Consider the following 53,875-nt stretch of genomic DNA (forward strand, 5'->3'; position numbering starts at 1 on the left):
CAGCCCCACGCGCCGGCGGGACAGCGTCGCGTACGCCGAGCGGGCCGTCGAGCTGGCCCGCACGCTCGGCGACCCCGACCTGCTCGGCCGCACCATCAACAACTACATGATCTCGACGTGGGGCTCGGCGGACCGCGTCGACCGGTGGACGGCCGCGGCGGACGAGGCGCTCGCGCTCGCCGGCCGCGGGCTTCCCCTGCGGACGGAGTTCTTCGCCCGCCTGCACCGCGGGCCGCTGCTGCTGCACCTCGGCGACGCGCAGGGGTTCGACGCCGACCTGGCCGCGGCGACCCGGCTCGCGGGCCGGCTGACCGGTCCCGACGTGCGGCCCCACCTGCTCTACCAGGAGACCGGGCGGGCCATGCTGCGCGGGCAGTGGGCCGAGGGCGAACAGTACGCGATCCAGGCGTACGAGCGGTTCCGGCAGACCAGCCTGTGGGGCGCCCGGTTCTGCAGCGCGCTGCACACGTTCACGTTCCGCGGCCGCGACGGGCGGCTCGGCGAGGCGGTCGGCGAGCTGGTGGAGGCCGCCGAGGAGCTGGCCGTGCCGCTGCTGCAGGGCACGGCGGTGCTCGCCGCGGCGCAGGCGGGCGACCTCGCGCAGGCGCGGCGGCTGCGGCGGCGCTGGCCCGAGGTCGTGCCGCGGGACTGGACCACGGACTCGGTCCTCGTCGTGCACGCGTGGATCGCGCTGGCGCTCGGCGGGGACCTGCGGGCGGCGTACGCGTCGCTGGAGCCGCTGCGCGGCCGGCAGATCGTGGTCGGCACGGCGGGCGCCTGCTGGGGCTCGTACGACCTCGAGATGGCCCGCCTGGCCGACGCCCTGGAGCTTCCCGCCGAGGCCGCCGCGCACCGCCGGGCCGCGGCCGAGCAGGGCGAGCGGGTGGGGTCGGCCTGGCAGGTCGAGCAGGCCCGCAAGGGTTTCGCAAGGTGATCCTTAAGCCGATCGCAAGTGGCGGTCGGCAGAGTCCCCGGTGTTGCCGCACAGCACTGAGGAGAGAACACCATGACCACCGTCGCCACCCCCGTCGCGTCGCTGCGCCCCCGGCTCACCGGAGCGCTCGCGCTGCCCGGTGAGCCGCTGTACGCCGAGCTGACGGCCGGCTTCAACGTCGCGATCACCGCCACCCCGGCCGCGGTCGTCGAGGCCCGCGACGCGCAGGACGTCGCCGAGGCCGTACGCTTCGCCGCCGCCACCGGGCGCTCGGTCGCCGTGCAGGCCACCGGCCACGGCCTGGCCGGCACGCTCGACGGCGCGATCCTGGTGCACACCGGCCGGCTCGACGAGTGCGTGGTGCACCCGGACGGCTGGGCCCGCGTCGGCGCCGGCGTGCGCTGGCAGCAGGTGCTCGACGCGGCCGCGCTGCACGGGCTCGCCCCGCTCTGCGGCTCGGCGCCCGGCGTGGGCGTCGTCGGCTACACGACCGGCGGCGGGCTGGGCCCGGTCGCGCGGACGTTCGGCTGGGCGTCCGACCGCGTCCGGGCCATCGAGATCGTCACGGGCGACGGCACGCCGCGCCGGGTCACCGCCACCGACGAGCCCGACCTGTTCTGGGGCGTCCGCGGCGGCAAGGGGGCGCTCGGCATCGTCACCGCGCTGGAGTTCGACCTCGTGCCGCTGTCCACCGTGTACGCCGGGGCGCTGTACTTCGCCGGCGCCGACGCCGCCACGGTCGTGCACCGCTGGCGCGAGTGGTCGTCCTCGCTGCCCGTCGAGGCCACCACCTCGCTCGCGCTGCTGCAGCTGCCGCCGATGCCGGGCGTGCCCGAGCCGCTGGCCGGCACGTTCACGGTCGCGGTGCGCTTCGCCTGGACCGGGCCCGCGGAGTCGGGGGCCGCGGTGCTCGCCCCGATGCGGGCCGCCGCCACCCCGCTGATCGACGCGGTGCAGACCATCCCGTACGCCGCGATCGGCATGGTGCACGCCGACCCGACCGACCCCATGCCGGTGATCGAGGAGACCGACCTGCTCTCCGCGCTGCCCGCCGAGGCCGTGGACGCGCTGCTGGCCGTGGCCGGCCCGCAGGCCCGCTCCCCGCAGGTGATGGTCGAGCTGCGCCAGCTCGGCGGGGCGCTGGCCGCCGAGCCGCGGCACCCCAGCGCCCTGTGCCACCGCGACGCGGCGTACGCCCTGATCCTCATCGGAGTGCCCGTGCCGCCCGTCGCCGAGGCGATCGTGCCGCACGCCGCCGCGGTGCGGCAGGCCCTCGCGCCGTGGGCCACCGGCGGCGCCCTGCCCAACCTGTCCTCGGGCAGCGGGGCTGAGCGGATCGCGCGCTCCTACGACCCCGCGACGCTGGCCCGCCTGGTGTCGCTGGCCGAGCGCTACGACCCGGCGAACGTCCTGCGCGCCGGCCAGGTTCCGGTCCGCGACGCGGCCTGACGCCGCGCCCGGCGGTGCGGGGGCCCGTTGGCGGACGGGCCCCCGCACCGGTTCCCGGGGATCACGGCTTCATCGTGAAGCCGAAATCGCCGGAGAGCTTGCCGCTCAGCCGGACGGCCGAGACGATCCTGCCCTCGGCGACCAGCCGCTCGACCTCGGCCCGGGCGAGGCCGCACGCCTCGGCGATCAGCCGCACCGGCCGCACCGGGATCCGCGCCGCGAAGCGCACCGACACGTCGAGGACCTCGGCGTCGCGGTGGTCCGTTCCCCCGGTGTCGAGGCGCCAGGCGCCGTCCCAGTCGAGGGTGAAACGGTTGCGGCGCCCGAGGACCGGATCCTGGAGCAGCTCGGCCGCGAGGCCCGGGTCGTTGTGGTGCAGCCGGTCGAGCAGCTCCGGCCGTACGGAACGGACGGGCGCCCGCTCCAGGACGGTGAGCTTCGCCGTCTCCCCGCAGGCGGTGCAGAGCGCGAGAAGCCAGGCGTCGAGCAGCTTGTGGTTGGCGTTGACACGAAACTTGCCGTCCGCCCGCAGGCGCGCGGACGCGCACCCGTGGCAGCGGCGGAGGATGACAGGCAGGCACGTGGGCACGACGGCCCAATGAATGAGCACAGAGGTACACCGGTTTCCGTGAGAAGTCCGCAGCAGCAGGCCGCGCGGCGCCCAGGCGCAACGCGCGACGGTTCACTCGGGAGGTCTCACAGGGTGTACAACGGCACGTCTTTCCTCGCCACGACTCAGTCCGCAGAACGGTAGCCGCCCTCGGCGGCGCCGCTCCACTGATTTCCGCGTCGCCGCCCGGCCTCGTACGCGACCGCTGCGACGGTGACGACGGTGACCGCGGCGAGCGTTGCCAGGGCAGGCAGCTCGGCGCCCAGCCAGGCGAGCGGGGCGACGAGCAGGGCAGCCGCCGGCAGCGCCGGATCGAGCTTTCCGGTGGTGCGCCACCGGAAGGCGGCTTGGGCGAGCAGGTGCACGACCACGCCACCCACGAGCGCGGCCAGGGCGACACCCTTGAGCGGGTCGCTCAGCGAGTGGGCCTGCTCGTCCCCCACGTATTCGAGAGCCTTCTTGAGCCCCAGCGCGAGCAGCACGATCCCGGCCACGAGCGGCAGGTGCAGGAAGCTGTAGGCGTCCCGGGCCAGGCCGGCGCGCCGATGCTCGGCAGCCGTGCCCAGCGCGTGCTCGCCGGCAGCCGCGCTGACACCGAAGTACGTCCACCAGAGGCCGCCGGCCAGGGCCAGGCCCAGAACGGACGCGACCACGATCGGCCAGGAGATCGGCAGACGGGCGACGCCGACCCCGATCGCCACGATCGACTCGCCCAGCGCGATGATGACGATGAGCCCGTGCCGTTCGGCGAAATGACCGGCGGACCGCACGCGCCACCCGCGAGCTCCGCCGAAGTAGGTCCCGGCATAGTCGACGGTCAGCGCCGCCACCCACAGCCAGGTGCGCGTCGTGCCATCGGTGGCGGCGGCGGCCAGCAGCAGCGCCGTGCCGCCCAGCATCGCGGGGGTGAACCGCACCAGTTGACGGCGGAGCCCGGGGTCGTCCCACGACAGAACGTAGAACAACAGCAGGTGCAGCGCGCGGAAGACGAAGTAGCACACAGCCACGACGATCGGTCCGGAGAGACCGCCCGGGGCGTCGTCGAACGCCTCGGGAATGGTCAGGGCCAGGACGAACATCGCCGCCATCGCCGCGAACATGCCGATCCGGGCGATCCCGCGGTCCGCGCGGACCAGGTTCGCCAGCCACGCGTATCCGGTCCAGCTCCACCACAGCAGGGCGACGACGAGCAGGCCACGGATCAGGCCCGTCCCGCTGAGGTGCGCCGCCATGGTGGCGGTGACCTGGGTCAGCGCGAAGACGAACACCAGGTCGAAGAAGAGTTCGAGCGGAGTGACGGATCCGGTCTCCGGCATCGTCTGCGCATGGAGGCGACTCCGCCTGCGAGGACGTGCCGCCGAACCGGCCTGGTCTTGACTCATTGCGCCCCTCCTTCACGGGCCTCGTGCCGGCGATCCGAAGGCGGTTGGGTGCGTCGTCGCCGACGCCACCATGTAATCATGTAAGCACCGTCGTTGGAGCCCCCGGCGCAACCGGTCAAGCCCCGCGTCACGCAGGACCGGCGGCGAGCTGGGCCAGCAGGCGGCGCCGGAACTCGAGGCCGTCGGCGTTGCCCTCGAGCAGGATGCGCAGGGTGCCCCGGTCGTTGAGGATGCCGCCGACCCAGAAGCCGGAGAGCGAGATGCTCGCGTCGGCCGGGCCGGGCCCGGTCTGCGCCGCCGTCGTGAAGGCGCCGCCGCTGATCGAGACACCGGGCCGGAGGTCCCGGACGGAGCTGCTGACCGCCCCGGCCCCCGAACCGATCGCCGTGACCGCGGTGAAGCGCTGGTCGCCGAGGATGTAGAGCGCGTCGACCACGGCGGGCGAGCGGAGACGGCGAGGCGTCTCGGCGTGGGTCAGGCAGCAGACCGCCGTCGGTGCGAGCGCCGAGCCGGCGGCCGTGCGCAACGCCGGCGGGATCGCTTCGCCGGTGACCAGAGTGGTGGACAGGCGTGGGGTTCTCACAGTGGACCTCCGGCGTGGGAGTGGTGGCGCAACTCGCGCCGCGGCGGCTGGGCCTGTCCGTGCGGCGCGCAGGGCCCCTCAACCCGCCAGGAGGCGGGCCTTCGCCGCGTCGAACTCGGCAGCGGTGAGCGCGCCCGACCGGTGCAGCTCGTCGAGCTTGGCCAGCTGATCCGCCAGACCGCCGTTGACCGTCGCACCGGAGTCGGTGACCGGCGGCGCCACGCCGGTGCCGCTGACGCCGGTGTCCTCGACGACCTGCCGGCGCACCGCGTCGCGGGTCACGGGCACGGCGATCCGGAGCACCCACAGCCCGCCGAGCACGAAGGCGACGCCGAGGATCCACAGGGAGACATCGCTGTGCGGAGCCGCCAGCAGCGCGCCCGCGCCGATCGCGGTGAACGTCGCCGCCATGACCAGCAGGCCGCCTCCCGCGACGGTGGCGAGCACGGCGACGAGCAGCCCGGCCCCGAACGTGGCGATGGTGACGCCGATCGGCACCTGGCAGCTGTCCGTCGCGACACAGTCGCCGAGGCTGCCCATGGCGTACGTGCCGAAACCGGCGGCCAGCGCGGCGAGGACACCGACGATCGACGCGATCAGGACCCGGGTACGCACCCGCAAGATCCTAAGGGGCGGGCACCAGCCCGTCGCCCGCTGCGGCGCCGGTCAGTAGGCCCCGCCGGAGGCCCGCGCCAGGGTGGCCGGGCGCTCGCCGCGTTCGCGGGCGGCGAAGTCGTCCAGGATGGCCTCGGTGGCGGTCGCGCCGAAGCGGGTGGCGCCGGCCCGGTGCAGGGTGAGCAGGGTGTCGAGGCTGCGGACCCCGCCGGCCGCCTTGACCGCGATGTGCGGGGAGACAGTGGCGCGCATCAGTTGGATGTCGGCCAGGGTGGCGCCGCCGGGAGCGAAACCGGTGCTGGTCTTCACGAAGTGCGCGCCTGCCTGTTCGGCCAGCCGGCATCCGGTGGCCTTCTGCTCGTCGGTCAGGTACGCGTTCTCCAGGATCACCTTGACGACGTGGCCCTGCGCGGCGGCGACCACAGCGGCGATGTCGTCGTGAACGTAAGCGGTGTCGCCGCTGCGGAGCCGTCCGATGTGCAGAACCATGTCGATCTCGTCGGCGCCGGCCTCGACCAGTTCGCGGGTCTCCGTGACCTTGACGGTGGTGCGGGTGTCGCCGTGCGGGAATCCGGCCACGGTTCCGACCAGGACACCCGTGCCCGCGAGGGCCGCCTTGGCGAGCTCCACGTCGGTGGGGCGGACGCAGACGGACGCGACCTCGCGACGCCCGGCGACCTCGCAGCCGTGCCGGACGTCGTCGGTGGTCAGCTCGGGGCGCAACAGCGAGTGGTCGATCATCTTGGCGATGGTCATCGGTTCTCTCCTGCTCGGGGTGGCTGCACGTCGAAAGTGACCTGCAGTTCGTAACGGTCGCCGACATAGCGGCTGACGGTGTGTTCCAGCGGCGCCGAGTGCTGGTCCACGATCAGCCGGGTCTCGACCAGCAGCGGTTCGTCGGACGGCACGTTCAGCAGCCCGCCGTCGGCGCCGGCGCGCTGGGCGGTCAGCCGGGAGGAGCCCAGCGTGGGCCGCAGTCCCCGCTCGTGCAGAGCGCGATGCAGCGACCCGCTCTCCAGGTCGAGGTCGAGCAGCGCGTCGAGGTGCGGCGGGAAACAGGCGTACTCGACGGCCAGCGGCACGTCGTCGGCGAACCGCACCCGGACGATCGAGACCACCCGCGGCGCCGCGGCGGTCAGCTGCAACGCCGCCGCCTCCGCCGGGGACGCCGCCCGGACCTCGCCCTGCACCAGGCGGGATCGCGGGACCCGGCCCCAGCTGCGTACCTGGTCCTGGAAGCTCATCAAGGTCCCCGCCGCCCGCGGAACAGGCTGCTGCCGCACGAACGTGCCCCGCCCCTGGATCCGCTCGATCAGCCCGTCGGACTCCAGCGCGTTGAGCGCCGCCCGCATCGTCATCCGAGCCACGCCGAACTCCTCGGCAAGAGCCGACTCGGCCGGCACGACGTCACCGGGCTGCGCCTGCGCCAGACGGGTCCGCAACTCACGTTCGATCCGCACATACAGCGGCGGTGTCTTGACCACTCCGGTCCTCCAGGTCCTCTAGACAACCTAGAAGATGCCAGAATCCCGGGTGCGAAGTCAAGCTGCTCAGAAGCTGGGCGCTGAGAGAGTCCGGTCACCGGACCGGCACGTCACTCCTGCTCGCCGGCATCCTTCGCCGGATTCGCAGATACGCGCCGTCCGCCTGAGCGTCGGTGAGACCGGCCCGGAACTTGCCCTCGACAGGGAGGACCTCGTGGTCGGGTGGCGACGGCACCTAGTGTCCTGAGTCGTTAAATCGTTGTCAGTGGGTACGGTGGGTGGTATGCCGTCCTCGATTGCAGTGCCGATCGTGCTCACTGACGATGAGCGGGAGCAGTTGCTGGCCTGGTCGCGGCGTCCGTCGAGCGCTCAAGCGATCGCGATGCGATCACGGGTGGTGCTTGCCTGCGCGGATTCGGCGGGGGCGCCGAACGGGGTGATCGCCGAAGAGCTTGGGGTCTCTCGGAACACGGTGACCAAGTGGCGTAACCGGTTCGCCGCGGATCGGCTTGAGGGGTTGCTGGACGAGCCGCGCCCGGGCCGGCCCCGCACGATCGCCGACGCCGATGTGGAGCGGGTGGTCACCACCACTCTGGAAACCACGCCGAAAGACGCCACGCACTGGTCGACCCGGTCGCTGGCCGCCGAGGTGGGCCTGTCACAGACGGCGGTCTCTAGGATTTGGCGGGCGTTCGGTTTGCAGCCGCACCGGCAGGACACGTGGAAGCTGTCGAAGGATCCGCAGTTCATCGACAAGGTGCGCGACGTCGTCGGCTTGTATCTGGATCCGCCGGAGCGGGCGGTGGTGTTGTGTGTCGATGAGAAGTCGCAGATCCAGGCATTGGACCGGACCGCGCCGGTGTTGCCGATGCTGCCCGGAACCCCGGCCCGTGCCTCGCACGACTACGTCCGGGCCGGCACGTCCAGTCTTTACGCCGCGCTGGATCTGAGCACCGGCAAGGTGATCGGCTCGTTGCATGCCCGGCACCGGGCGATCGAGTTCAAGAAGTTCCTGCAGACCCTCGATCGTGAGGTGCCCGCTGAATTGGACGTGCATGTGGTGCTGGACAACGCCTCCACGCACAAAACCCCGGCGATCAAACGCTGGCTGGCCGCCCACCCACGGTTCGTCCTGCACTTCACCCCAACCAGCAGCTCGTGGCTGAACCTGGTCGAGCGTTGGTTCGGTGAACTGACCAGCAAGAAGCTGCAGCGTGGCACCCACCGCTCGGTACGCGAACTCAACCAAGACATCCGCGACTGGATCGAGATCTGGAACGACGACCCACGGCCCTACGTCTGGACCAAGACCGCCGACCAGATCCTCGAATCCATCAAGCGCTACTGCACACGCATAAACGACTCACGACACTAGCGGGCCAGGGGCACGCCGAGCAGGTCGAGCAACTGGCGGCGCAGGGCGCCGAAGCCGGGGGCGTCGGGGGCCCGCGGGTGGTCGAGGGTGACGGGCAGGTCGGCGGCGATGACGCCGCGGTCGAGGACCAGAGCGCGGTCGGCCAGCAGCAGCGCCTCGTCGACGTCGTGGGTGACCAGCAGCGCGGCGAAGCCGTGGCGGGAGCGCAGCCGGTTGAACAGCTCCTGCATGCGCAGCCGGGTCAGCGCGTCCAGGGCGCCGAACGGCTCGTCGAGCAGCAGCAGTTCCGGCTCGCGGGCCAGCGCGCGGGCGAACGCGACCCGCTGCGCCTGGCCGCCGGAGAGCTCGGCGGGCCAGGCCTTCGCGCGGTCGGCCAGCCCGACCTCGGCCAGCGCGCCGGTGCAGCGGGAGCGGTCCGCGACGCCGAGGGCGACGTTGTCGATGACCCGCTTCCACGGCAGCAGGCGGTGCTCCTGGAAGACGACCGCGTGCCGCCGGTCCACGGTGAAGTCGCCGGTGGCGTCCGCGTCGAGGCCGGCCAGGATGCGCAGCAGCGTGCTCTTGCCCGAGCCGCTGCCGCCCAGCAGCGCCACCACCTCGCCGCGGGCGATGTCGAGGTCGGCGCCGTCCAGGACGGTCGCGGGGCCGAACGAGCGGCGTACGCCCCGGGCGTGGACGACTAGGTCGCTTGCAGGCCTCGGCGCCACGCCAGGGCCCTCCTCTCGAGGATGCGGAGCAGCAGGTCGGACAGCAGGCCCAGCGCGGCGTACACGAACAGCCCGAGCACCACGACGTCGGTCTGGCTGAACTCGCGGGCCTCCATCATGAGGAAGCCGATGCCGTTCTGCGTGTTGGTCTGCTCGCCGACCACCAGGCTCAGCCACGCCGCCCCGATCGCCAGGCGCAGCCCCAGGAACAGCGACGGCAGCGCGCCGGGCAGCACCACGTGGCGGATCCGTTGCCAGGTGCCGAGCCCGCAGGTGCGCGCGGCCTCCACGAGCCGTTCGTCGATGTCGCGGATGCCGGCGTACGTGTTGAAGTAGAGCGGGAAGAAGGCTCCCAGCGCCACCAGCGTGATCTTCATGGACTCCCCGATGCCGACCCAGATGATCAGCAGCGGGACGAGCGCCAGGTGCGGCAGCATGCGGGCCATCTGCACGGGCGGGTCGATCGCGTCGTCGCCGGCCCGCAGCAGCCCGGCGACCGAGCCCAGCACCAGCGCGAGGACGCCGCCGATGGCCAGCCCGATCAGCGCGCGGGTGAGCGAGTCGAGCAGGTGGTCGCCCAGCGTGCCGTCGCGGGCGAGCCGCCAGCCCGTCTGCAGCACCGTGCTCGGGGCGGGCAGCTTGTCCTCGCCGATCAGCCCGGCCCGCGACGCGATCTCCCACAGCGCCAGGATCAGCACGGGGCTGACCAGGCGCTGCCACCGGATCCTGCGGCGCGGCGGGGCCGCCTTGACGGTCTCGGCGATCTCGGGCGCCGCCACGAGCGTCACGGCGCGGCCTCCGCGAACCGGGTGTCCACCAGCGACTTGACGTCCACCTTGCCGGGGATGAGCTTCAGGTCGGCGAACCCGTCCGCGATGGCCTGGATCTCGTCGCCGATCCCGTCGAGCTTGTCGACCGGCTGCGCCGCGCGGGCCAGGGCCCGCTTGGTGGTCGGCTCGTCGATCTTGAGCTCGGGCGCTAGGACGGCCGCCCTCTCGTCGGGGTGCTCGATGCCCCAGGCGGTCGTCTTCTCGTACGTCTGCAGGAAGCTTTTGATCTGGTCCGTCTTCTGCCCGGCCGCGTTCTTGCCGACCAGGATGTACTCGCGGTTGTTCGCCAGCCCGGTCGCGTCGGCCAGCACCTTGACGCCCGGCTGCTCGGCCAGCGCGAAGTACGGGTCCCAGATGATCCACGCGTCGACCTGGTCGTTGTCGAAGGCGGGCCGCCCCTCGGCGGGCTTGAGGTACTTGACGTTGATGTCCTGCAGGGTCATCTTGTTGGCCTCGAGCAGCTTGACGAGCAGCCAGTGCACGTTGGACCCCTTGTTGAGGGCCACCGTCTTGCCCTTGAGGTCGGCGAACGTGCGGAAGCCCTTGGACTCCTTGACCAGCACGGCCTCACTCCTGGGCGACGGCGCTCCGACCCCGGCGATGACGAAGTCGGTCTTAGCCGCGGCCGCGAAGATCGGCGGGGCCTCCCCGGTCTGCCCGAGGTCGATGGCGCCGGCCTTGAGCGCCTCGGTCAGCGCGGGGCCGCTCTCGAACAGCGACCAGGTCACGCCCGGCGCGTCGCCGCGGGCCTTGATCAGGCTGAGCCCGCCGAAGCGCTGGTAGCCGATGCGCAGGGTGCCGCTGTCCTCCTCGGCGGCCTCGGAGTCGTTTCCGCAGCCCGCGAGGGCCACGGCCAGGAGCAGGGTCGCAACTGCCGCAAGCGATCGACGCATGTACCGCACTCTATCTAACCCATAGGAAATAGAGAAGTGGTGGAGATGTGGGGTGGACGCGGCCACGCCCGGCGACCACCATGACCCCATGGCACTCGCCCGGGTCCAGAACTTCTCGATCTCGCTCGACGGCTTCGGCACCGGCGAGGGTCTGACCGCCGACGCCCCGTTCGGCCACGCCGGGGAACGGCTGCACGAGTGGATGTTCGCGACCAGGTGGTGGAGTGGCCCCGGGGGCAGCGGCGGCGTCGACGACCTCTTCGCCCGGCAGTTCGACGCCGGGATCGGCGCGGAGATCATGGGCGCCGGCAAGTACGGCCCGGCCGGCTGGCACGAGGACCCGGACTGGAAGGGCTGGTGGGGGCCCAACCCGCCGTTCCACACGCCGGTGCTCGTCCTCACCCACCACCCCCGGCCGCCGCTCGAGATGGAGGGTGGCACGACGTTCCGCTTCCTGGACGCCTCCCCGGCCGAGGCGCTCGAGGCGGCCCGCGAGGCCGCGCAGGGCAAGGACGTGCGCATCGGCGGCGGGCCCACCGTCGTCCGCGACTTCCTCGCCGCCCGGCTGGTCGACCACGCGCACATCGCCGTGGTCCCCATCCTGCTCGGCCGGGGCGTACGCCTCTGGGACGGGCTCGAGGGTCTGGAGAGCGACTACCGGATCGAGACCATCCCCTCCCCCGGCGGCGTCACCCACCTGACCCTCACCCGGGTGTGAAAGTCACACGCATGGAGACATCAGCCGAGATCACGACGGAGCGGCTGCTGCTGCGCCAGTTCCGGGCGGAGGACCTGGCGGCGCATCGGGCGGCCGTCGACGACGACCCGGCGGTGACCTGGACGCACACCCGCGTGCCGCTGGCCGACAGCCTGCGCCGCTGGGCCGGCCGCCTCGACGCGTGGAGCCGGGACGGGTTCGGCATGTGGATCGCCGCCGAACGCTCGTCGGGCGCAGTTCTAGGGCACTGCGGGCTGCAGCGCCTCGAGGGTGGCGACGACGTCGAGCTCGCCTACTACCTGGGGCGGCCGGCCTGGGGGCACGGCTACGCCACCGAGGCGGCGCTGGCCGTGCTGCGCTTCGCGTTCGAGCAGCACGGCCTGGCGCGGGTCGTCGCCGTGGTGCGGCACGAGAACGCCGCGTCGCGCCGCGTGCTCGAGAAGATCGGCATGCGGCACGAGCGCGACGGCCACTGGTACGGCTGCGACGCTGCCCTCTACGGCATCGAGCGCGACGCGTTCCCGACCGGCGGAGCGGCCGCTCACGACAGGTGAGCGGCCGCGACTACAGGACGGAGGCCGCCAGCTTGTCGGGGTTGCCGAAGCGGTGGGCCGTGATGCTGACGGCCTGCTCGTGCAGGAACGGCAGCAGCTCGACGCGGCCCGCCTCGGTGACCGGGCCCGACCAGACGGCCAGGTCGGGGCGCCCGCCGGTGGCCCGGGCGAGGGCCTGCACCGAGCCGCCGATCAGCCGGACGCGGGTGGCGCCGCGCAGGCCGGCGGCGAAGGTGGCGTCGTCCTCCACCCGTACGTCGGCAGGGATCGCGGCGGCCAGGGCGGCCGGCAGCGGCGTGGCCGTCGAGACCCGCAGCGGGGCCCCGGCGCGTACGCCCGCGGCGACGACCCGCACCAGCGCCGCGAGCGGCTCGCCCTGCGACAGCCGCACCTCGACCGGAACCGGCAGGTAGCGCAGCACGTTGCGCTCGGCCCACAGGCCGGACACGTCGGCCTGCGCGAAGTGGCCGGCGAACGCGGCGGCGTCGCTGCGGGCGGCACGTTCGAGCATGTCCGCGCCCTCCAGGGACGCGGCGGCGTTGAGCAGCGCCCGCACCGCCACGTCGTCCACCTTGGCCTCGGCGGTGGACTCGGCGGACCGCCAGCCGGTGAGGCCCACCAGGTAGTTCGGGCCGCCCGCCTTGGTGCCGGGGCCGACCGCCGAGCGCTTCCAGCCGCCGAACGGCTGCCGCCGCACGATGGCGCCGGTGATGCCGCGGTTGACGTACAGGTTGCCCGCCTGCACCCGGTCGAGCCACAGCTCCAGCTCGGCCGGGTCGAGCGAGTGCAGCCCCGAGGTCAGTCCGAAGTCGACGTCGTTGACCAGGTCGATCGCCTCGTCGAGGGTCTCGGCGGCCATGATGCCCAGCACCGGGCCGAAGTACTCGGTGCGGTGGTAGTCGGAGCCGCGGCGCACGCCGTCGCGGATGCCGGGGCTCCACAGCCGTCCGCTGTCGTCGAGCTGCCGCGGCTCGAGCAGCCACTTCTCGCCGGGGGCGAGCTCGGTCAGCCCGGAGAGCAGCTTGCCGGCGGCGGGCTCGATGACCGGCCCGACCTGGCTGCGCGGGTCGGTGGGGTAGCCGACGGTCAGCGACGACGCGGCGTCGAGCAGCTGGTGGCGGAACCGCTCGGAGCGGGCGACCGAGCCGACGAGCACGACCAGCGAGGCGGCCGAGCACTTCTGGCCGGCGTGCCCGAAGGCGGAGCTGATCACGTCCTTGACGGCAAGGTCGAGGTCGGCGCTGGGGGTCACGATGATCGCGTTCTTGCCGCTGGTCTCGGCGAGCAGCGGCAGGTCGGCGCGGAACGAGCGGAACAGCTCCGCGGTCTCGTACGCCCCGGTCAGGATCACCCGGTCGACCAGCGCGTGGCTGATCAGCTCGCGGCCCAGCGCCTTCTCCTCGACCTGCACCAGCGTGAGCAGGTCGGCGTCGGGCAGCACGGGCTTGATGATGTCGGCCAGCACGGCGCCGCAGCGCTCGGCCGGTCCGGCCGGCTTGAGCACGACCGCGGAGCCGGCGGCCAGCGCGGACAGCACCGAGCCGGCCGGGATGGCGACGGGGAAGTTCCACGGCGGCGTGACCAGGGTGAGCTTCTCCGGTACGGCGACCGCGCCGTCCACGGTGTCCAGCTCCGCCGCGAGCTCCGCGTAGTAGTGCGCGAAGTCGACGGCCTCGGACACCTCGGGGTCGGCCTGGTCGGCGGTCTTGCCGGTCTCGGCGGCCATCACCTCGATGAGGTCGGCGCGGCGGGCCTCGAGGGCGTCGCCGATGCGGTGCAGCACGGCGCCGCGCTCCGCGCCCGGCATCGTGCCCCAGGCGGCGGCCGCCGCGACGGCGGCGCCCAGCCGGTCGTCGAGGCCGCGCTCGTCGGTGATGCGGGCGGCGTCGATGGTGGCGACGCCGGCGGCCGAGCCGGGCACGCGGGCGAGCACCTCGCGGACCCAGGTCCGGTTCGAGGCGACGGCCGGGTCGGTGTCGGGGGTGTTCTCGAAGTGGCCGGGCCCGTTGGACGCCGTGACCGGGACCCGGCGCGGCTGCGGCACCGCGTCGTCCAGCTCCGCGAGGGAGGCGAGGAACCGGTCGCGCTCGCGGGCGAACAGCCCGTCGTCGCTGTCCAGCTCGAAGACCGCGGACATGAAGTTGTCGCTGCTCGCGCCCTCCTCGAGGCGGCGGATCAGGTACGCGATGGCGACGTCGAACTGCTCCGGGCGCACCACCGGCGTGTAGAGCAGCAGCCCGCCCACCTCGCGCCGGACCACCTCGGCCTGCCCCTCGGCCATGCCGAGCAGCATCTCGAACTCGACCCCGGCGCGCACCCCGCGGCGGCCGGCCAGCAGCCAGGCGTACGCGACGTCGAACAGGTTGTGCCCGGCGACGCCCAGCCGCACGTTGGTGATGTGGTCGGGCCGCAGGGCGTAGTCCAGCACCCGCTTGTAGTTCGTGTCGGTCTCGCGCTTGCTGCCCCAGGTCGCCAGCGGCCAGCCGTGCACCGTGGCCTCAACCTGCTCCATCGGCAGGTTCGCGCCCTTCACCAGGCGGACCTTGATGCCGGCGCCGCCGTTCGCGCGCCGCTTGGCCGCCCACTCCTGCAGCCGGATCATCGCGGCGAGCGCGTCGGGCAGGTACGCCTGCAGGACGATGCCGGCCTCGAGGTCGTGCAGCTCGGGCTTCTCCAGCAGCCGGGTGAAGACCGCGATCGTGAGGTCGAGGTCCTTGTACTCCTCCATGTCGAGGTTGACGAACTTGCGCGTCCGGGCCGTGGCCGCGAGCGTGAACAGCGGGGTGAGCTGCTCCACGATCTCGGCGACCGCCTCGTCGAACGCCCACGGGTTGTGCGGGGCGACGGTGGCCGACACCTTGATCGACACGTAGTCGACGTCGTCGCGCGCGAGCAGCCGCTCGGTCTCGCGCAGCCGGCGGTTCGCCTCGCCACGGCCGAGCACCGCCTCGCCCAGCAGGTTGACGTTCAGGCGTACGTCCCGGCGCTTGATCTTCGCGATCGCACGGCCCAGCTTGGCGTCGCTCGCGTCGACGATCAGGTGGCCGACCATGCGGCGCAGCACCCGGCGGGCGATCGGCACCACCACGCCGGGCAGCACCGGGGCGAGCACGCCGCCGGCGCGCACCGCGGCCCGCAGCGGGAGAGGCAGGAAGCGGGGAACGTCCGGCGCCAGGGCGGCCAGGGCGCGGGCGCTGACCCGCACGTCCTCGGGCCGCACCACGCCGTCGACGAAGCCGACGGCGAACGCCAGGCCCTTCGGGTCGCGCAGGAGGCCCGCGAGCTGCGCTGCGGAGGCGCTCGGCTTGATCGCGGACGACTCGTGCAGCCAACGGCGGACCAGGTCGATCGCCTCGTGGGCGAGTTCGGGGTCGGCGGCCGGGATGCCGGCGGGCGACGGGGCGACATCAGACATGACAAGAGTGTCCTTCCGTGCTCCGTTCAGGAAAAGCGACGGTTTTCGACGAGTATTCTTCAGTTCTGCTTACCATTGGGCGTGCTCGAGATCCGGCGTCTGGTCCTGCTCCGCGAGCTCGCGATCCGCGGCACGATCGCCGCCGTGGCCGAGGCGCTCAACTTCTCGCCGTCGGCGGTGTCGCAGCAGCTCAGCCAGCTGGAACGGGAGGCCGGCCTGCCGCTGCTGCGCAAGGCCGGCCGGGGCGTGCAGCTCACCCCGCAGGCCGAGGTGCTGGTCGAGTCGGTGGGCGAGGTGCTCGAAACCCTGGAGCGCGCCGAGGCCCGCCTGCAGGCGTCGGTCGCCACCGTCAGCGGCCGCGTGCGGCTCGCCGTCTTCCAGTCGGCCGCGCTGGCGCTCATGCCGGCGACGCTGCTCGCCATGGCCACCCGCTTTCCGGACGTACGGGTCGAGATGGTGCAGCGCGAGCCCGAGGAGGCGCTGCGCGAGACCTGGGCCCGCGACTTCGACATGGTGATCGCAGAGCAGTACCCGGCTCACGCCGCGCCACACCACCCCGGCCTCGACCGCCGCCCGCTGACCACCGACGCGATCCGCCTGGCTCTGCCCGCCGCCGGGGCCGCCCTGCACCCGGTCGCCTCGCTCGAGCAGGCCCGCGCTATGCCCTGGGTGATGGAGCCGCGCGGCACCGCCTCCCGCCACTTCGCCGAGCAGCTGTGCCGCTCCACCGGGTTCGACCCCGACGTCCGCTACGAGACCGCCGACCTGCAGGCCCACATCCGCCTCGTCGAGTCCGGCAACGCCGTCGCGCTCATCCCCGACCTGGTCTGGGCCGGGCGCGACACCTCCTGCCGCCTGCTCGACCTGCCCGGCCTGCCCCGCCGCACGCTGTTCACCGCCCAGCGCCTCTCCGGCGCCGCCTCCCCCGCCGCCCACGCCCTGCGCGAGACCCTCGAACGCGTCGCCGGCGACCTCCGCCGCGCATGAGGCGCCGGACTACCCTGAAGCTGCGCTGGACACCGTTCGCTCGAGCATGCGGAGCGCGCCCGCCATGAAGTACACCGTCTCGATCGAGATCGGCATGTGGAACGCCGTGCGGGACCGGCTGACCGAGGCCGGGCCGCGGACGACGCTCTGGCAGAGCGAGAGCGAGTTCCGGTTCAGCGGCTTGCCGATGCGGCTGGCCGGGCTCGTGATGCGCGGCGCCTTCCGCAAGCAGTCGCGCCGGCACCTGCAGGACTTCAAGGCCTTCGCCGAGCAGGGCCGGGACGTCCGCGACGCCCCGGGCTGACCCGCGCCGGCCGCCGGGAGGGACGCGCCTCAGTAGGCGTCGCGGGCGGCGGTCTCCAGGGCCTCGTCGATCGTGGCGGCCTCGACGTCGGTGCGGGAGATGCTCTTGGCGATCGTGCCGGCGCTGGGGACGTCGCCCCGCGCGGGCCAGGAGCTCACGTCCCACAGCGAGGAGCGGACGAAGGCCCGCGCGCAGTGCAGGAAGAGCTCCTCGACGGTCACCTCGACGGCCAGCGCGGGCGTGACGCCCCGCATCGTCAGACGGTCCAGGTAGGGCGCGCCGGCGACGATGCGGGCGCGGCCGTTGACCCGTACGGTGTCGCCGGAACCCGGCACCAGGAACAGCAGGCCCACGCGGGGGTGCTCGACGATGTTGAGCAGGCTGTCGAGGCGGCCGTTGCCCTTGCGGTCGGCGAAGGCCAGCGTGCGGTCGTCGAGCACCAGCACGCTGCCGGCCGGGTCGCCGCGCGGGGAGACGTCGCAGGTGCCGTCGTCGGCGGTGGTCGCCAGCAGGAAGAACGGGCTGAGCTCGAGGAACCGGCGCGACTGCGCGTCGATGTGGTCGATGCCCTTCTCGGCGATGAAGCGCGGGGGCGGCGCCACGTACTCGCGCAGCTCCTCCGCGCTGGTGATGACCCTCGTCATGCCTTCTCCGTGCTCGTCGACCGGGGGAAGGCCAGGCTAGCCTCCGACCACGTTGCGCAGCGGACGGCCGTCCAGGAATGCGGCCAAGTTCTCAGCCACCAGCCCGGCGGCGCCCCACGGACGGCCGCCGGCGACGTGCGGGGTGATCAGGACGTTCGGCTCGTCCCACAGCGGCGAGCCGGCGGGCAGCGGCTCGGTCTCGAACACGTCGAGCGCGGCGCCGCCGAGCCGGCCCTCCCGCAGCGCGGCCAGCAGCGCGGACTCGTCGAGCGTGGCGCCGCGGCCGACGTTGACGACCCACGCGTGGGCGGGCAGGTGCGCCAGCACGCCGGCGTCGAGCGCGTGGCGGGTCTGGTCGGTCGCGGGCAGGATGTTGATCAGCACGTCGGCGCTCGGCAGCAGGCCCGGGAAGTCGGCGGGCGTGACGACCTCGACGCCGTGGCGCGTCCCGGCGTGGCGGGCCACCCCGGTGACGCGCGCGCCCAGCGCGGTCAGGTGCGGGGTGAGCTCGGCCGCGATGCCGCCGAAGCCCCAGATCACCACGTGCGCGTCGCGCAGCGTGTACCGGCGTTGCGTCGGCGGGGCGGCCTGCCGGTCGCGCACCTCGTCGGCCCAGCGGTGCCCGATCTGGGCCCGGACGAGCACGTGGAAATGGCGCACGGCGGCCAGCGTCATGGCGAGGGTGTGCTCGGCGACCGTGGCGTCGTGCAGGCCGCGGCCCGAGGTGATCACCACGTCGGGCCCGAACCCGGCCGCGACCACGGCGTCGGGGCCGGCGGCGAGCGTCTGCACCCAGCGCAGCGCCGCCAACCGGCCGGCCGCGTCCCGCAGCTGGTCGCCGGGGTTGTTCCAGACGACCAGGGCCGTCGCGTCGGTGTGCTCCTGCGGGATCGGGCGGTCGACCGCGTAGCGGTGCGCGGTGACGCCGTCGGGCAGGTCGAGGTCGAGGTCCACGCTGTCGGGCAGCAGAAGCTTCATGTCCCCCATTCTGGTCGGTGTGACGATCGTTCAGTTCCACCATCGCGACGGGATTCTCGACCTCGGCTGGGGACATCCCCGGCCGGCGCTGCTGCCGGTGTCCGCGTGGGCCGCGGCTCACGAGAGGGCCCTTTCCGCGTACGGCTGGCAGGCGCTCACCTACGGGCACGCCACCGGGCCGGCGCCGCTGCTCGACTGGCTGTCGGCGCATCTGGGCGACGCCGCGCCGGCGCAGACCTTCGTGACCGCGGGCACCTCGCACGGGCTCTCGCTGGTCACGCAGGTGCTCGCCGCGCCCGGCGACGTCGTGCTGGTGGACTCCCCGACCTACCACCTGGCGTTCAAGATCCTGACAGACCTGGGCGTACGGCTGGTGCCGGTGCGCGCGGACGACCCGTCGGCGGTCGCGGCGCTCGCTCGGGAACACCGGCCGGCGTTCCTCTACCTCGTGCCGACCTTCGGCAACCCGACCGGCGCGAGCCTGCCCGCCGACCGGCGGCGCGAGCTGGTGTCGTCGGGCCTGACGATCGTGGAGGACGACACGTACCGCGAACTGTCCTATGCGGGCGCGGCGCCGGACGCGCTGTGGCGGCTGGCGCCGGGTGCGAACGTCGTCCGGCTCGGCACCTTCTCGAAGACCGTCGCGCCGGGGCTGCGGCTGGGCTGGGTCAACGCGGCGGCCCCGATCGTCGAGCGGCTGGCCCGGCTCGGCTCCGTGCACAGCGGCGGCGGCGTCAACCACACGACCGCGATGACCATGGCGGAGTTCGGCGCCTCCGGGGCGTACGACCGGCATGTCGCCGTTCTGCGCGAGAGCTACCGAGCGCAGCGGGACGCGCTGACCGGCGCGCTCGGCGTCGCGGCGCCGGCCGGCGGCTGGTTCGTGTGGCTGCGGCTGCCCGCCGGCGTCGGCGCCACACGGCTGCTGCCGATCGCCGAACGGCACGGCACGTCGTTCCTGCCCGGCCCGGTGTTCCATGTGGACGGCGGCGGCGAGCAGCACGTACGCCTGAGCTTCTCGCACCTGTCCGCGGCCGGCCTCGCGGAGGCGGGCGCGCGGCTGCGGGCGGCGATCGCGGCGGCTTGATAGGGTCGGCCCACGCCGTCATCGGTCCGGAAAGGAGGTCGCACCGTGTCCCACGTTTCGCGCCCCTTCCGCGGCCCGGCGTTCCCGCGGGTCTGACTTCGGGGCGCAGCCGTTCGCGCCTGGAGGTTTCCGCCATGAGCTCCGTCGTGCACCGCCCGCTGGTCGCCGGCGAGGAGTCGCTGTTCGACTCGATGCCCGATCCGCTTCCCATGCTCGTTCAGATCTCGTACGCCCAAGGGCTGGCCGCCGGCGGCTTCCATCCGTCGCGCACGTGGGTCGCCCTGCGCGACGGCCGCGTCGTGGCCCGCGCGGCGTGGGTGCTGCCGCCCGGCGCCGTCGGCGGGCCGTGGCTCGAGCGGTTCGACCTCGCCGACAGTCCCGCGGTGGGCGCCGCCCTGCTGAAGGCCGCCCATGCCGCGCTGGGCGGGCCGCGGCCCTACTACGCGGCGCTGCCTCCCGGCTGGCGGTCAGTGCCCTCCGTGGCCGCCGCCGTCTCCGGCACCTCGGCGGCCGCCGCTCTGGCCGGGCTCGTGCCCGCCGGCGAGCGGCTCCGCTTCCGCCTCGTGCCCCCGGCCCCCGTCACCCCGGAGCCTGCCGTCTCCGTGCGCCCCGCCTCCGGTCCGGCGGAGATCACCGCGCTCGTCGCCCGGATCGCCTCGCCCGACATCCTCACCGGCAGCGAGACGGCCCGCGCGGTCGCCGGTCTCGACCTGGCCACCGATCCGCTGCCCTGGCTGACCGGCGACGCCACCGCCTGGCACGTCGCGCACTCCGGCGGCGAGGCCCTCGGCGTGGCGGGCACGGCCGGGCAGGCGTGCTGGCCGCTGCTCGGCTATCTGGGCGTCCTTCCCGGCGTACGGGCGCCGGCCGCCCGCGTCGCCCTGCTCGCCGCGGCCGTGCGGGCGCTCACGGACGGCGGCGCGCAGGAGGTGGTCGCCGATGTGGACGCCGACCGTACCGCCGTGGTGGCCGACCTGGAACGAGCGGGCTTCCGGCACGTGCGCTCCCGGCTCGCGTACGCGCCGCGTGCATAGGTTTGCGCTGCTCACCGCGGGGATATTCGCGGTGGTCACCAACGCCGGACCGGAACCAGGGATGTGAACGGCTGATGCCGACTGTCAAGGGCGCCTCCGACAACGCGCTGCACTACGAGGACACCGGCGGCAACGGCCGGCCCGTGGTGCTGATCCACGGCTGGCCGCTGAGCGGGCGGTCCTGGGCGGCCACCGTCGGCCCGCTGAGCGCCGCGGGATACCGGGTGGTCACGTACGACCGGCGCGGCTTCGGCGAGTCGGACAAGCCCAGGCTCGGGTACGGCTACGACCACCTCGCCGACGACCTCGCCGCGCTGCTCACCACGCTCGACCTGCGCGACGTGACGCTGGTGGGCTTCTCGATGGGCGGCGGCGAGGTCGCCCGGTACATCGCCCGCCACGGCGAGGACCGCCTGCGCAGCGTCGTCTTCGCCGCGGCCGTGACGCCGTACCTGCTGCACGGCTCCGACAACCCCGACGGCCCGCTCACCAGAACCGAGGCGGCCAAGATGACCGCCCGGCTGACCGCCGACAAGGACAAGTTCTACGAGCAGTTCACCACCGAGTTCTTCTCCGCCCACGGCAGGCTCTGCGTCACCGAGGAGCAGCGCGAGGAGGCCGTCGCGCTCGCCCAGCAGGCGAGCAAGCTGGCCGCGCTGGAGGCCATGCAGGCGTTCGGGCTGACCGACTTCCGCGACGACCTCGCCAAGGTGACCGTCCCCGCCCTGATCATCCACGGCGACGCCGACGCGATCGTGCCGTTCGAGGGTTCCGGCAAGCGTACGCACGAGGCCCTGCCCGACAGCGGCGTGATCATCATCGAGGGCGGCCCGCACGGCATCAACGTGTCCCACGCGTCCGAGTTCAACCGGGCCCTGCTCGGCTGGCTCTGACCCGGCGGCCGGCTGCGCCTCACCGTTCGCTCAGCCGGCCGCCACCAGGGCGCGGATGCGCTCGATCGCGCGGCCGAAGTAGCGGTGATCGACCGGCCGGGTGAGGAAGTCGGCCAGCGCGAACAGGTCCAGCGCCCGGCTGAGGCGGCGCCAGCCCTCCGGCAGCGCCCCACCCCCGTCGCGAAAGCCCGCCACGAAACCGTCGGCGTACGCATGCGGCGTGGGGAACCTCAGCATGTTGCCCACGTCCACCAGCGGCGAGCTGCTGAACGCGAACTCCCAGTCCAGCACGGCCGCCACCCGCCACCGCCCGCCCTCGGCGACGGCCAGCAGGTTCTTGGGGTTGTAGTCGGAGTGCACCAGCCGCCGCGACCCCTTCAGCACCGCCAGCTCCCGAGCCGCCCGCGCCGCCCACTCGCGCAGCGCACTCTGCTCCTGTTCGCCGAGGTGCCCGCCCGCGTTTCCCTCGCGGAGACAGCGCTCCACGAACAGATCCAGCCCCTCGGTCGGCTCCACCCCGTCCGGCTCGAGCCCCTGCCCGGCCGTGAAGAACCCGGGCCGGGCGAACTCGACGCTCCCGATGCGCGCCAGCGTCACCCCGACGTCGTGACCCAGCTCGGCGAGGGCGTCCTCGTCCAGCTTCTCGAGCAGTTCGCCGACCGGCTCCCCCTCGACGAACCGGGAGAGCAGCACCGGCTCCCCCGCCACCTCGCCGCCCGGATCCGCGGCCACCACCTCCGCGACCGGCACGACCCCCGCCAGCCGCCGCGCGATCGCCGTCTCGAGCCGGCACCGGTTGGCTCCCCGATACCGTCGCAGCACGTACCGCCCGCCGTCGTCCATCGTGAGCGCGGTGTTGTCGTTGCTGTAGCCACCGGTCAGTGTGCGGGTCTCCACGACCCGCAGCCCCGCGAGCGCCACCCCTTCGACCCACGCCTTGATCGCCGATTCCATCGACAGACCATCGCCGATCCCGGCCGGGCTCTCAAGGGCACGCCGCATGCCGGTCGGTGCCTTCGTGTCCCCCATTAGGGCTGTGAAGAAAAACTCAGACCAAAGAGGTTTAAACCTCCTCTCACGTGACAGTAGGGTCGGGCGTATGCACCGGCTCATTCTTGATACCGACCTGGCCATGGGAGCGCCCGGTTCGGACGTCGACGACGGCTTCGCGCTCGCGCTGGCCCTGGACCTGCCCGACCAGCGCGTCGAGCTGATCACCACCGTGAACGGCAACACCGACGTCGACACCTCCACGCTGCTGACGCTGGACCTGCTCGAGCGACTCGGCCGCCGGGACATCCCCGTCGTCAAGGGCGCGCGCACCCCCCTGCTGCGGCCCCTGCACGACCACCCCACCCGCAACCGGGTCGCCGGCGTGCAGGAGCGCCTTGCCGCGCTGTCGCCGGCGCCGGGGCGCGCCGCCACCGCCATCGTGGACCACGTCCTGGCCAACCCCGGCGAGATCACGATCGTGGCCATCGGCCCGCTGACGAACCTGGCCGTCGCCCTCGCGCTGGAGCCCGCTCTCGCCACGGCCGTGAAGGAGATCGTCGTGATGGGCGGCGTCTTCCTCCGGACGACCCAGAAGGTCAGCATGCCCGGCGAGTTCAACATCTGGGTCGACCCGGAGGCCGCCGCGATGGTGCTGAACAGCGGCGCCCCGATCCGCTTCATCGGCCTCGACGTCACCCTCGAGGTGCAGCTCACCCGCGACGACGCCGACCACCTGCAGAACACCGGCCGGCCGTTCGCGACGCACGCGGGCCGGTGCGCGCACGCCTGGATCGACTTCCTCGGCACCGCGTACCCGGGGCAGAACCTGACGAGCGCCCCCATGCACGACGCCCTCGCCGTCGCCGTCGTCAGCGACCCCGGATTGGTCGCCTGGCAGCCCGCCCTGGTGCAGGTCGAGGTCACCAGCCCGCTCACCCGGGGCGTCACCGTCGCCGACCTGCTCACCTCGAGCGACGCCCCCGAGCCGAACTGCCTGATCGCCACGCAGGTGGACAGCGCCGCCTTCATGCAACTGTTCCTCAAGCACATGGCCCAGCTGTAGGAGCCGTCGCGCTCTACGCTGGCGCGCATGCGAGCCTTCTCGGTCACGTACTGGGCGTTCATCGGCGTCACCTGTGTGCTGTTCTTCGCCGGCGCCGTGCTGGTGCGGCTGGTGACGCTGCCCTTCGACCGCCGGCGGGTCGCGCTGCACCTGTACTCGTCGGCGTGGGCGGCCTTCTACGTGTACGTGAACCCGCTGTGGCGCCTGCGCGTCAGCGGCCGCGAGCAGCTGCCGTGGCGCGGAGCGGCGGTGCTGGTGGCCAACCACGCCTCGCTTATCGACATCCTGGTGCTGTTCGCGCTGTTCCGGCCGTTCAAGTGGGTGTCCAAGCAGGAGATCTTCCGCGTGCCGCTGATCGGCTGGAACATGCGGCTCAACGACTACGTGCCGCTGGTGCGCGGCAGCTCGGCGTCGGTGCGCCGGATGATGGAGCACTGCGACCGGCTGCTCGCGGCCGGATCGCCGGTGATGATCTTCCCGGAGGGCAGGCGCACGCCCGACGGTTCCCTGCAGCCGTTCAAGGACGGGGCTTTCGACCTCGCCGTACGCCACCAGGTGCCGGTCATCCCGATCGCGGTGCACGGCACCCGGGCCGCCCTTCCGCGCCACGGCCTGGTGCTGCGCGAGCACGTCGACGTGCGCGTGGAGGTGCTGCCGCCGCTGCTTCCGGGCGAGTTCGCCGGCGTGGACGACCTGCGGGAGGCGGCCCGCCGGTCGATCGCGGGCGCGCTCGGTGTGCCGTGAGGATCGCCCACTTCTGCGACAGCCACACGGGGCGTCCGGACGGCGTCTCCCGCTCGGCCGCGCTGACCGTCGGTCTGCTGCGGTCCGCCGGCTGCGAGGTCGATCTCCACGAGCCGGGTCCGGTTCCGTCCGTACGCGTTCCCGGGCGCGATCTGCGGGTCGGATGGCCGTGGTTCCGGTGCGCGCCGGCCGGGCTCGTCCACGTGCACACGACCGGCCCGATCGGCATTGCGGGCTTCCGGTGCGCGGCACGGTGGCGGGCGCCGCTGGTGGTCACCTGGCACACCGACCTGCTCGCGTACGCGGACGTCTTCCCCGAGATCCCGATCGGCGCGGCGTGGTGCGCGTGGCAGTTGCGGCTCGGCTGGTCGGCCCGCGAGTTCCGCGAGCTCGCCCGCCCGGGTGAGGTCCGGCGCCGCCGCCTGGTGGCGCTCGGACGCGGCATGGCCGCGCGCATGGCCGCCGCCGTCGCGCCGTCCGAGAAGACGGCCGCGGGTCTGGCCGTGTTCACCACCCCGCCGCTCACCCGCCCGCCGGAGATCTGCGTGCTCCCGACGCCGGTGCCACCCGCCGAGCCGCGAGCGCCGCAGCGGCGCGGGTCCGTCGTCCTGTCGGTCGGCCGGGTGACCGCGGAGAAGAACCCGGACCTGCTGCTCGACGCGTTCGCCCTGCTGCGCGCCACGAGGCCCGACGCCCGCCTGGTCCTGCTGGGCGTGCGCCAGGCCCGCGGCGCCCTCGACAGGAACCTGCGGTCGCGCCGCCTCGAACGCCACGTCGACGTGCTTCCCCCGGTGCCCGCCGCGGAGGTGAGCGCCTTCTACCGGTCGGCGGACATCCTGGCCTTCGCGTCCACCACGGACACCCAGAGCCTCGTCGTGGCCGAGGCGGAGGCGGCCGGGCTGCCCGTCGTCGTGGCCGATCCCGCCCTCGGCATCCGCCCCGGCGGCACGGGCCCGGCGCGCTTCACCTGCGATCCCACGCCGCGGGCGTTCGCGGCGGCGCTGCTGCGCCTGCTCGACGACGACGACCTGCGCAAGCGCGTGATCGAGGACGGCTTGGCGGCCACCGCCGCGTACCCGCCGTCGCTCTACCTCGAACGGCTGCTGAGCCTCTACCGCAGGCTGACGGCCGGAACCTGACTGCCGTTCACGATGCCGCGACGACGGACGCGAGCCGGCGGACGGCCTCGTCCATCAGCTCGGGCGGGGCCGCCGCATAGGTGAGGCGCAGATACGGCCCGGGCGCCTCGGCGGCGAACCACGGACGTCCGGGGAAGACGACGACCCCCGAGGCGGCGGCCGCCGACGCCACCGCCACGTCGTCGCAGGCGTCGTCCAGGCGTACCCACAGATGCAGCCCGCCGCGCGGAACCGTCCACTGAAGACCGGGCGGGTGCCGCTGCAGTGCGGCCAGCAGCGCCTCGCGCCGCGCACGCAACGAGGCCCGCAGGGCGCGGCGGTGCCGGTCCCAAGCGGGAGACGTGACGAACTCCAGCGCGGCCTGCTGCAGCGGGCCCGCGACGAACAGCTCGTCGAGCAGCCTCACGGCCCGCAGCCGCGCACCCGCGGGGCCGCGCGCGCCGACCGCGGCGATGCGCAGGCCCGGTGCGGCGCTCTTCGTCAGCGACCGCAGATAGATCACGTGGCCGTCGGGGTCGTCCGCGGCGAGCGGCGGGGGCGGCTCGCCGTCCACGGTGAGGTCGCGCGCGTAGTCGTCCTCGAGGAGAAAGGCGCCTGCTTCCCGTACGGCCGCGAGCGTGCCCGCGCGCCGGGCGGCGCTCAGCGTGGCGCCGGTCGGGTTGGCGTGCAACGGCTGGCAGTAGAACAGCCGCGCGCCGGTGCGGGCGAACGCGGCCGCCAGCTGGTCGGGCCGCACCCCGTCGGCGTCGGTGGGCACGGGCAGCACGTGCAGCCCAGCGGCACGGGCGGCGGCGAGCGCGCCCAGGTAGGTCGGCGACTCGACCAGCAGCGTGTCGCCCGGCTCGGCCAGCGCCCGCAGCGCGGAGGACAGCGCGGCCTGCCCGCCCGGGCAGATCACCATGTCGTCGGCGCGCAGCCCCACGTCGCGCGCGAACCAGGCGCGCAGGTCGGCGCGGCCCTCGGCGGGACCGCGCTGCCAGGCGGCGGGCTGGCGGGCCGCCCGGGCCAGCGCGGCGCCGAGCGCGGCGGTCGGCTGCAGGCTCTCGTCGAGGTAGCCGCCGGACAGCGGGATCGCCCCTTCGGGCGGCAAAGCGAGTAACGCCCGCAGCTCCTCCTCGCCGCGGCGGCGTGCGCCGAGCACCACGGTCTGCCACGAGAGGTCCGGCGTACGCGGTGCCGCCGGCGGCCGCGGGGCCACGAACGTGCCCCGGCCCGGGCGGGTCTCGACCAGGCCATCCCTGGTGAGCGCCCGGATGGCGGCCGCGATGGTCACCGGCGAGGCCCGGTGGCGCGCGGTCAGCTCCCGTACCGAGGGAAGCCGGGTCCCGGCCGGTGCCGCGCTCACCCGTACCCGCAGATCTTGGATAACGCGTGCCGCTGCGTTACCGTCATTCATGAGAGCACACAGTAGCGCTACTTCGCCGGACACGGTAACGGCCGGCCTCGCCCTGGGCGCGCTGGGCGTTCTGGCGTTCAGCATGTCGCTGCCGGCGACGCGGGTGGCCGTGCACGAGCTCGACCCGTGGTTCGTCGCGTTCGGCCGTGCCGTGGGCGCCGCCCTGCTGGCCGGGGCCTACCTCCGGTACGTCCGCGCGCCCCGCCCGACCGCCGCCCAGTGGCGCCGCCTTTCGGTCGTCGCGCTCGGCGTCGTCGTCGGCTTCCCGCTGTTCACGTCGCTGGCGCTGACCACACAGACCTCCGCCCACGGCGCCGTGGTCGTCACCGTCCTGCCGGCCATGACCGCCGTGTTCGCCGTCGTCCGCGCCGGCGAGCGCCCGCCGGCCGGGTTCTGGATCGCCTGCGCCGCGGGCCTGGTGGTCGTCCTCGGCTTCCTCGTCCTCACCGGCACCGCGCGCGGGGCGCTCTCGCCCGCCGACCTGTTCCTGCTCGCCGCGGTGGTGCTGTGCGGGCTCGGCTACGCCGAGGGCGGCGCGCTCTCCCGCGAACTGGGCGGCGCCCGCACGATCAGCTGGGCGCTGCTGCTGTCCCTGCCGGTGACCGTCCCGATCACCCTCGCCGCCGCTGCGGCCCGTCCCCCGCACGCCGGCCCCGCCGCCTGGTCGTCGTTCGCCTACCTGACCGCCGTGTCGATGTTCCTGGGCTTCTTCGCCTGGTACGCGGGCCTGGCCCGAGGCGGCATCGCCCGCGTCGGCCAGATCCAGCTCGCCCAGCCGGTGCTCACGCTGCTCTGGTCCGCGCTGCTGCTGCACGAGCCCGTAACCCCCACCTCCCTCCTCGCCGCCGTGGCCGTCCTCGCCTGCGTCGCGCTGATCCAGCGGATCCGCTCCACCCCGCGCGCGCCCTCCCGCTCCACCCCGCCCGAGCCCTTCCGCTCCACCCCGCCCGAGCCCTTCCGCTCCACCCCGCCCGAGCCGCCCCTGGGCGGCAAGCGTCGCCACTCAACCCTGCGCGAGCCGGTCCGGGGCGGAGACAACCGGGTCGGCGAGCGCCTCAGCTCCGGTCCGCGCAAACCTCTCGAGTGACGGGATGCCGAGGCAGCGAGGGCATCAGCTCAACTCCACACGAGCCGGTCCAAGGCGGAGTCCGCTGGAGCAGCGAACGCCACCGCTCCACCCTGTGCGAGCTCGTTCAGGGCGAGACAACGTGTCGGTAAGCGCCACCGCTCCACCCCGCGCGAACTCATCGAGCATGGGCGCCACCGAGGCGGCGAGGGCGTCCGCTCCACCCCGCGCTAGCCGCTCCAGGACAGCGAGTCCCTCCGCACCGATGGGCCGCAGTACGAGCCTGCGGCTGCGCCGTCCCGCCATACGCGAGCCGGTCCAGGGCGGAGACGACCGAAGCGGCGACGGCGTCCGCTCAACCCCGCGCAGAGCCGCTGCGGGTGGGCGGCGGCGAATACCCTCGCTTCACCCCGCCAAGCCGGTTCAGCGGGACAACCCGGTCGGCGAGCGCCACCGCTCCAACCCGCGCGAACCTCACGAGCAAACACGCGACCGAGGCGGCAAGAACCTCCCCTCGACATGGCGCTAGCCGCTCCGAGGTGGCGAGCCCCTCCGCTCCACCCCACGCGAACACCCACTAACGAACGCGCAAGTGAGGCGGCGCCGGCATCCCCTCAACCACAGCGCTCCTCGCTCCACGGTGCGACTACCGGGGTGGTGAGCGCCTCCGCCCGAAGTTTGTGCGACCGCTCCAGGACAAAGACGGCCAAGGCGGGCGAGCGCCGCTGCTTCCCCGTGCGTGGGCGCGATCGAAGCGGCGAGCGCCTCCGCTCAGCCCCGCACCAGCCGCTCCAGGAGGGGGACGATCGAGGCGGGGGCGGGCATCGCGGCTATCTCGGCGGCGACCTCCCGAGCGGCTGCTCGTAGCTCCTCGTCGGTGAGCAGCTGGTTGAGGTGGGCGGCGGTGATGGCGCGGGCGTCGACGGCGATCCCGGCGCCGCGCCGTTCCAGCAGGCCGGCGTTGTAGCGGCGGTCGCCCATCCCGGGCGTGACGAGCTGGGGCAGGCCCGCGGCGAGGCCGCCGAGCACGCTGCCCGCGCCCGCGTGGTGGACGAAGGCGTCGGCGTACGGCAGCAGTTCGCTCAGCGGCATCCGGCCCACGGCCCGCACGTTCGGCGGCAGCTTGCCCGTCTTCGCGGGGCGGACCAGCACGAACTCCGCGTCCACCTGCGCGGCGGCGGCGATGATCGCCGGGGCGGGGTCGGCGTCGTTCGGGGCGCCGAGGGTGCTCCGGCTGACCAGCACGCGGGGGCGGTCACCGCGAACGCGCAGCCAGTCCGGCACCGCGCCGCCGCCCGAGAACGGCACCGGCCGCATCAGTGCCACCCCGTCCGCGGCGGCGCCCGGCACCGACGTTGGCCCGTCCGTCGCGGCGCCCGAAGAAGGCACCGACCGCGGCGCACCGCCTGAGAAAGGCACAGCCCCCGTCGGCACGGCACCGCCCGAGTAAGAACTCGGCCTCGTCGACCCGGTTCCGCCGGAGGAAGGTAAAGGCCCTGCGTGCCCAGCGCCGCCCGGGGAAGACACCGACCCTGCCGCCCCGCCGTCGTCCGAGGACGATACCGGCCCCGGCGGCGCGGCCCCGCCCGGAGAAGACACCGCCGACCCAACGCCGCCCGAGGAAGACACCGCCCGCGCATCGCCGCCCGAAAAAGACACCACCGGCCCACCGCCGGCCGAGGAGGGCACCGACCCCGCGGGCGCGGCCCGGTGCGAGGAAGGCAGCGTTGGTGCGACGGCGGTGGCGTGCAGGCTCGGCGGCGTGACGGTGAGGGTCAGGGCGGGCGCCGGGATGCGCTCGCCGGCGAGCGCCGGGCTGGTCGTCACGGCGCGGAAGAGGTCGGTGGCGGGCCACAGGGTGGTTTCGTGGTGCACGGAAGGGATCGACAGCCGCCCGGCGACGATGGCGCCGGCCTCGGCGAGGGACTCGAAGACGATCAGGTCGGGGCGTTCCCGCTCGGCGAGGGCGAGCAGCGGGCCGGTCAGCGACCGGTTGGCGCGGCCGAACACCTCGCCGACGAAGTCGTTCCCGGCCACGCCGCGCATCTCGGCCCGGGCGGTGCGGGGATGGCGCAGGCTCACCCGCAGCGCGTTGCGCGGCAGGTGGAAGCCGGCGCCGATGTCGGCGGTGCGCAAGCCGAGCAGGTCGGGCGGGAAGCCGCCGCTCGCGACGATCACGTCGTGGCCGGCGTCGCGGCAGGCGGCGGCGAGCGGGATCAGGGGCAGCAGGTGGCCCTGCAGCGGTGCGGCAACGAAGACGATGCGCATGGACCGTCTGTACCACGCGTCGTCCAGCCCGGGACCGGCCTACTCGAAGCTGCTGAACAGCTCGGCCGTCGCGGCGGGGCTCAGCTCGTGCGCCACCTCGCCGGCGTGCGGGTCGAGCGCGTGCAGCACGTGCAGCAGCGGGGAGTGCGGCGTCGCGAGGTCGACCAGCGTGGCCGAGGCGCCGCGGACGACCCGCTCGGCGCCGGGCGGCGCGGTCAGGTCGACCCGGTTGATCACGCCGGGCGTCACCCAGACCGGCACGGACTCGAGCATGCCGAACAGCTGCAGGTGGTAGTGACCGGTGAGGATCAGCCGCACGTCGCTGCCCCGGATGGCGTCGGCCAGCGCCCCGGGGTTGAGCAGCCCGAACTTCTCCTGCAACCAGACGCCGGGCAAGGCGATCGGCGGGTGGTGGAACGCCAGCACCGTGCCGTTCGGCGCCGGTGCGGCCAGCACGCCGCGCAGCCAGTCGAGCTGGTCGTCGCCGAGCCATCCGGACACCTTGCCGGGCACGAGCGTGTCGAGCGTGACGATCCGATGTCCGCGGACTTCGGTGACCGTGAGCAGGTCGTCGCCGAAGGCAGCCGCGAACGCCTTGCGCTCGTCGTGGTTGCCGGTGGTGTAGAGCGCGGGAATGCCGCGCTCGGCGGCGAAGGCGCCGACCAACGCGCTCACGTCGGCGTACGCCTCGGGGCTGCCGTCGTCGGCGACGTCGCCGGTGACCAGCACCGCGTCGAGGCCGGCCAGCTGCGAGCAGCCGGCCAGGATGCGCCGCAGCGAGTCGCGAGCGTCGATGCCGTCGGCGTTGGGGCCGGGGTCGCGGGCGAGATGCGTGTCCGACAGATGCAGGATCCTCATCGGAGTGACGCTATCGGCCGTGCGCGCCCCGCGAACGGTCCACGCGGCGGCCGGTGGCCTGCTCTCAGCGGTTGAGCTTGGAGCGCCAGTCGGGCGGGACGTTGCCGGCCGGGCCGGGCACGGGCTGGTCCTCGGGGCGGCTCGTCGCGGGGGCGAGCTCCGGCCCGCTGCCGCTCTGCTCGGTCGAGTAGTCCCAGTACCAGTCCTCGCCGGGCTCGAACGACTGGATGATCGGGTGGCCGGTCTCGCGGAAGTGCGCGGTGGCGTGCTGCGCCGGTGAGGTGTCGCAGCAGCCGATGTGCCCGCACTGGGCGCAGCGGCGCAGGTGGAACCACCAGCCGCCGTGCTCGAGGCACTCGACGCAGCCGGTGCCCGACGGCGGAACGTCGGGCTGGATCGCCTGAGGGTTCGTCACGCCGAAGAACCTACCGCCTCGTCGGTCACATCGGCGAACGTGCCGCCGAGCGCCGCGACCGCCTCGTCGACCGCGACCCGCAGGCCCACGCCCCGTTCGCCCGCTCCGAGGTGGATCGTGCGGTTCCGCGTACGGGAGTCCGCGATCACCGGCCACGCCCGGGCCGAGCCGAACGGGGTGATCGTGCCGCGTTCGTAGCCGGTGGCCGCCTTGGCCGTGGCCGCGTCGGGCATCGACAGCCGGTTGACGCCGAGCAGCGCGCGCAGCTTGGGCCACGAGATCGAACGGTCGCCGGGCACGAGCACGAACACGTAGTCGTCGTCGGCCCGCCGTACGACGAGGGTCTTCACCAGGTCGCGGACCTCGGCGCCCTGCGCCTGCGCGGCCTCGGCGACGCTGCTCACCGGGCCGTGGCGCAGCAGCTCGACGCTCAGGCCCAGGGCCGTGGCCGCGGCCTCGGCGGGGTTGCTCGACATGTGATCAACATAGCGCCAGGCCACACCCGCGCGGGGTGTGGCCTGGGCGAGGGTACGGCGGTCAGTCGTCGTCGCCACCGCGGTCGTGGTGGTCACGGTCACGATCGCGGTCACGGTCGCGGTCGCGGTCGCCCCAGTGATCGTCGTCGCCCCAGCTGCGCTCGACGGTCAGCCTCCAGTCGCCGCGGCGCGGGCCCCAGAAGACCCGGTCGCAGTCGTACTCGTCCCACCGGTCCCGGCGTTCGCCGAACCGGCCGACCCGCTCGCAGTCGCGTCGCGAGTCGAAGTAGCCGACCACCCATTCGCGATCGCGGCGGGGCTGGTCCGCCGTGGTCGTGGCCGCCCGGGCCGTCATGTCTGGTGCGGATGTCGACGCCATGGCCGGAGCGGCCCCGAGCGTCGCGCCCGTCATCAGGCCGAGTCCCGCGAGTGTCAGAATCCGCGTTGCCGCTTTCATGGTTCACCCTTCCTCGAGCCGATTGGTGCCCTGTCAGATCACCACGCGGGCCCGGCCCGGCATGCGGCAATGACGGCCTTTGGGCCGTTCGGGGGAGGTCTCGGTGGATATCCGTCCGGAAAACCGTGGCGTGGCTGACGCGACACCCGCGATATGCGCCACGCGCAGCGGGAAGGGTGATGCTGGAGAGCAGATCGCAGAAACCGTTGGAGGAGAGATGTCCGACCGTCCCGTGAAGCTGCCCGGCCCCGACCACCCGATCACGATCACGCCGAACCCCCAGCGCGTCGTGGTGCGGGTGGGCGGCAAGGTGGTCGCCGACACGCGAAACGCGTTGTCGGTGCAGGAGTCCACGTACCCGGCCGTGCCGTACATCCCGCTGGCCGACGTCGACACGTCGCTGCTCGAGCGCACGTCGACCGGCAGCTACTGCCCGTTCAAGGGCGAGGCGAGCTACTACTCGATCCCGGCCGGCGGCGACAAGGCCGTCGACGCCGTGTGGGAGTACCGCGAGCCGTACGACGCCGTCTCGCAGATCAAGGACCACGTCGCGTTCTACCCGGACCGGGTCGACGCGATCGAGATCACCGGCTGATCGAGGGCACGAGGACGACGCGGGGCTCCGGTACGCCCGCCACGGCCGGGCGGCGTGCCTCGCGGCACACGTCGAGCACCAGGCGCACCTCGAACAGGATCAGCAGCACGCCCGCGGTGACGACCGCGCCGGCGATCCACCCGGTCAGCGGCGCGAGGACGAAGACGGCCATCTCGAACTCGACGCCGCTGACCAGGTGCGTCCGGATGCGGTGGGCGCGCAGGACCGCCCCGACGCCGCGGGCTGCCGGAACCGGCCGGGGCAGCCGGGCGCGGATCCCGGCCATCTGGGCGGCGTTGAGGTAGCGCAGCAGGTCGAGCCCGACGACCCACACCGCGAGCCACAGGTGGAGCGGACGGCCGGTCTGCGCGTACTGCCCGCCCAGCAGCGCGGCCGCGCACAGCACCGCCCGCAGCCGGTCGGCCATGAAGTCGTACCAGCCGCCGAGCACCGTGCCGCCGCCCCGCAGCCGGGTCAGCCCCGCCCTGGTGCGGCCGGCGACGAACCCGAGGTGGAACAGCAGCGCGCCCGCGACCAGCCACCCGCGGCCGCCGACGGCGAAGCACAGCGCGGCGGCCACGGCGAGCGCGGCGGCCAGGCCGCCCAGCCGATCCGGGGTGATCCAGCGGTACGGCTGGGCGCGCCACACCAGCCGCGAGGCGAGCGGGTCGGCCAGCAGAACGGTCCACCACGCGTCGAGGCTCCTGTAGGTGCGCGCCCGGACCACGGCCAACGGGTAGCTGTGCATGCGGCCATCACAGCAACGGCCACGCGCGCGTTCCCGCCGAAAGCCGGAAAACTACCCGCATCGGCTATCCACAGGCGCGGGCAGCCGCCGGCACAGGCGGGCGCGGCAGCGTGGGCCCGTGCGAAGACGAACTCTGCTGCTGGGCATGTCGGCGGCCACGGCGGGCGGGCTGGCGGTGAAGGCCGGGGTGGCCTCCGCGGCCGAGCGGACCGTGCTCTCGTCGACGAAGAACTCGACGCTGGCGGCGCGCGCGGTCACCCCGTACGTGCCGGAACCGGGCCAGGCGCCCGGACCCGTACGGACGGTTGCGCGCCATGATTACTCGTTCGCCCGCGACGGGCGGGCGCTGCCGACGCGCGTCTGGTATCCGGTGGGCCCCGTGCCGTACCCCGTGGTGCTGTTCAACCACGGGCTGCACTCGCAGCCGGACGACTACGCGTCGCTGCTGGTGAGCTGGGCCCTCAGCGGTCTCATCGTGGCCGCGCCGCGCTATCCGCACACCGCGCTCGGCACGTCGCGGTTCAATGCGTACGACCTGGTGAACCAGCCGCAGGACGCGTCTGAGGTGCTCAGCCGCATCGTCGAACGCAACACCGCCCGCGGGCCGCTGCGCGGGCGGGTCGACACCGCGCGGCTCGCCGCCGCCGGGCATTCGGGCGGCGGCATCACCACGGCGGGCCTGTTCAGCGCCCACCGCGACGAACGGCTCCGGGCCGGCATCCTGATCGCGGGCACCGACTTCCTCGGCACGCCGTTCACCGGCCCCGCCGCGGCCCTGCTCCTCGTGCACGGCCGCCGGGACACCACCGTCCGGTACGCCGCCGCACGCACCGTCTTCGAAGCGGTGCCGTGGTCGCGGGCGATGCTGTCGGTCACCGAGGGCGGCCACCAGATCGACGCCGCCGCCTTTCCCGCGGTTAGCGCCACCACCGCTGCGTTCCTGCGGTGGAGCCTGTACGGCGGCACGCCTTCGCTGGCAACGGCGGCGGCTCAGGGCTCGGTCGCCACCCTGGGTGACGAGCTCGCCTTGAGGGCCGGGTCGACGTCGTACGGGGTGTAGAGCGAGATCCGGTCCACCAGAGCGCCGAAGCGGGCGCGCAGGTTCGCCGCGACGTCCCCGGTGACGGCGAACGTGTCGAGGACCTCGTCGCTGATCAGCGCGGTCATCTCGTCCCACGCCTGGCGGCGCGACAGCGTGTTGAGCCGGTCGGCGAGCTCGCCCCAGCCGTGCAGCTCGAGCACCTGCCGGTACGCCGGCGTCGAGCCGTAGAAGGCGATCTGACCCTTCACCGCCTGCTCGGCGCGCGAGCGGGCGGCCTCGTCCTCGCCCAGCACGGCCATCGCGGACAGGCTCACCGTGAAGCCGTCGAGGCCGCCGCGGACCTCGCGCAGCACCGGCAGGGTGCGCTGGTCGAGGTAGGCGGCGCTGGTGAGCGGGTGCACCAGCAGCCCGTCGGCGACCCGGGCGGCCGTGCGGGTCATGTGCTCGCCCACGGCCGCGAGGAGGATCGGCGGGGTGCCGTACGGGTTGGGGCCGGGGTTGAAGAAGTCGGTCATCAGCGTGTGGCGGTAGAACTCGCCGCGGAACACCAGCCGGCCGCCGCCCCACGCCTGCCAGATCGCCCGGATCGCGCCGATGAACTCCTCCATGCGCGCCGCGGGCCGGCTCCACGGCATCGCGAAGCGGCGCTCGATGTGCGCCTGCACCTGCGAGCCGAGGCCCAGCTGGAAGCGGCCCTCGCTGATCAGCTGCAGGTCGTTGGCGAGCACCGCGACGCTCATCGGGTTGCGCGCGAACGCCACGGCGATCGCCGACTGCAGCGTGATGCGCGAGGTGGCGCGGGCGGCCAGCGCGAGCGCCGGGAAGACGTCGTGCTTGGTCTCGGCGGCGCCGAACCCGTCGTAGCCGTCCCGTTCCGCGGCCACGGCGGCGGCCTCGACCTGCATCGGTGTGGCCGCGACGTCGGCGGCGAAGTCAACCAGCATGGGACAGCTATAGCACCTCCCCGCCCGGTCGCCGGTCGCGGACGTCCCGCCGACGCCGGGACGGATGCCGATGTGCCCGGGACACCTCCCGCCGCACCGTGACGGCACGCGGCGACGAGCGCCGCCGGCGACTGCGGGAGGAATCATGAACGTACGGACGACCGAGCGCGTGGTGGGCGTTTGCGCCTGGGCCGGCGCCTGGCTCGGACTGGCCCTCGCGCCGGTTCACGCGCTGAGCCGGTTCGCGACGGCGGACGGCGCGCCGGACCTGGACAGCCCGGTGGTGCGGGCCTGGGCCGAGCCCGCCGCCGACGGGCTGCGGCCGCTGCTGTCGTGGTCGGACAGCGAGACGGTCTACACCACGTACGGGCGGCTCTGGACCCCGCTGATCCTCGCCGCGGTGGCCTGCGCCGTCCTGGTCCGCCGCCGGCGCGAGCCCACCGGCGCCGAGCGCTGGGCGTGGCGGGTGGTGCTGACGGCGTACGGGCTCATGGCGGTCTCGGTGCTCGGGGACTACTTCACGCCGTGGCGCGACGAGTCGTTCGCCTACCTGGGCATTCCGGCCGTCCTGCTCGGCCTCGCCGGCTCGTCGGTCCTGGGCGTCGTGCTGTACCGCCGGGGGTTCCGCCCGCGGGCGACCGCGGTGCTGCTCGCGGCGTGGCTGCCGCTGTTCTTCGGGCTGAGCATGCTGATCGCCATGGGGGCGGGCCTGTTGCCGATGCTTCTGGCATGGGGGCTGGCGGGGCGCTCGCTGACCCGGGCGGCGCCGGCATCTGCCCCGGCGGACCGGACCGGCGTACGGTTCTCCCAAGCGCGTCAGTGAGGCACGTCCGTGAACCGGCCGGCTCTGCACCTCCTGACGGCCGCGGCGGCGGGCGTGACCGCAGCCGCGGCCGTGCTGGCGGCCGCGCTGATGGTCGCGAACGGGTCCGCGCCGGCTGCCCTGGTGGCCGGCCACGACCTCGTCGGCGTGCTCGTCGCGGTGTCGTTCGGCGCGGTCGGCGCGGTCGTGCTGTGGCGCCGGCCGGCGCACGCCCTCGGCTGGGTCTTCCTGACCGTCGGCCTGCTGGAGGCCCTCGCCGCCTTCGGCGCCGCCTACGCCGCCCGGCGGCCGGCCCCGCCGCTGGCCGGCCTCGCCGGGATGGTCGGCGAGCGGATCTGGTTCCCCGGCGGCGTCCTCGCGCTCGCCTTGGTGATCCCGCTGTTCCCCGACGGGCTGCCGGCCTCGCCGCGCCGGCGGGCGCTGGTGCGGGCCGGGTTCCTGGTGTCGGCGGCGGGTTTCGTGGCGACCTGGCTCCTCGACCCGCCGCAGCCGCCGTATCCGGCGTGGGACGTCCCGCTGCGGCTGCCCGCCTCGGACGCCGTCGCGACGGCCCTGCAGCTCGCGGCGCTGGCCTGCGGGCTGCTCGGCGGGGCCGCCCTGCTGGGGCGGCTGCGGCGCGCAACTCCGGCGGAGCGCCGCCGGCTGGGCTGGTTCGGCGTGGCGTTGCTCGTCGGCGTGCTCGGCCAGCTGCTCGATCCGGTGAGCCCGGTGTTCCCGCTCGTGGGCTGGGCGCTGTTCCCGGCCGGGCTGGGCGTGGCGATGCTGCGCCACGGCCTGTTCGACGGCGACCGGCTGCTGAGCCGCACGCTCGTCTCGATCGTGCTCGCCGGCGCGGTCGCGGGGCTGTTCGGGCTGGCGGTCGGGCTCGGCTCCACCCGGGCCGGCGGCGAGGGCGCGGGCGCGGTGGCCGCCGCGGTCGTGGTGGCGCTGGGGCTGGCGCCCGCGCGCGTGCTCGTCCAGCGCGGCGTGGACCGGCTGCTCTACGGCCGGGACCGGGACCCGTACGCCGCGCTGACCCGGCTCGGGCGGCAGCTGTCGGCGACGATCGCGCCCGACGAGGTGCTGCCCGTGGTGGTGCGGGCCGTCGCCGACGCGCTCCGGCTGCCGTACGCCGCGGTCACGCTCGCCGGTGAGGCCGAGCCGGCCGCCACCCACGGCACCCGTCCGGCCACCACTGTGGACCTCCCGCTGACCCATGCGGGCACCGGGGTCGGCACGCTCTCCGTCGGGCCGCCCAGCAGCCGCGCGCGCCTCGACCCGGCGGACGAGCAGCTGCTGCACGTCTTCGCGGAGCAGATCGGGCCGGCCGCGTACGGGGTGCGGCTCACCCACGACCTGCGCCGCTCGCGCGACCGCACCGTCCGCGCCCGCGACTCCGAACGGCACCGCATCCGGCGCGACCTGCACGACGGCCTGGGCCCCACGCTGGCCGGCGTCGCCCTCGGGCTGGGCGCGGCCCGGCGTGCCGCCACCACGGCAGCGAGCCGTGACCTGCTCGGCACGCTGGAGGCCGAGGTCCGCGACAGCCTCGAGGACGTCAAGCGGCTGGTCGCCGACCTGCACCCGACCGCGCTCGACCTGGGCCTGGTCGCCGCGTTGCACGGCTACGCCGACACTGTCACGATCCGCAGCGAGGGAGCCCTGCACGTACGGGTGGACGCGCCGGACCGGCTCGCGGCGCCCGCGCACGTGGAGCTCGTGGCCTACCGGATCGCGCTCGAGGCGGTCACGAACGTCGCCCGCCACGCCCGGGCCGCGGACTGCACCGTGTGCCTGTCGGTCGTGGACGACGCGCTGCTGCTCGAGGTCCGCGACGACGGCGTCGGCATCCCCGATCCGCCCGCTCCGGGGGTCGGGCTGCGGTCGATGGCCGAGCGCGCGGCCGAGGTGGGCGGCACCGCCGTCGTGACGCCCGGCGCCGGCGGCGGAACCGTCGTGCGGGCCTGCCTGCCGCTCCCCCGCTCCGGAGGTGGGTCATGACGGTGCGCGTCGTCATCGCCGACGACCATCCGGTGTTCCGGTGCGGGCTGCGGGCCGCGCTGTCCGGCACCCCGGAGGTCGTCGTCACCGGCGAGGTGGCCGACGGCGCCGCGGCCGTCGCGGCGGCCCGCGAGGGCGCGGCCGACGTGGTCCTCATGGACCTGCACATGCCGGGCCTGAACGGCGTCGACGCCACCCGGGAGATCGCCCGCGGCGTCCCGGGCACGGCGGTGCTCGTGCTGACGATGCTCGACGACGACGAGTCGCTGTTCACGGCCATGCGGGCCGGCGCCCGCGGCTACCTCGTCAAGGGCGGCGAGCAGGAGGAGATCGTCCGGGCGGTCGTCGCCGTCGCCGCCGGGGAGGCGGTGTTCGGCGCGGGCATCGCCGCGCGGGCGCTGGGCTACTTCGCCGCGGCGCCCGTGGGCGGGCGCGCGGCGCGGCCGTTCCCCGAGCTGACCGACCGGGAGCTGGAAGTGCTCCGGCTGGTCGCCGACGGGCTGACCACCGCCGCCATCGCGCGCCGGCTGCACCTCAGCGAGAAGACGGTCCGCAACCACACCTCGAACGTGGTGACGAAGCTGCGCGTCGAGGACCGCGCGCAGGCGATCGTCCGCGCCCGCCGGGCCGGGCTGGGCGACGACGCCTAGCGCACCCCGGGGATCGGCAGGCCGAGCACCCGGACGGTCCACCGGCGCGAGCCCTGGTCGCCGGCGCACGAGCCCTGCACCGCCACGCCGCTCTCGATCTGCAGGCACTTGCCCGATGCGGTGTTCACCACCTTCGCCGTCTCGCCGAGCGAGTCGCGCAGCTGCCACCGGCGCGCCGGAACGGCCGCGCAGGGCGCCAGGCCGGCCCGGGCACCCTCCACAGTCGAGCCCGCGGGCACGGCGAGGCAGGTGCTGGTGCGCACATTGAGGATCTCGAACCGCCCGGCCGCGCCGACGGGCCTGAAGCGCCAGCGGTACGGGGTCGTGGTCGCACAGGGCAACTCCGTGAGGCCCGACGTCAGGCACCACTTGCTGGCCGCGTTCACGACCTGGAAGTCGAGTCCCACCAGGTCGACCGGCCCACCCCGCCCCACTCCGGCCGGCACACCGGCCCGGCGCCCGCTCCGGACGCCGGCCCCGGTCACCGGCACCGCAGCGCCCCCGATGCGGGCGTCGAGCCCGGCACGCTCGCCGCGGGCCGGGAGGGCTGCAGCGGCGGGCTCGTCGTGGGCCCGGAAGGCGACAGGCTCATAACGGCCGAAAGTGGCAAGCGCCGGGGAGGCCGCGGCGGGCTGGGAGGCGAGCACGGCGGGCAGGCCGGCGGTGAGCAGGGCGGCGAAGAGGGCGGAACGGCGAAGCATTCCGCCACCCTATCCGATTTGTCCCGATTGTCAGCGTTGGAGGAGGTCCCGGAACGCGGCGGTCACGACCTCGGGGGCCTCCTCGGCCATGAAGTGGCCGCACGACACGGGCAGGTGCCGCAGATCCGGCGCCCACGCGCGCCACAGCGCGGCCGCGTCGAATCCGAGCATCACGCCCCAGTCCTGCTGCAGAACGGTCACGGGCATGCCGAGGGTACGGCCGGCGGCGCGGTCCGCCCGGTCGTGCTCGAGGTCGATGCCGGCCGAGGCGCGGTAGTCGGCGACGATCGACGGCACCGCCGCGCGGCAGGCGTCCAGGTAGGCGGCCCGCACCTCGGGCGGTACGGCGGACGGGTCCCGGGTCCACAGGTGGGCAGCACGTCGAGCGAGGCCAGGTGGGTGACGCGGGCGGGGTGGTCGAGGCCGGCGCGGATCGCGACCAGCGCGCCGCGGTCGTGCCCGGCGCGCGCGAACCGGTCGTACCCCAGCTCCTCCGCGAGGCGCACGACGTCGCGGGCCATGGTCCGCTTCGAGTACGTCTCGGGCCCGGCCTCGGCCGGCTTGCTGCCGGCGCCGTAGCCGCGCAGGTCGGGGCAGATCACGGTGTGGTCGGCGGCCAGGTCGGCGCGCTGTACCGTGACCGGGTGACGATCGGCTTCGGGGTGCTGGGCCCGGTCACCGCCTGGACCGCCGCGGGCGACCCGATCGCGCTGAAGGGGCCGCGCCACCGCGCCGTGCTGGCCCGGCTGATCGTGGCGCGCGGGCGGGTCGTCCCGGTCGGGCACCTGGTCGACGATCTGTGGCCGGTTCCGCCCGAGGGCGCGATCTCGGCCGTACGCACGTTCGTCGCCGCGCTGCGCCGGGCGCTCGAGCCGGACCGCGCGCCGCGCACTCCCCCGGCGCTGCTGGTCACCGAGGGGCCCGGGTACGCGTTGCGCGCCGCCGCGGACGCCGTGGACGCGTGGCGCTTCGAGCGGCTGAGCACGGCGCCGGAGCACCTCGAGCAGGCGCTCGGGCTGTGGCGCGGTCCCGCGTACGCCGACTTCCCGGACGAGCCGTGGGCCGTCGCCGAGCGGGCCCGCCTGACCGAGCTGCGGCTGCGGGCCGTCGAGCTGCTGGCCGAGGCCCGCATCGAAGGCGGCGACCACGCCCGGGCGGTCGCGGACCTCGACGCCCACGTCACCGAGCATCCCTGGCGGGAGGAGGCGTGGCGGCTGCTCGCCCTCGCGCTCTACCGCGCGGACCGGCAGGGCGACGCGCTGGCGGTGCTGCGGCGCGCCCGCGAGCAGCTCGCCGACCGGCTGGGTCTCGACCCGGGGCCGGCGCTGGGCCGGCTGGAGTCCGACATCCTGCGCCGCGCCGAGCACCTCGTGCCGGCCGCGGCTTCGGTGTGGGCCTCGGCGGCGGCCGACTACGACCGGATCGTCGCGGCCTCGGCCCGGGCGCGCCTCGACTCGACCGTGGGGCTGCTGCGCGGTCTGGCCGTCACCGGGGGCGGCGGGCTGGAGGCGGCGCGGCGGCACCGGACGGCCGCGATCGAGGCGGCCGAGCAGCTCGGCGATCCGGCGCTGACCGCGCGGGTGATCGGGGCGTACGACGTGCCGGCCAGCTGGCCGCGCTCCGACGACCCGGCGCAGGCCCGCGCGGTGGTCGGCGCTGCCGTGCGGACGCTCGCTGCCCTGCCCGCCGGGGCGAGCGCGGCACGGGCCCGGCTGCTCGCCACGATCGCCCTCGAGACGCGGGGCGAGCGGGACCCGGACGCCCTCGACAGCGCCCGCGAGGCCGTGGCGACGGCACGCCGGCTGGACGACCCGGCGCTGCTGGCGTTCGCGCTCAACGGGTTGTTCATGCAGAGCTGCCACCGGTGCGGCCTGGCGCCGGAGCGTGACGCGATCGGTGCCGAGCTGACCGCGCTGGCGGGGCGGCACGGCCTGGTGACGTACGAGGTACTGGGTCGTCTGATCCGGATGCAGGCGCGCTCGGCGCTGGGCGACTTCCGCGGCGCCGACGAGCACGCGGCCGCCGCCGACCGGCTGGGCGCGGCGCACGAGCTGCCGCTGGTGGCCGTGCTCACGCAGTGGTACCGGGCCATGTGCGAGGGCGCCGAGCCGGCGTTCCGGGCCGCCGCCGCCCGGCTCGCGGGCGCGGGGATGCCGGGAGTCGAGCACGGGCTGCTCGCGCTCGCGTTGCTGTGCCTGGGCGAGCCGGATCCGACGCTCGACTTCGGACCGTACGAGCCGTGGGCGCGTCCGCTGCTGCTGCTCGGCGACGGGCGTACGGCCGAAGCTCGCCGGGCCCTGCGGGACGTGCCCGAGCCGCCGGCCGACCTGCTGTGCGAGGCGCTGTGGTGCCTGGTCGCGCGGGCCGCCCGGGCGCTCGGCGATGGACAGGCGCTCCGGCGGGCCCGCGCCGCGCTCGAGCCCGCCGCCGGTCAGATCGCCGGGGCCGGCAGCGGGATGCTGACCGCCGGCCCGGTCGACGACTACCTCTAACTGCCCGCGCCGGGCCCGGTGCCGGTGTAGAAGCCGTACGTGCGCTCGCCGGCCTCCTTGGCGGCGGCCGGTTCGGTGCCGGCGGCGATCGAGGCGGCGACCCACGCGTCGCTCGACAGGCGGTAGAACGTGCGGCCCTCCGGCGTCTCGTGCCAGGTGGCCATCTTCGCCGGGTCGGCCGGCGTGGACGACGGGTCGGCCACGTAGTTGGCCAGCCCGTAGAGCGCGCCGTCCCAGCCCACGCCGGTGGCGCCGGGGCCGAACTGGTCCCACCACTCGTCGGCGACGTGCGCGACGTGCTCGAGCTCGAACCGCGTGCCCTCGCCCTCGGGGGTCAGGCGCACCTCGATCCAGCTCACCTGGCCGCCGAACTCCCAGGTGGCGGAGAAGCCGCGCGGCCGGTCGCACTTCGAGACCGTGCCGCTCGCGTTGCCGGTGATCTGGTAGTGGCCGCCCTCCCGCAGGTCGCCCTCGATCGGCAGGAACCAGCGCGGGATGCGCTCGGGGTTGGTGACCACGTCCCACAGGTCGTCGATGTCGGTGTCGTAGACCTGGCTGATCGTGGAGACGCGCGCCTCGCCGGCCTCGAGCGTGCGGGTGCCCAGCTCCCGGCGCACCGCGCTGATCTGCGTGCTGACGTCAATCATCGTGTTTCCCCTCGTCTGCGAGTCGTCGTTGCCTCTTGCCGCGGGCCACCTCGGTCGCCATGGCGGCCAGGTGGGGAGCCCAGAACCGTCGAAAGCGCGCCAGCCAGGCGTCGGCCTCGCGCAGCGCGGTGTCGTCGACCGCGTAGAGACGCCGGGCTCCGATCGGGCGCACGGTCGCGAAGCCGTTGTCGCGCAGCACCCGCAGATGCTGCGAGACGGCCGGCTGCGAGATGCCGAACTCGGCGCGGATCACGCCGGTGATGGCCCCGGAGGTCTGCTCCCCCTCGGCGAGCAGCTCGAGGATCCGCCGCCGGACCGGGTCGCCGAGAACGTCGAACGCGTGCACGAGCCGTACGTTATCAGGTTGCGCTTATATAAGCCAGAGCTGAAACTGGTGGTTCCGCCGATGCCGCGCCGACGCTCATGGGGCATGCTGATCGTCTGACGCGACGGAGGGGGAACCACGGTGCCGGATGTGCGGGCCAACGGGATCGATCTGCGGTACGAGACGGTGGGCGACCCGGACGACCCGGCCCTGCTGCTGATCATGGGGTTGGGCGCGCAGCTCATCGACTGGCCGGCCGAGTTCGTGTCGGCGCTGGCCTCGCGCGGCTTCCACGTCGTGCTCTTCGACAACCGCGACGCGGGCCTGTCCACCTCGTTCGACGAGCTGGGCGTGCCGGACGTGCGGGCGATCCTCGGCGGCGACCCGTCCACCGTGCCGTACCTGCTGGGCGACCTGGCCGCGGACGCCGCCGGGCTGCTCAAGGAGCTGGGCATCGCCCGCGCGCACGTGGTCGGCGCCTCGATGGGCGGCATGATCGCGCAGCAGCTCACGATCGACCACCCCGACCTGGTGGCGTCGCTCTGCTCGATCATGTCGACGACCGGTGACCGTACGGTCGGACGCCCCACCCCCGAGGCCGCGGCCGCCCTGATGCGCCCGCGCGCGGAGTCCCGCGAGGAGATCCTCGCCGGCGCCGTCGCCACGTCGCGGATCATCGGCTCGCCCGGCTACCCCGCCTCCGACGAGTGGCTGCGGCAGCGCGCGGCCGCCAAGCTCGACCGCAGCTTCCGCCCCGAGGGGACCCAGCGCCAGTACGCGGCGATCCTCGCGTCGCCGGACCGGACGGCCGGGCTGCGCTCGGTGTCCGTGCCGACGCTGGTGATCCACGGCGAGGCCGACCCGCTGATCGACGTGAGCGGCGGCCGCGCCACCGCCGACGCCGTCCCCGGCGCCGAGCTGCTGGTCATCCCCGGCATGGGCCACGACCTGCCGCAGGCCCTGCACGCGACGGTGGTCGACGCGATCGCTGCCAACGCCGCCCGCGCGTAGGCCGGCCGCTTACCTCCGGGGTAATCGACCGGCGGCGCCGGCGTGCGCAGGATCGGGGCATGACTGCTTACGCCCTCGCCCACCTGCGCACGCCGACCGCCAACGACGACGTCGTGGAGTACATCGAACGGATCCAGGAGACCATGGACCCGTACGGCGGCCGGTTCCTCGTCCACGGCGCCGAGGTCGAGGTCGTCGAGGGCCGCTGGCCGGGCACCGTGGTCATCATCGAGTTCCCCGACCTGGCCGCCGCGCGGGCCTGGTACTCCTCCCCCGCCTACGAGCTGATCAAGCCGCTGCGCACCCGGCACATCGAGGCCGACACCCTCCTCGTGCCGGGAGTCGCCCCCGGCTACGACCCCCGCACCACCGCCGCGGCCCTGCGGGCCGCCGGCTAGGGGATCGCCGGCCGTCCATTGGGGACCGGCGAATCGGGGCGGCACGGGCGCCACACGGGCAGGCGCCGACGGCCGTTCGCACGAAGGTGCCGCGCGGCGGCTCTCCGCTACAAAGGTCATCGACCTTCAGCACAGGAGAGAGATCAATGCGAAACCTCGTCGCGTCCCTGGCCGTGTCCGCCGCGGTGCTGGGCATCGGCGCCGCTCCGGCGGCCGCCGCCACCAAGCCGGTGCTGTTCACGTACGTCTACGTCGACTCGCCCGGCACCGACAACCGGAGCGCCGCGAGCCTCAACAAGGAGTACTTCCGCCTCACCAACCAGCTCGACAAGCCGGTCAGCCTCAAGAACTGGTCGGTCAGGGACGCGGCCGGCAAGGTGATCAAGTTCGGCGCCATCACGCTGCCCAAGAAGGGGACGTTCACCGTCCACACCGGCAAGGGCACGCAGGGCTCGCCCGCCGGGCACTACTACTGGGGCTCGGGCAACTACATCTGGAACAACACCGGCGACACCGCCACCCTGCGCAGCCCCTCGGGCGCGACGATGGACACCTGCACGTGGAAGAAGGTCGCCACCACCAAGTGCTGACCTGCGAGGGCCGGGCCCCGGGCCCGGCCTTTCGTGACCCGTTCGGGGTGGCGCTCGCATGAAAATGCGGGATGGTGCATAATCTAGAGCGTGACCAAGGTTCTCTCCTCCCTCCCGGTCGGCGAGCGCGTCGGCATCGCCTTCTCCGGTGGCCTCGACACGTCGGTTGCGGTCGCGTGGATGCGCGAGAAGGGCGCCGTCCCGTGCGCCTACACCGCCGAGATCGGCCAGTACGACGAGCCCGATGTGACCTCCGTGCCGGACCGCGCCATCGCGTACGGCGCCGAGATCGCGCGCCTCGTCGACTGCCGGTCGGCCCTCGTCGAGGAGGGGCTCGCCGCCCTGGCCTGCGGCGCGTTCCACATCCGCTCCGGCGGCCGCACCTACTTCAACACGACGCCGCTGGGCCGGGCCGTCACCGGCACGCTGCTCGTGCGGGCGATGCTCGAGGACCAGGTGCAGATCTGGGGCGACGGCTCGACGTTCAAGGGCAACGACATCGAGCGCTTCTACCGGTACGGGCTGCTGGCGAACCCGTCGCTGCGCATCTACAAGCCGTGGCTGGACCGGACCTTCGTCACCGAGCTCGGCGGGCGCAAGGAGATGAGCGAGTGGCTGCTCGCCCACGACCTGCCCTACCGCGACTCGACCGAGAAGGCGTACTCGACCGACGCGAACATCTGGGGCGCCACGCACGAGGCCAAGTCGCTGGAGCACCTCGACACCGGCATCGAGATCGTCGACCCGATCATGGGCGTCCGGTTCTGGGACCCCGAGGTGGCGATCGCGACCGAGGACGTGACGATCGGCTTCGCCGAGGGCCGCCCGGTGACGGTCAACGGCAAGGAGTTCGGCTCCGCGGTCGACCTGGTGTTGGAGGTCAACGCGATCGGCGGCCGGCACGGGCTGGGCATGTCCGACCAGATCGAGAACCGGATCATCGAGGCCAAGAGCCGGGGCATCTACGAGGCGCCGGGCATGGCGCTGCTGCACATCGCGTACGAGCGGCTCGTCAACGCCATCCACAACGAGGACACGGTCGCCAGTTACCACACCGAGGGGCGCAAGCTGGGCCGGCTCATGTACGAGGGCCGGTGGCTCGACCCGCAGGCGCTGATGCTGCGCGAGTCCCTGCAGCGGTGGGTCGGCAACGCCGTCACCGGCGAGGTGACCCTGCGGCTGCGCCGCGGCGACGACTACTCCGTGCTCAACACCACGGGCCCGGCGTTCAGCTACCACCCCGACAAGCTGTCGATGGAGCGCACCGAGACGCCGGCGTTCGCCCCCGCCGACCGGATCGGCCAGCTGACGATGCGCAACCTCGACATCGCCGACAGCCGCGCCAAGCTCGAGCAGTACGCCCGCCTCGGCATGGTCGGCGCCCCGTCCGGGCTGGTCGGCGCGCTGCCCGCCGGCGGCGCCGAGGAGATCGCCTCGCGCGGCGCCGTGCCCGCCGAGGACGAGCTGCTCGACCAGGCCGCCATGGAGTCCGGCACCGACTGATCACGGTCCACTAGGGTGGGCCGATGCCGTCGGTCAAGCAGTTCCAGGTCACCTTCGACTGCGCGGAGCCCGAGCGCGTCGCACGCTTCTGGTGCGAGGTGCTCGGGTACGTCGTCCCGCCGCCCCCGGAGGGCTTCGCCGGCTGGGACGACTTCGACCGCTCGCTGCCGCCCGAGCGCCGGGGTGCGGCCTTCGCGTGCGTCGACCCCACCGGCGTGGGCCCGCGGCTGTTCTTCCAGCGCGTACCCGAGGGAAAGGTCGTCAAGAACCGGGTACACCTCGACGTGCGGGTCGGCACCGGCCTCACCGGCGCGGACCGTCTGGCCGTCCTCGAGGCCGAGTCCGCCCGCCTGGTCGGGCTGGGCGCCACCCGCGGGCAGCTGCTGCTCGCCGACGGGGTGAACGAGTCCTGCCAGGTGATGCACGACGTCGAGGGCAACGAGTTCTGCCTCGACTGAGCAGGAGTTTCCAGCCGGAGGAGGCAGAGCTGCCCGGGTTCGCGGCGCGGGCCCGGGCAGCCGACCGCCACCTACTCGAACAGCTTGGCCGCGGTGATCACGGTCTGGATGATGCCGTAGCCGAGCAGCACGGCCACCAGCAGCCAGGACAGCACTAGACGGGCGCTCATACCGCCGCCTCCTTCTCCACCGGCCGGGCCGGCTCGTGGTAGCGCTCGGGAACCGGCCGGATCAGCAGGTTCGCGACGAAGCCGACGGCCAGCACCCCGACCATCGTGAACAGGGCGGGCTGGTACGCCGACGAGGTCAGCGAGCCCGGCTTGCCCTCGGCGTCGAGGAAGCCGTTGATGATCAGCGGACCGGCGACGCCCGCGGCGGACCAGGCGGTCAGCAGGCGGCCGTGGATGGCGCCGACCTGATAGGTGCCGAACAGGTCCCGCAGGTACGCGGGGGCCGTCGCGAAGCCGCCGCCGTAGAAGGACAGGATCAGGCCGGCCAGGATCACGAACAGCGGCGTCGCGGCGTCACCGACGGTGGCGAGCAGCAGGTAGAGGACCAGGCCGACGCCGAGGTACAGCATGTAGATCGGCTTGCGGCCGATCACGTCGGAGGTCGACGACCAGGCGAACCGGCCCGCCATGTTGAACAGCGACAGCACGCCCACGAAGCCGCCGGCCGCGGCGACGCTGACGCTGGACACGCCGTTGTCGCGGAAGAAGTCCTGGATCATCGGGCTGGCCTGCTCGAGGATGCCGATGCCGGCGGTCACGTTGCAGAACAGCACGACCCACAGGAACCAGAACGACCGCGTGCGGATGGCGTTCGCGGCCGACACGCTGGCGGTCGTGACCAGCGACTTCTGCTTGACCGACGCGGGATCCCAGCCCTCGGGCTTCCAGTCGTCGGCGGGCACCCGCATGTTGGCGACGCCGAACATCATGATCACGAAGTATGCGATGCCGAGCGTCAGGAACAGCGCCACCAGCGCGCCGCCCGAGGCGACCGAGGTGGCCACGCTCGGGTCGTAGTTGTCGTCGAAGAACGACAGCAGCTGGCGCGAGGCCGGGCTGGCGATCAGCGCGCCGCCGCCGAAGCCCATGATCGCCAGGCCGGTGGCGAGGCCCGGGCGGTCCGGGAACCACTTGATCAGCGTGGAGACCGGCGAGATGTAGCCGATGCCCAGGCCGATGCCGCCGATCACCCCGTACCCGAGGTAGACCAGCCACAGCTGCTTGGTGGCGATACCGAGCGCTCCCACTCCGAAGCCGGCCGCCCAGAAGCAGGCCGAGACGAACATCGCCTTGCGCGGGCCGTTCGCCTCCACCCACGTGCCGCCGACGGCCGCCGACAGGCCGAGCATGACGATCGCGATGCTGAAGATGATGCCGATCGCGGTCTGGGAGGTGTCGAAGTGCGCGACGAACGAGTTCTTGTAGACGCTCGTCGCGTAGACCTGGCCGATGCACAGGTGCACCGACAGGGCGGCGGGCGGGATCAGCCAGCGGCTGAAGCCGGGCGGCGCCACGGAACGTGAGCGGTCGAGCCGGGAGAGAAGAGACAACGGGGGCGCCTCCCACCTGTGGGCGGTAAAGATCGACCCTCATGGTCAACCCTGCCCGGCACCCCGGCAACTCGAAACTTCAACTTCCAAGAACTCGGGGCGCCTCTCCCGGCAGGTCGGTCTCGATCCGCTCCTTGCGCACCTCGCCCGACACGACGTGGTCGTCGACCTCGACCACCTTCGCCAGCCGCACGCGCTCCACCGGCACGATCTCCGTGGTGACCACCGGCCGCTCCTCGTGCAGCGTGATCTCGTAGACCACCCCGCCCTCCTCGGTGCCGAACACCTCCGCGGGCCCGAAGACGTCGGGGTCCTCCACCGGGCGCTGGTCACCCTCCGCGATCGGAATCCGCTCCAGCCGGATGCCCTCGCGCCGCACCTGGACGGTGACCTGCACGTCCTCGGTCACCACGAACTTGCGCAGCCGCGCCCGGCCGGTCTCCCACAGTTCGGTGCCGACCAGCAGCTGCTCCTCCGAGCGCGTCATCGCGTCGTCGCCGCCGGCGCGCAGCACTTCGATCAGCTGCTCCCGGTCCATCTGCTCCGCCCCGTGCACCCCCTTGCCGGCCACGAGCTCACGCAGCCGGCGGGTGGTCATGGTCTCGATCCCTGCGGTGTCCACGGTGCCTCCGAAAGCCTCATCGCTTGGTGAGCATCCGTTACCCACATTCCCGCCCGCTATCCGGAACGCCGGCGTCCACGCCCACCATCGTGGGAACCGCCGCGTGCGAGGTCACGGTACTGTGCGGGCCGTGATGAGATCCGGACAACGGGCGGGCACGCGGTACGGCAGCCCGGCCGCCTCCGTCGGCGCCTTCGCCGTGCTGTTCCTGCTTGCCGCGGGCACGCTGCTGGCGTCGGCCGACCTCATGTCGACCAGCTGCATCGGCGACTCCGGCCAGATGCTCTGCCCCGCCGACGGCCCCGGCTGGGCGAGGCCCGTGCCCGCCGCCGCCGTCCTGCTGGGCTTGCTCACCGGCGTCGCCGGGCTCGCGATCGGCCGCCCGGTCCGCCGGCTCGCCCTGATCGCCGGCTTCGCGCTGGTCGCCGCCGGGGCGATCGTGGCTCTGCTGATCGGCTGATCGGGTCGCACCCGGTACCCGGATACAGGGCTTACCGTGGGACGAGGAGGTCCTCCATGTCGTACGAGGTTCCGGATGCCTGCACGCTGCCGACGGCGCAGATCCCCCTGCGCCTGGCGGAGTTCGACGAGCTGTTCGCGGCCGCCCTGCGGGAGGCGAAGCTGCTCACCGCGACCACCGCTCGGCTGCGGCTGACCGGGCCGGCCGACCGCGTACGGGATCTGACCGCCCGGGAGAGCGCGTGCTGCTCGTTCTTCACCTTCACCGTCCGTGAGCCCGGCCCGGACGACGTGGTGCTGGACGTCGAGGTGCCGCCCACGTACGCCGAGGTGCTCGCCTCGCTGGTCCGGCGCGCGGCGGCCACGCTCCGCTGAGCACGGCCGCCCCCCTGGATCCGCCGGCCGGCGGTCGCGCGTGAGCTGTCACTGGACCACCACAGACTGATGGCCGCACCCTCCACTGTTAACCGATAGATCGACATCCGTTGATATACGGACGCAATGGTGCAATGCTGTGGCCGGGAGCGCTCCCAAATCCCCGAACGCCGAAGAATGGAGGACTACCGTGCATCCCCACGAGGTCAGTCGGTCCCACCGGCGCAACCGCTCCGTCCGGGTGCTCGTCGTCTTGCTCGCGCTGGTGGCGAGCACGCTCACCTGGAACGGCACGGCCCAGGCCCACGGCACGATCGTCAGCCCGGCCACCCGCGCCTACCAGTGCTGGCAGGCCTGGGGCAGCCAGCACACCAACCCGGCCATGCAACAGCAGGACCCCATGTGTTACCGGGCGTTCCAGGCGAATCCCGACACCATGTGGAACTGGATGAGCGCGCTGCGCGACGGCCTCGGCGGCCAGTTCCAGGCCCGTACCCCCGACGGGCAGCTGTGCAGCAACGGCCTGGCCCGCAACGACAGCCTGAACCAGCCGGGCGCGTGGCGCACGACCGCCATCGCCCGCAACTTCACGGTCCGGCTGTACGACCAGGCCAGCCACGGCGCGGACTACTTCCGGGTCTACGTCAGCAAGCAGGGGTTCAACCCGGCCACCCAGAAGCTGGGCTGGGGCAACCTCGACTTCATCACGCAGACCGGCCGGTACGCCCCGGCGCAGAACATCTCGTTCAACGTCTCGACGTCCGGCTACACCGGGCACCACATCCTGTTCGTCATCTGGCAGGCCTCGCACCTCGACCAGGCCTACATGTGGTGCAGCGACGTCACGTTCTCCTGACCGCCCCCGGCTCGGGGCGTCCGCCGACGCCCCGGGCCGGACCGACCCGACGACCCCCGAACGAGGTGCGAGGCGAGCATGGCGTGGTACCGCAACCGCTACGTGGGAGTGGCGGCGATCCTGCTGACGGTGTCGGCCGGCGCGGCGGCCCTGAGCGACCGGGGCGCCCCGGAGGAGGACCTGCAGACCAGCATCGCGAACCGGATGCGGGCCACGCTCGAACAGTCGAGCCCCGAGCAGCACCAGCACGCCCAGCACGCGAGCACCGAGCAGCAGGCGCCGCCGGTGGTCTGCGGGGTGCGCGTCTACGGCCACGAGCCGGCCGGGGCCGCCGATCTCGCCGAGGTCCGTACGGTCTACGGGTTCCACCTCTGCGGGGTCGCCGAGCAGAAGCGCCCCTGGGACGTGGCCGTCAAGCTCGCCGGCCCGGTCATCCTCGACCTGACCACCGACCCGGTGGGCATCCAGGTGGTCGAGGCGACCGAGAAGGTGCCCTTCGCCGACCGGCTGCGGCAGATGTTCCCCGCCCGGTACGCGGACGCGGCGCAGAAGGAGGCGCTGACCGGCACCGAGATGGCCGACCTGCGCCGCCGCTACGACGCCGCGGCCGGCCTGTGATCCCTACTCCGCCTTGTCGTCGTCGTCGTCGCGGTCGAGGGCCAGGTCGAGGGCCAGCACGCTGCCGATGATGAGCAGCGGCTCGATGCCCGGCGCGACCTGCACGGCGTACGTGTCCCGGACCGTCAGCCAGCGCTTGGAGACGGCGGCCACCTCGTGGCCGTCGCGCTCGATGACGTACTCGTGGTCGAGCAGGTTGCCCTTCATCTCGAGGTCGTCGGGACCGGGCACGTCGATGGTGAACCGCTCCCGGAACGGCGTGAACAGCTTCTTGCGGACCTCCGCCGCCTTCTCGCCGCCGATGCGGATCTCGTACGTGGGCCGCAGCGCCACCAGATGGCGGTGCACCGTGGCGAGCTCCTGCCCGGCCGGGTCCTCGATGACCACCTGGTTGCGGACGCTGAACACCTTGCCGTCGACGTGGAACACCTTGGCGCCGTGCTCGTCGAGCACGTCGAAGTCGTCGCCGATGGAGAAGAACTTCTCTCTGATGACAAACATGAGCCGAGTATCCACCGACCCATGGATGGGACGCCGCGGCCCGGGGTGACAGGATCGTCCGGTGGTGTTCGTGGTGCCCGCGATCCTCGCCGTGGTCACGCTGATCGCCGGCTCGGCGCTGCTGCCGGCGGCCGCCGTGGCGGCTCTGCTGGCGGCGTGCTCGGGGGCGGTCGCGGCGCGGATGGTGCGCGACGCGGTCGCGGGCCGGGCGGCCGGGCCCCGGCTGCGGGTGCTGGCGCTGGCCGGCGGCGTCGGGCTCACGGCGGCGGCCGGGCTGGCGAGCGGCATCGCCGTCGTGGCCGCGCCCGGCGCGACCGTCGGTGGCGTCCCGCTCGCGGCGGAGATCCCGCTGGTGACGCTGTTCCTCGTGACGGGGCTTTACCTGGCCGCCCTGCTGCGCCCGCAGCAACGCCGCGACGTGCTGGCCCGGCTGCGGGTGGGGCTCGACGGGCTGGGCCTGACCGCGTGCCTGATGTTCGCGTGCTGGATGCTGCTGTTCAACCACCGGGAGGAGCGCGGCGCGTCGATCACCGCGCTGCTGATCGGGTCGGCGGCCACCGCCACGGCCGCGGTCGCCGGCGTCCACGCGCTGCGGCACCGGGCGGCGCTGCAGTGGTGCGGGCCGGCCGCGGCGCTCTCGCTCGTCGGGCTGACCGCGCTGGTCATCGCGCAGGACCATCCGGGGGACCCGAACGCGGCCATCGCGGGGCTCGCGGCCGGCGCCGCGGTCGACGTCGCCGCGGCCGCCCTCTGGCACGGGTCGGTGCGCATCTCCCCCGACGAGGGCGCGGTCCCGCCGCCCGGCACCGAGCCGTCCGTCAACATCCCGCTGCTCACCCTGCCGATCCTCGGGGCGGCCGTGGTGACGGTCTACACCTGATCACCGGCGGCAGCCTCGACGTGGAGTCGATCGTGCTGGGCGCGATCGCGATCGCCGCCGTGGCCGCCCGCGAATGGGTGTCCGCGGTGGCGCTGCGCCGCCAGGCCGGGCACCTCACCGACCAGGGCAACCGGCTGCGCAGCCTGATGTTCGGCTCGGCCGACGTGGCGATGATCCTGGACGCCAACCTGGCCGTGCGCTGGCAGTCGCCGGCCGCGGCCCGCCAGTTCGGGCTCTCCGACCAGGAGGTCCTCGGCCGCGCGGTGTCCGTGCTGGTACACCCCGACCAGGTCGAGGCGGTCCACGAGCACCTGGTCGCGCGGATGGCCGACCGCGACGCCCCCGCGCGGGAGGGACTGCCGGTGCGGGTGCGCGACGGCTTCGGCCGGTGGCGCGAGACGGAGTGGACCACCAACGGCGCGGACCCGGCCGAGCCGCAGCACACGCTGGTCGTGCACATCCGCGACGTCACCAACATGCGCCACCTGGAGCAGGCGCTGCGGCAGGCCACCCACCTCGACCGGCAGACCGGGCTGGCCAACCGGGAGGGGCTGCTGCGCGCCGCGGAGCTGATCCCGGACGCCGCCGCCATGATCGTGGTCGAGCTGGGCGGCCTGACCGCGGTCGGCGACGTGCACGGCCGCGACCTGGCCGAGGTGGTGCTCGTGGAGGCGGCGCGCCGGCTGCGCAGCCGGGTGCCGGCCGCCGACGTCCCGGCGCGGGTGGGTGAGATCCGGTTCGCGGT

Annotated in this window: 60 protein-coding genes and 1 pseudogene (2 of these 61 running past the window's edge); 31 read left to right on the forward strand and 30 right to left on the reverse strand. The window is 73.8% G+C overall.

What is annotated here, in order from left to right; translation table 11 throughout:
- Positions 1-934, forward strand: the end of a protein-coding gene (locus ACSNN8_RS39385; protein ID WP_436655825.1) for a BTAD domain-containing putative transcriptional regulator. It extends 2,249 nt beyond the left edge of the window; 934 of the gene's 3,183 nt are visible here — the last part of the coding sequence; the start codon falls outside the window, past its left edge; it ends in the stop codon at positions 932-934.
- A gap of 72 nt (positions 935-1,006) precedes the next feature.
- Positions 1,007-2,383 carry an FAD-binding oxidoreductase gene (locus ACSNN8_RS39390; protein WP_436655827.1) on the forward strand — a complete coding sequence of 459 codons (1,377 nt, stop codon included), beginning with the start codon at positions 1,007-1,009 and terminating at the stop codon, positions 2,381-2,383.
- Positions 2,384-2,444: 61 nt separating this feature from the next.
- Here the strand turns inward: ACSNN8_RS39390 and ACSNN8_RS39395 are convergent, their stop codons facing one another.
- The 6 genes from ACSNN8_RS39395 to ACSNN8_RS39420 all read right to left on the reverse strand — a co-directional run bounded on the left by ACSNN8_RS39395 (position 2,445) and on the right by ACSNN8_RS39420 (position 7,033).
- Entirely contained in the window at positions 2,445-2,993 is a 549-nt protein-coding gene (locus ACSNN8_RS39395) for a DUF1062 domain-containing protein (protein WP_436655828.1), read from the reverse strand.
- Between the two features lie 125 nt (positions 2,994-3,118).
- Complete coding sequence (locus ACSNN8_RS39400; RefSeq protein ID WP_436655830.1) at positions 3,119-4,309, reverse strand: low temperature requirement protein A; 1,191 nt, start codon at positions 4,307-4,309, stop codon at positions 3,119-3,121.
- Between the two features lie 193 nt (positions 4,310-4,502).
- A complete protein-coding gene (locus ACSNN8_RS39405; RefSeq protein WP_436655832.1) occupies positions 4,503-4,958 on the reverse strand; it encodes a hypothetical protein in 456 nt (151 codons plus the stop codon).
- A 78-nt stretch (positions 4,959-5,036) separates the two neighbouring features.
- Positions 5,037-5,573: an SHOCT domain-containing protein gene (locus tag ACSNN8_RS39410; RefSeq protein WP_436655834.1), complete on the reverse strand. Its 537-nt coding sequence runs from the start codon at positions 5,571-5,573 to the stop codon at positions 5,037-5,039.
- Between the two features lie 51 nt (positions 5,574-5,624).
- The gene (gene deoC / locus ACSNN8_RS39415; protein WP_436655836.1) at positions 5,625-6,329 is read right to left on the reverse strand and encodes a deoxyribose-phosphate aldolase; all 705 of its coding nucleotides are present in this window, start codon (positions 6,327-6,329) and stop codon (positions 5,625-5,627) included.
- Complete coding sequence (locus ACSNN8_RS39420; RefSeq protein ID WP_436655838.1) at positions 6,326-7,033, reverse strand: GntR family transcriptional regulator; 708 nt, start codon at positions 7,031-7,033, stop codon at positions 6,326-6,328. The genes deoC and ACSNN8_RS39420 overlap by 4 nt, the downstream gene beginning before the upstream one ends.
- A 307-nt stretch (positions 7,034-7,340) precedes the next feature.
- Between ACSNN8_RS39420 and ACSNN8_RS39425 the strand changes: the two genes are divergently transcribed.
- A complete protein-coding gene (locus ACSNN8_RS39425; protein WP_436651072.1) occupies positions 7,341-8,432 on the forward strand; it encodes an IS630 family transposase in 1,092 nt (363 codons plus the stop codon).
- On the opposite strand, the gene ACSNN8_RS39430 is transcribed toward ACSNN8_RS39425, so the two are convergent.
- The 3 genes from ACSNN8_RS39430 to ACSNN8_RS39440 are packed head-to-tail and all read right to left on the reverse strand — an operon-like array spanning position 8,429 to position 10,862.
- On the reverse strand, positions 8,429-9,139 hold the full coding sequence (locus ACSNN8_RS39430) for an ABC transporter ATP-binding protein (protein WP_436655840.1): 711 nt from the start codon (positions 9,137-9,139) through the stop codon (positions 8,429-8,431). The two genes, ACSNN8_RS39425 and ACSNN8_RS39430, sit on opposite strands and share 4 nt — an antisense overlap.
- Positions 9,112-9,927 (reverse strand): ABC transporter permease, encoded by an 816-nt coding sequence (locus tag ACSNN8_RS39435; RefSeq protein WP_436655842.1) that lies wholly within the window; start codon positions 9,925-9,927, stop codon positions 9,112-9,114. Before ACSNN8_RS39435 ends, ACSNN8_RS39430 begins: the two co-directional genes overlap by 28 nt.
- Positions 9,924-10,862: an aliphatic sulfonate ABC transporter substrate-binding protein gene (locus tag ACSNN8_RS39440; protein ID WP_436655844.1), complete on the reverse strand. Its 939-nt coding sequence runs from the start codon at positions 10,860-10,862 to the stop codon at positions 9,924-9,926. The genes ACSNN8_RS39435 and ACSNN8_RS39440 overlap by 4 nt, the downstream gene beginning before the upstream one ends.
- 88 nt (positions 10,863-10,950) lie before the next feature.
- On the opposite strand from ACSNN8_RS39440, the gene ACSNN8_RS39445 reads away from it, so the two are divergent.
- Complete coding sequence (locus ACSNN8_RS39445; RefSeq protein WP_436655846.1) at positions 10,951-11,580, forward strand: dihydrofolate reductase family protein; 630 nt, start codon at positions 10,951-10,953, stop codon at positions 11,578-11,580.
- Positions 11,581-11,591: 11 nt separating this feature from the next.
- Positions 11,592-12,134 (forward strand): GNAT family N-acetyltransferase, encoded by a 543-nt coding sequence (locus ACSNN8_RS39450; protein ID WP_436655848.1) that lies wholly within the window; start codon positions 11,592-11,594, stop codon positions 12,132-12,134.
- Between the two features lie 10 nt (positions 12,135-12,144).
- Here the strand turns inward: ACSNN8_RS39450 and ACSNN8_RS39455 are convergent, their stop codons facing one another.
- Positions 12,145-15,549 carry a bifunctional proline dehydrogenase/L-glutamate gamma-semialdehyde dehydrogenase gene (locus tag ACSNN8_RS39455; protein ID WP_436655850.1) on the reverse strand — a complete coding sequence of 1,135 codons (3,405 nt, stop codon included), beginning with the start codon at positions 15,547-15,549 and terminating at the stop codon, positions 12,145-12,147.
- 81 nt (positions 15,550-15,630) lie between these two features.
- On the opposite strand from ACSNN8_RS39455, the gene ACSNN8_RS39460 reads away from it, so the two are divergent.
- Both ACSNN8_RS39460 and ACSNN8_RS39465 read left to right on the forward strand, forming a co-directional pair.
- Complete coding sequence (locus ACSNN8_RS39460; protein ID WP_436655852.1) at positions 15,631-16,536, forward strand: LysR family transcriptional regulator; 906 nt, start codon at positions 15,631-15,633, stop codon at positions 16,534-16,536.
- 46 nt (positions 16,537-16,582) lie between these two features.
- Positions 16,583-16,840 carry an SRPBCC family protein gene (locus tag ACSNN8_RS39465; protein WP_436655854.1) on the forward strand — a complete coding sequence of 86 codons (258 nt, stop codon included), beginning with the start codon at positions 16,583-16,585 and terminating at the stop codon, positions 16,838-16,840.
- 29 nt (positions 16,841-16,869) lie between these two features.
- Here ACSNN8_RS39465 and ACSNN8_RS39470 read toward each other — a convergent pair whose 3' ends face one another.
- Together ACSNN8_RS39470 and ACSNN8_RS39475 are read right to left on the reverse strand one after the other, a co-directional pair.
- Positions 16,870-17,484 carry an MSMEG_1061 family FMN-dependent PPOX-type flavoprotein gene (locus ACSNN8_RS39470; protein ID WP_436655856.1) on the reverse strand — a complete coding sequence of 205 codons (615 nt, stop codon included), beginning with the start codon at positions 17,482-17,484 and terminating at the stop codon, positions 16,870-16,872.
- A gap of 36 nt (positions 17,485-17,520) precedes the next feature.
- On the reverse strand, positions 17,521-18,462 hold the full coding sequence (locus ACSNN8_RS39475; protein ID WP_436655858.1) for a phosphoglycerate dehydrogenase: 942 nt from the start codon (positions 18,460-18,462) through the stop codon (positions 17,521-17,523).
- A gap of 19 nt (positions 18,463-18,481) precedes the next feature.
- On the opposite strand from ACSNN8_RS39475, the gene ACSNN8_RS39480 reads away from it, so the two are divergent.
- The 3 genes from ACSNN8_RS39480 (at position 18,482) to ACSNN8_RS39490 (ending at position 21,476) form a co-directional block, all read left to right on the forward strand.
- The gene (locus tag ACSNN8_RS39480) at positions 18,482-19,549 is read left to right on the forward strand and encodes a PLP-dependent aminotransferase family protein (RefSeq protein ID WP_436655860.1); all 1,068 of its coding nucleotides are present in this window, start codon (positions 18,482-18,484) and stop codon (positions 19,547-19,549) included.
- A gap of 134 nt (positions 19,550-19,683) precedes the next feature.
- Entirely contained in the window at positions 19,684-20,583 is a 900-nt protein-coding gene (locus ACSNN8_RS39485; protein WP_436655862.1) for an acetyltransferase, read from the forward strand.
- A 74-nt stretch (positions 20,584-20,657) separates the two neighbouring features.
- Positions 20,658-21,476 (forward strand): alpha/beta fold hydrolase, encoded by an 819-nt coding sequence (locus ACSNN8_RS39490; RefSeq protein ID WP_436655864.1) that lies wholly within the window; start codon positions 20,658-20,660, stop codon positions 21,474-21,476.
- Positions 21,477-21,506: 30 nt separating this feature from the next.
- Here the strand turns inward: ACSNN8_RS39490 and ACSNN8_RS39495 are convergent, their stop codons facing one another.
- Positions 21,507-22,430: a phosphotransferase family protein gene (locus tag ACSNN8_RS39495; protein WP_436655866.1), complete on the reverse strand. Its 924-nt coding sequence runs from the start codon at positions 22,428-22,430 to the stop codon at positions 21,507-21,509.
- A 145-nt stretch (positions 22,431-22,575) separates the two neighbouring features.
- On the opposite strand from ACSNN8_RS39495, the gene ACSNN8_RS39500 reads away from it, so the two are divergent.
- Genes ACSNN8_RS39500 through ACSNN8_RS39510 form a run of 3 tightly spaced genes read left to right on the forward strand, consistent with a single transcriptional unit; the run spans position 22,576 to position 25,415 of the window.
- Positions 22,576-23,532, forward strand: a complete 957-nt coding sequence (locus ACSNN8_RS39500; protein ID WP_436655868.1) for a nucleoside hydrolase — start codon at positions 22,576-22,578, stop codon at positions 23,530-23,532.
- Positions 23,533-23,559: 27 nt separating this feature from the next.
- Entirely contained in the window at positions 23,560-24,276 is a 717-nt protein-coding gene (locus ACSNN8_RS39505; RefSeq protein WP_436655870.1) for a lysophospholipid acyltransferase family protein, read from the forward strand.
- A complete protein-coding gene (locus ACSNN8_RS39510; protein WP_436655872.1) occupies positions 24,273-25,415 on the forward strand; it encodes a glycosyltransferase in 1,143 nt (380 codons plus the stop codon). The genes ACSNN8_RS39505 and ACSNN8_RS39510 overlap by 4 nt, the downstream gene beginning before the upstream one ends.
- Positions 25,416-25,422: 7 nt before the next feature.
- On the opposite strand, the gene ACSNN8_RS39515 is transcribed toward ACSNN8_RS39510, so the two are convergent.
- Positions 25,423-26,811 (reverse strand): PLP-dependent aminotransferase family protein, encoded by a 1,389-nt coding sequence (locus ACSNN8_RS39515; RefSeq protein ID WP_436655874.1) that lies wholly within the window; start codon positions 26,809-26,811, stop codon positions 25,423-25,425.
- Between ACSNN8_RS39515 and ACSNN8_RS39520 the strand changes: the two genes are divergently transcribed.
- Positions 26,810-27,898 carry a DMT family transporter gene (locus ACSNN8_RS39520; RefSeq protein ID WP_436655876.1) on the forward strand — a complete coding sequence of 363 codons (1,089 nt, stop codon included), beginning with the start codon at positions 26,810-26,812 and terminating at the stop codon, positions 27,896-27,898. The genes ACSNN8_RS39515 and ACSNN8_RS39520 overlap by 2 nt on opposite strands.
- Before the next feature lie 750 nt (positions 27,899-28,648).
- Here ACSNN8_RS39520 and ACSNN8_RS39525 read toward each other — a convergent pair.
- From ACSNN8_RS39525 to ACSNN8_RS39545, 5 genes are all read right to left on the reverse strand, one after another.
- On the reverse strand, positions 28,649-30,145 hold the full coding sequence (locus tag ACSNN8_RS39525) for a nucleotide disphospho-sugar-binding domain-containing protein (RefSeq protein ID WP_436655878.1): 1,497 nt from the start codon (positions 30,143-30,145) through the stop codon (positions 28,649-28,651).
- Between the two features lie 39 nt (positions 30,146-30,184).
- On the reverse strand, positions 30,185-31,003 hold the full coding sequence (locus tag ACSNN8_RS39530; protein ID WP_436655880.1) for a metallophosphoesterase family protein: 819 nt from the start codon (positions 31,001-31,003) through the stop codon (positions 30,185-30,187).
- A gap of 64 nt (positions 31,004-31,067) precedes the next feature.
- Entirely contained in the window at positions 31,068-31,418 is a 351-nt protein-coding gene (locus ACSNN8_RS39535; RefSeq protein WP_436655882.1) for a UBP-type zinc finger domain-containing protein, read from the reverse strand.
- Complete coding sequence (locus tag ACSNN8_RS39540; protein WP_436655884.1) at positions 31,415-31,894, reverse strand: aminoacyl-tRNA deacylase; 480 nt, start codon at positions 31,892-31,894, stop codon at positions 31,415-31,417. Before ACSNN8_RS39540 ends, ACSNN8_RS39535 begins: the two co-directional genes overlap by 4 nt.
- A gap of 61 nt (positions 31,895-31,955) precedes the next feature.
- Positions 31,956-32,249, reverse strand: coding sequence for a hypothetical protein (locus tag ACSNN8_RS39545; RefSeq protein ID WP_436655886.1), 294 nt, complete (start codon positions 32,247-32,249; stop codon positions 31,956-31,958).
- Positions 32,250-32,568: 319 nt separating this feature from the next.
- Here ACSNN8_RS39545 and ACSNN8_RS39550 point away from each other — a divergent pair, with 319 nt between their 5' ends.
- Complete coding sequence (locus ACSNN8_RS39550; RefSeq protein ID WP_436655888.1) at positions 32,569-32,946, forward strand: DUF427 domain-containing protein; 378 nt, start codon at positions 32,569-32,571, stop codon at positions 32,944-32,946.
- Here the strand turns inward: ACSNN8_RS39550 and ACSNN8_RS39555 are convergent.
- Positions 32,936-33,694: a CDP-alcohol phosphatidyltransferase family protein gene (locus ACSNN8_RS39555; RefSeq protein ID WP_436655890.1), complete on the reverse strand. Its 759-nt coding sequence runs from the start codon at positions 33,692-33,694 to the stop codon at positions 32,936-32,938. The genes ACSNN8_RS39550 and ACSNN8_RS39555 overlap by 11 nt on opposite strands.
- 118 nt (positions 33,695-33,812) lie before the next feature.
- Between ACSNN8_RS39555 and ACSNN8_RS39560 the strand changes: the two genes are divergently transcribed.
- Entirely contained in the window at positions 33,813-34,754 is a 942-nt protein-coding gene (locus ACSNN8_RS39560; RefSeq protein WP_436655892.1) for an alpha/beta hydrolase family protein, read from the forward strand.
- Here the strand turns inward: ACSNN8_RS39560 and ACSNN8_RS39565 are convergent.
- The gene (locus ACSNN8_RS39565; RefSeq protein ID WP_436655894.1) at positions 34,685-35,680 is read right to left on the reverse strand and encodes a TIGR03617 family F420-dependent LLM class oxidoreductase; all 996 of its coding nucleotides are present in this window, start codon (positions 35,678-35,680) and stop codon (positions 34,685-34,687) included. The genes ACSNN8_RS39560 and ACSNN8_RS39565 overlap by 70 nt on opposite strands.
- 145 nt (positions 35,681-35,825) lie before the next feature.
- On the opposite strand from ACSNN8_RS39565, the gene ACSNN8_RS39570 reads away from it, so the two are divergent.
- Genes ACSNN8_RS39570 through ACSNN8_RS39580 form a run of 3 tightly spaced genes read left to right on the forward strand, consistent with a single transcriptional unit; the run spans position 35,826 to position 39,133 of the window.
- Positions 35,826-36,503, forward strand: coding sequence for a hypothetical protein (locus tag ACSNN8_RS39570; RefSeq protein ID WP_436655896.1), 678 nt, complete (start codon positions 35,826-35,828; stop codon positions 36,501-36,503).
- A 9-nt stretch (positions 36,504-36,512) separates the two neighbouring features.
- Positions 36,513-38,483, forward strand: a complete 1,971-nt coding sequence (locus tag ACSNN8_RS39575; protein ID WP_436655898.1) for a sensor histidine kinase — start codon at positions 36,513-36,515, stop codon at positions 38,481-38,483.
- Positions 38,480-39,133 carry a response regulator transcription factor gene (locus ACSNN8_RS39580; protein WP_436655900.1) on the forward strand — a complete coding sequence of 218 codons (654 nt, stop codon included), beginning with the start codon at positions 38,480-38,482 and terminating at the stop codon, positions 39,131-39,133. Before ACSNN8_RS39575 ends, ACSNN8_RS39580 begins: the two co-directional genes overlap by 4 nt.
- Here the strand turns inward: ACSNN8_RS39580 and ACSNN8_RS39585 are convergent.
- From ACSNN8_RS39585 to ACSNN8_RS39595, 3 genes and pseudogenes are all read right to left on the reverse strand, one after another.
- Positions 39,130-39,834, reverse strand: coding sequence for an RICIN domain-containing protein (locus ACSNN8_RS39585; RefSeq protein ID WP_436655902.1), 705 nt, complete (start codon positions 39,832-39,834; stop codon positions 39,130-39,132). The genes ACSNN8_RS39580 and ACSNN8_RS39585 overlap by 4 nt on opposite strands.
- Positions 39,835-39,864: 30 nt before the next feature.
- On the reverse strand, positions 39,865-40,167 hold the full coding sequence (locus ACSNN8_RS39590; RefSeq protein ID WP_436656757.1) for an alpha/beta fold hydrolase: 303 nt from the start codon (positions 40,165-40,167) through the stop codon (positions 39,865-39,867).
- Positions 40,168-40,250: 83 nt separating this feature from the next.
- Positions 40,251-40,562: pseudogene (locus ACSNN8_RS39595) on the reverse strand (alpha/beta fold hydrolase); the annotation flags it as partial.
- On the opposite strand from ACSNN8_RS39595, the gene ACSNN8_RS39600 reads away from it, so the two are divergent.
- Positions 40,497-42,326 carry an AfsR/SARP family transcriptional regulator gene (locus tag ACSNN8_RS39600; RefSeq protein WP_436656733.1) on the forward strand — a complete coding sequence of 610 codons (1,830 nt, stop codon included), beginning with the start codon at positions 40,497-40,499 and terminating at the stop codon, positions 42,324-42,326. The pseudogene ACSNN8_RS39595 and the gene ACSNN8_RS39600 overlap by 66 nt on opposite strands.
- On the opposite strand, the gene ACSNN8_RS39605 is transcribed toward ACSNN8_RS39600, so the two are convergent.
- Entirely contained in the window at positions 42,323-42,973 is a 651-nt protein-coding gene (locus ACSNN8_RS39605) for an SRPBCC family protein (protein WP_436655904.1), read from the reverse strand. The genes ACSNN8_RS39600 and ACSNN8_RS39605 overlap by 4 nt on opposite strands.
- Positions 42,966-43,319, reverse strand: coding sequence for an ArsR/SmtB family transcription factor (locus ACSNN8_RS39610; protein WP_436655906.1), 354 nt, complete (start codon positions 43,317-43,319; stop codon positions 42,966-42,968). Before ACSNN8_RS39610 ends, ACSNN8_RS39605 begins: the two co-directional genes overlap by 8 nt.
- A 120-nt stretch (positions 43,320-43,439) precedes the next feature.
- Between ACSNN8_RS39610 and ACSNN8_RS39615 the strand changes: the two genes are divergently transcribed.
- The 5 genes from ACSNN8_RS39615 to ACSNN8_RS39635 all read left to right on the forward strand — a co-directional run bounded on the left by ACSNN8_RS39615 (position 43,440) and on the right by ACSNN8_RS39635 (position 47,258).
- Positions 43,440-44,309, forward strand: a complete 870-nt coding sequence (locus ACSNN8_RS39615; protein ID WP_436655907.1) for an alpha/beta fold hydrolase — start codon at positions 43,440-43,442, stop codon at positions 44,307-44,309.
- Between the two features lie 59 nt (positions 44,310-44,368).
- Positions 44,369-44,707, forward strand: a complete 339-nt coding sequence (locus ACSNN8_RS39620) for a DUF1330 domain-containing protein (RefSeq protein WP_436655909.1) — start codon at positions 44,369-44,371, stop codon at positions 44,705-44,707.
- A 146-nt stretch (positions 44,708-44,853) separates the two neighbouring features.
- Positions 44,854-45,297 carry a lamin tail domain-containing protein gene (locus ACSNN8_RS39625; protein ID WP_436655911.1) on the forward strand — a complete coding sequence of 148 codons (444 nt, stop codon included), beginning with the start codon at positions 44,854-44,856 and terminating at the stop codon, positions 45,295-45,297.
- A 90-nt stretch (positions 45,298-45,387) separates the two neighbouring features.
- Entirely contained in the window at positions 45,388-46,800 is a 1,413-nt protein-coding gene (argG, locus tag ACSNN8_RS39630) for an argininosuccinate synthase (protein WP_436655913.1), read from the forward strand.
- A gap of 23 nt (positions 46,801-46,823) precedes the next feature.
- Complete coding sequence (locus tag ACSNN8_RS39635) at positions 46,824-47,258, forward strand: VOC family protein (RefSeq protein WP_436655915.1); 435 nt, start codon at positions 46,824-46,826, stop codon at positions 47,256-47,258.
- Positions 47,259-47,329: 71 nt separating this feature from the next.
- Here the strand turns inward: ACSNN8_RS39635 and ACSNN8_RS39640 are convergent, their stop codons facing one another.
- The 3 genes from ACSNN8_RS39640 to ACSNN8_RS39650 all read right to left on the reverse strand — a co-directional run bounded on the left by ACSNN8_RS39640 (position 47,330) and on the right by ACSNN8_RS39650 (position 49,441).
- A complete protein-coding gene (locus ACSNN8_RS39640) occupies positions 47,330-47,428 on the reverse strand; it encodes an MFS transporter small subunit (RefSeq protein ID WP_436655917.1) in 99 nt (32 codons plus the stop codon).
- Entirely contained in the window at positions 47,425-48,819 is a 1,395-nt protein-coding gene (locus tag ACSNN8_RS39645; protein ID WP_436655919.1) for an OFA family MFS transporter, read from the reverse strand. Before ACSNN8_RS39645 ends, ACSNN8_RS39640 begins: the two co-directional genes overlap by 4 nt.
- A gap of 79 nt (positions 48,820-48,898) precedes the next feature.
- The gene (locus ACSNN8_RS39650) at positions 48,899-49,441 is read right to left on the reverse strand and encodes a YsnF/AvaK domain-containing protein (protein WP_436655921.1); all 543 of its coding nucleotides are present in this window, start codon (positions 49,439-49,441) and stop codon (positions 48,899-48,901) included.
- Positions 49,442-49,574: 133 nt separating this feature from the next.
- Between ACSNN8_RS39650 and ACSNN8_RS39655 the strand changes: the two genes are divergently transcribed.
- From ACSNN8_RS39655 to ACSNN8_RS39670, 4 genes are all read left to right on the forward strand, one after another.
- The gene (locus ACSNN8_RS39655; RefSeq protein ID WP_436655923.1) at positions 49,575-49,901 is read left to right on the forward strand and encodes a hypothetical protein; all 327 of its coding nucleotides are present in this window, start codon (positions 49,575-49,577) and stop codon (positions 49,899-49,901) included.
- A 56-nt stretch (positions 49,902-49,957) separates the two neighbouring features.
- Complete coding sequence (locus tag ACSNN8_RS39660; protein WP_436655925.1) at positions 49,958-50,275, forward strand: hypothetical protein; 318 nt, start codon at positions 49,958-49,960, stop codon at positions 50,273-50,275.
- Positions 50,276-50,465: 190 nt separating this feature from the next.
- On the forward strand, positions 50,466-51,131 hold the full coding sequence (locus ACSNN8_RS39665; RefSeq protein ID WP_436655927.1) for a lytic polysaccharide monooxygenase auxiliary activity family 9 protein: 666 nt from the start codon (positions 50,466-50,468) through the stop codon (positions 51,129-51,131).
- Positions 51,132-51,209: 78 nt separating this feature from the next.
- Positions 51,210-51,749 carry a hypothetical protein gene (locus ACSNN8_RS39670; RefSeq protein WP_436655929.1) on the forward strand — a complete coding sequence of 180 codons (540 nt, stop codon included), beginning with the start codon at positions 51,210-51,212 and terminating at the stop codon, positions 51,747-51,749.
- 3 nt (positions 51,750-51,752) lie between these two features.
- On the opposite strand, the gene ACSNN8_RS39675 is transcribed toward ACSNN8_RS39670, so the two are convergent.
- Positions 51,753-52,250: an LURP-one-related/scramblase family protein gene (locus ACSNN8_RS39675; protein WP_436655931.1), complete on the reverse strand. Its 498-nt coding sequence runs from the start codon at positions 52,248-52,250 to the stop codon at positions 51,753-51,755.
- A gap of 61 nt (positions 52,251-52,311) precedes the next feature.
- Here ACSNN8_RS39675 and ACSNN8_RS39680 point away from each other — a divergent pair, with 61 nt between their 5' ends.
- Together ACSNN8_RS39680 and ACSNN8_RS39685 are read left to right on the forward strand one after the other, a co-directional pair.
- Entirely contained in the window at positions 52,312-53,130 is an 819-nt protein-coding gene (locus tag ACSNN8_RS39680) for a hypothetical protein (protein WP_436655933.1), read from the forward strand.
- 20 nt (positions 53,131-53,150) lie between these two features.
- On the forward strand, positions 53,151-53,875 hold the beginning of the coding sequence (locus ACSNN8_RS39685) for an EAL domain-containing protein (protein ID WP_436655935.1). It continues 1,042 nt past the right edge of the window; 725 of the gene's 1,767 nt are visible here — the first part of the coding sequence; its start codon is at positions 53,151-53,153; the stop codon falls past the right edge of the window.

The sequence above is a fragment of the Actinoplanes sp. URMC 104 genome (assembly GCF_051386375.1).
GTDB lineage: Bacteria > Actinomycetota > Actinomycetes > Mycobacteriales > Micromonosporaceae > Actinoplanes.

Coding starts and splice junctions, on each gene's coding strand:
- ACSNN8_RS39390 (WP_436655827.1), top strand. CDS start 1,007: ATGACCACCGTCGCCACCCCCGTCGCGTCGCTGCGCCCCCGGCTCACC.
- ACSNN8_RS39400 (WP_436655830.1), bottom strand. CDS start 4,309: ATGCCGGAGACCGGATCCGTCACTCCGCTCGAACTCTTCTTCGACCTG.
- deoC (WP_436655836.1), bottom strand. CDS start 6,329: ATGACCATCGCCAAGATGATCGACCACTCGCTGTTGCGCCCCGAGCTG.
- ACSNN8_RS39425 (WP_436651072.1), top strand. CDS start 7,341: ATGCCGTCCTCGATTGCAGTGCCGATCGTGCTCACTGACGATGAGCGG.
- ACSNN8_RS39440 (WP_436655844.1), bottom strand. CDS start 10,862: ATGCGTCGATCGCTTGCGGCAGTTGCGACCCTGCTCCTGGCCGTGGCC.
- ACSNN8_RS39445 (WP_436655846.1), top strand. CDS start 10,951: ATGGCACTCGCCCGGGTCCAGAACTTCTCGATCTCGCTCGACGGCTTC.
- ACSNN8_RS39450 (WP_436655848.1), top strand. CDS start 11,592: ATGGAGACATCAGCCGAGATCACGACGGAGCGGCTGCTGCTGCGCCAG.
- ACSNN8_RS39455 (WP_436655850.1), bottom strand. CDS start 15,549: ATGTCTGATGTCGCCCCGTCGCCCGCCGGCATCCCGGCCGCCGACCCC.
- ACSNN8_RS39465 (WP_436655854.1), top strand. CDS start 16,583: ATGCGGAGCGCGCCCGCCATGAAGTACACCGTCTCGATCGAGATCGGC.
- ACSNN8_RS39470 (WP_436655856.1), bottom strand. CDS start 17,484: ATGACGAGGGTCATCACCAGCGCGGAGGAGCTGCGCGAGTACGTGGCG.
- ACSNN8_RS39475 (WP_436655858.1), bottom strand. CDS start 18,462: ATGAAGCTTCTGCTGCCCGACAGCGTGGACCTCGACCTCGACCTGCCC.
- ACSNN8_RS39485 (WP_436655862.1), top strand. CDS start 19,684: ATGAGCTCCGTCGTGCACCGCCCGCTGGTCGCCGGCGAGGAGTCGCTG.
- ACSNN8_RS39490 (WP_436655864.1), top strand. CDS start 20,658: ATGCCGACTGTCAAGGGCGCCTCCGACAACGCGCTGCACTACGAGGAC.
- ACSNN8_RS39495 (WP_436655866.1), bottom strand. CDS start 22,430: ATGGAATCGGCGATCAAGGCGTGGGTCGAAGGGGTGGCGCTCGCGGGG.
- ACSNN8_RS39500 (WP_436655868.1), top strand. CDS start 22,576: ATGCACCGGCTCATTCTTGATACCGACCTGGCCATGGGAGCGCCCGGT.
- ACSNN8_RS39505 (WP_436655870.1), top strand. CDS start 23,560: ATGCGAGCCTTCTCGGTCACGTACTGGGCGTTCATCGGCGTCACCTGT.
- ACSNN8_RS39520 (WP_436655876.1), top strand. CDS start 26,810: ATGAGAGCACACAGTAGCGCTACTTCGCCGGACACGGTAACGGCCGGC.
- ACSNN8_RS39515 (WP_436655874.1), bottom strand. CDS start 26,811: ATGAATGACGGTAACGCAGCGGCACGCGTTATCCAAGATCTGCGGGTA.
- ACSNN8_RS39525 (WP_436655878.1), bottom strand. CDS start 30,145: ATGCGCATCGTCTTCGTTGCCGCACCGCTGCAGGGCCACCTGCTGCCC.
- ACSNN8_RS39530 (WP_436655880.1), bottom strand. CDS start 31,003: ATGAGGATCCTGCATCTGTCGGACACGCATCTCGCCCGCGACCCCGGC.
- ACSNN8_RS39540 (WP_436655884.1), bottom strand. CDS start 31,894: ATGTCGAGCAACCCCGCCGAGGCCGCGGCCACGGCCCTGGGCCTGAGC.
- ACSNN8_RS39545 (WP_436655886.1), bottom strand. CDS start 32,249: ATGACGGCCCGGGCGGCCACGACCACGGCGGACCAGCCCCGCCGCGAT.
- ACSNN8_RS39550 (WP_436655888.1), top strand. CDS start 32,569: ATGTCCGACCGTCCCGTGAAGCTGCCCGGCCCCGACCACCCGATCACG.
- ACSNN8_RS39555 (WP_436655890.1), bottom strand. CDS start 33,694: ATGCACAGCTACCCGTTGGCCGTGGTCCGGGCGCGCACCTACAGGAGC.
- ACSNN8_RS39565 (WP_436655894.1), bottom strand. CDS start 35,680: ATGCTGGTTGACTTCGCCGCCGACGTCGCGGCCACACCGATGCAGGTC.
- ACSNN8_RS39570 (WP_436655896.1), top strand. CDS start 35,826: ATGAACGTACGGACGACCGAGCGCGTGGTGGGCGTTTGCGCCTGGGCC.
- ACSNN8_RS39580 (WP_436655900.1), top strand. CDS start 38,480: ATGACGGTGCGCGTCGTCATCGCCGACGACCATCCGGTGTTCCGGTGC.
- ACSNN8_RS39585 (WP_436655902.1), bottom strand. CDS start 39,834: ATGCTTCGCCGTTCCGCCCTCTTCGCCGCCCTGCTCACCGCCGGCCTG.
- ACSNN8_RS39605 (WP_436655904.1), bottom strand. CDS start 42,973: ATGATTGACGTCAGCACGCAGATCAGCGCGGTGCGCCGGGAGCTGGGC.
- ACSNN8_RS39620 (WP_436655909.1), top strand. CDS start 44,369: ATGACTGCTTACGCCCTCGCCCACCTGCGCACGCCGACCGCCAACGAC.
- ACSNN8_RS39625 (WP_436655911.1), top strand. CDS start 44,854: ATGCGAAACCTCGTCGCGTCCCTGGCCGTGTCCGCCGCGGTGCTGGGC.
- ACSNN8_RS39635 (WP_436655915.1), top strand. CDS start 46,824: ATGCCGTCGGTCAAGCAGTTCCAGGTCACCTTCGACTGCGCGGAGCCC.
- ACSNN8_RS39640 (WP_436655917.1), bottom strand. CDS start 47,428: ATGAGCGCCCGTCTAGTGCTGTCCTGGCTGCTGGTGGCCGTGCTGCTC.
- ACSNN8_RS39655 (WP_436655923.1), top strand. CDS start 49,575: ATGAGATCCGGACAACGGGCGGGCACGCGGTACGGCAGCCCGGCCGCC.
- ACSNN8_RS39660 (WP_436655925.1), top strand. CDS start 49,958: ATGTCGTACGAGGTTCCGGATGCCTGCACGCTGCCGACGGCGCAGATC.
- ACSNN8_RS39670 (WP_436655929.1), top strand. CDS start 51,210: ATGGCGTGGTACCGCAACCGCTACGTGGGAGTGGCGGCGATCCTGCTG.
- ACSNN8_RS39675 (WP_436655931.1), bottom strand. CDS start 52,250: ATGTTTGTCATCAGAGAGAAGTTCTTCTCCATCGGCGACGACTTCGAC.